The organism is Serratia sp. M24T3, assembly GCF_000257645.1.
In the GTDB taxonomy this organism is placed as follows: Bacteria; Pseudomonadota; Gammaproteobacteria; order Enterobacterales; family Enterobacteriaceae; genus Rouxiella.
In genome coordinates this window covers 1-55,472 of record NZ_AJHJ01000025.1, presented here as the reverse complement: position 1 = coordinate 55,472, position 55,472 = coordinate 1, and the positions used below count along the sequence as shown (strand labels likewise).

Annotated in this window: 63 protein-coding genes (1 of these 63 running past the window's edge); 40 read left to right on the top strand and 23 right to left on the bottom strand. The window is 48.4% G+C overall.

Annotated elements, in window-relative coordinates; all coding sequences use genetic code 11:
- A protein-coding gene (gene minC, locus SPM24T3_RS17225; RefSeq protein WP_009638073.1) for a septum site-determining protein MinC crosses the window boundary here: on the bottom strand, positions 1-694 show its 5' portion. It extends 5 nt beyond the left edge of the window; 694 of the gene's 699 nt are visible here — the first part of the coding sequence; it begins with the start codon at positions 692-694; its stop codon lies off the left edge, out of view.
- Positions 695-830: 136 nt separating this feature from the next.
- Here minC and SPM24T3_RS17220 point away from each other — a divergent pair, with 136 nt between their 5' ends.
- The 4 genes from SPM24T3_RS17220 (at position 831) to SPM24T3_RS17205 (ending at position 3,714) form a co-directional block, all read left to right on the top strand.
- The gene (locus SPM24T3_RS17220; protein ID WP_009638072.1) at positions 831-1,103 is read left to right on the top strand and encodes a YcgL domain-containing protein; all 273 of its coding nucleotides are present in this window, start codon (positions 831-833) and stop codon (positions 1,101-1,103) included.
- 140 nt (positions 1,104-1,243) lie between these two features.
- Positions 1,244-2,443, top strand: a complete 1,200-nt coding sequence (locus SPM24T3_RS17215) for a lytic transglycosylase domain-containing protein (protein ID WP_009638071.1) — start codon at positions 1,244-1,246, stop codon at positions 2,441-2,443.
- Positions 2,444-2,455: 12 nt separating this feature from the next.
- Positions 2,456-3,127, top strand: coding sequence for a fumarylacetoacetate hydrolase family protein (locus SPM24T3_RS17210; protein ID WP_009638070.1), 672 nt, complete (start codon positions 2,456-2,458; stop codon positions 3,125-3,127).
- Between the two features lie 137 nt (positions 3,128-3,264).
- Complete coding sequence (locus SPM24T3_RS17205; RefSeq protein WP_009638069.1) at positions 3,265-3,714, top strand: YcgN family cysteine cluster protein; 450 nt, start codon at positions 3,265-3,267, stop codon at positions 3,712-3,714.
- A 60-nt stretch (positions 3,715-3,774) separates the two neighbouring features.
- On the opposite strand, the gene SPM24T3_RS17200 is transcribed toward SPM24T3_RS17205, so the two are convergent.
- The 5 genes from SPM24T3_RS17200 to SPM24T3_RS17180 all read right to left on the bottom strand — a co-directional run bounded on the left by SPM24T3_RS17200 (position 3,775) and on the right by SPM24T3_RS17180 (position 5,884).
- The gene (locus SPM24T3_RS17200) at positions 3,775-3,990 is read right to left on the bottom strand and encodes a hypothetical protein (RefSeq protein ID WP_009638068.1); all 216 of its coding nucleotides are present in this window, start codon (positions 3,988-3,990) and stop codon (positions 3,775-3,777) included.
- Positions 3,983-4,180, bottom strand: coding sequence for a hypothetical protein (locus SPM24T3_RS17195; protein WP_009638067.1), 198 nt, complete (start codon positions 4,178-4,180; stop codon positions 3,983-3,985). Before SPM24T3_RS17195 ends, SPM24T3_RS17200 begins: the two co-directional genes overlap by 8 nt.
- Before the next feature lie 56 nt (positions 4,181-4,236).
- Positions 4,237-4,473 carry a hypothetical protein gene (locus SPM24T3_RS17190; RefSeq protein ID WP_009638066.1) on the bottom strand — a complete coding sequence of 79 codons (237 nt, stop codon included), beginning with the start codon at positions 4,471-4,473 and terminating at the stop codon, positions 4,237-4,239.
- 92 nt (positions 4,474-4,565) lie between these two features.
- The gene (locus tag SPM24T3_RS17185) at positions 4,566-4,832 is read right to left on the bottom strand and encodes a hypothetical protein (RefSeq protein WP_009638065.1); all 267 of its coding nucleotides are present in this window, start codon (positions 4,830-4,832) and stop codon (positions 4,566-4,568) included.
- A 371-nt stretch (positions 4,833-5,203) separates the two neighbouring features.
- A complete protein-coding gene (locus SPM24T3_RS17180) occupies positions 5,204-5,884 on the bottom strand; it encodes a LexA family transcriptional regulator (protein WP_009638064.1) in 681 nt (226 codons plus the stop codon).
- 297 nt (positions 5,885-6,181) lie between these two features.
- On the opposite strand from SPM24T3_RS17180, the gene SPM24T3_RS17175 reads away from it, so the two are divergent.
- The 19 genes from SPM24T3_RS17175 to SPM24T3_RS25170 all read left to right on the top strand — a co-directional run bounded on the left by SPM24T3_RS17175 (position 6,182) and on the right by SPM24T3_RS25170 (position 24,549).
- Positions 6,182-6,388, top strand: coding sequence for a hypothetical protein (locus SPM24T3_RS17175; RefSeq protein ID WP_009638063.1), 207 nt, complete (start codon positions 6,182-6,184; stop codon positions 6,386-6,388).
- Between the two features lie 85 nt (positions 6,389-6,473).
- A complete protein-coding gene (locus tag SPM24T3_RS17170; protein WP_009638062.1) occupies positions 6,474-7,082 on the top strand; it encodes a hypothetical protein in 609 nt (202 codons plus the stop codon).
- A gap of 428 nt (positions 7,083-7,510) precedes the next feature.
- Entirely contained in the window at positions 7,511-7,804 is a 294-nt protein-coding gene (locus SPM24T3_RS17165; RefSeq protein WP_237713106.1) for a hypothetical protein, read from the top strand.
- Positions 7,805-7,925: 121 nt separating this feature from the next.
- Positions 7,926-8,720 (top strand): hypothetical protein, encoded by a 795-nt coding sequence (locus tag SPM24T3_RS17160; protein WP_009638060.1) that lies wholly within the window; start codon positions 7,926-7,928, stop codon positions 8,718-8,720.
- 16 nt (positions 8,721-8,736) lie between these two features.
- Positions 8,737-8,952: a hypothetical protein gene (locus tag SPM24T3_RS17155; protein WP_009638059.1), complete on the top strand. Its 216-nt coding sequence runs from the start codon at positions 8,737-8,739 to the stop codon at positions 8,950-8,952.
- Positions 8,953-9,010: 58 nt separating this feature from the next.
- A complete protein-coding gene (locus SPM24T3_RS17150) occupies positions 9,011-10,567 on the top strand; it encodes a phage tail protein (RefSeq protein ID WP_009638058.1) in 1,557 nt (518 codons plus the stop codon).
- 47 nt (positions 10,568-10,614) lie between these two features.
- Positions 10,615-11,046: a hypothetical protein gene (locus tag SPM24T3_RS17145; protein ID WP_009638057.1), complete on the top strand. Its 432-nt coding sequence runs from the start codon at positions 10,615-10,617 to the stop codon at positions 11,044-11,046.
- A 13-nt stretch (positions 11,047-11,059) separates the two neighbouring features.
- The gene (locus SPM24T3_RS17140; protein WP_009638056.1) at positions 11,060-11,437 is read left to right on the top strand and encodes a hypothetical protein; all 378 of its coding nucleotides are present in this window, start codon (positions 11,060-11,062) and stop codon (positions 11,435-11,437) included.
- Between the two features lie 284 nt (positions 11,438-11,721).
- Positions 11,722-13,563, top strand: a complete 1,842-nt coding sequence (locus SPM24T3_RS17135) for a hypothetical protein (protein ID WP_009638055.1) — start codon at positions 11,722-11,724, stop codon at positions 13,561-13,563.
- Between the two features lie 10 nt (positions 13,564-13,573).
- Positions 13,574-14,620 carry a hypothetical protein gene (locus SPM24T3_RS17130; protein ID WP_009638054.1) on the top strand — a complete coding sequence of 349 codons (1,047 nt, stop codon included), beginning with the start codon at positions 13,574-13,576 and terminating at the stop codon, positions 14,618-14,620.
- Positions 14,621-14,622: 2 nt separating this feature from the next.
- Positions 14,623-15,738 (top strand): type IV secretion protein Rhs, encoded by a 1,116-nt coding sequence (locus tag SPM24T3_RS17125; protein ID WP_009638053.1) that lies wholly within the window; start codon positions 14,623-14,625, stop codon positions 15,736-15,738.
- Positions 15,735-16,331 carry a phage baseplate assembly protein V gene (locus tag SPM24T3_RS17120; RefSeq protein WP_009638052.1) on the top strand — a complete coding sequence of 199 codons (597 nt, stop codon included), beginning with the start codon at positions 15,735-15,737 and terminating at the stop codon, positions 16,329-16,331. The genes SPM24T3_RS17125 and SPM24T3_RS17120 overlap by 4 nt, the downstream gene beginning before the upstream one ends.
- Before the next feature lie 11 nt (positions 16,332-16,342).
- Complete coding sequence (locus tag SPM24T3_RS17115; protein ID WP_009638051.1) at positions 16,343-16,708, top strand: hypothetical protein; 366 nt, start codon at positions 16,343-16,345, stop codon at positions 16,706-16,708.
- A 4-nt stretch (positions 16,709-16,712) separates the two neighbouring features.
- The gene (locus tag SPM24T3_RS17110; RefSeq protein WP_009638050.1) at positions 16,713-17,840 is read left to right on the top strand and encodes a baseplate J/gp47 family protein; all 1,128 of its coding nucleotides are present in this window, start codon (positions 16,713-16,715) and stop codon (positions 17,838-17,840) included.
- 24 nt (positions 17,841-17,864) lie between these two features.
- Complete coding sequence (locus SPM24T3_RS17105) at positions 17,865-18,584, top strand: hypothetical protein (RefSeq protein ID WP_237713104.1); 720 nt, start codon at positions 17,865-17,867, stop codon at positions 18,582-18,584.
- Between the two features lie 57 nt (positions 18,585-18,641).
- Entirely contained in the window at positions 18,642-20,852 is a 2,211-nt protein-coding gene (locus SPM24T3_RS17100) for a hypothetical protein (RefSeq protein ID WP_009638048.1), read from the top strand.
- A gap of 1 nt (position 20,853) precedes the next feature.
- Complete coding sequence (locus SPM24T3_RS17095) at positions 20,854-21,132, top strand: hypothetical protein (RefSeq protein ID WP_009638047.1); 279 nt, start codon at positions 20,854-20,856, stop codon at positions 21,130-21,132.
- Between the two features lie 94 nt (positions 21,133-21,226).
- Positions 21,227-22,837, top strand: a complete 1,611-nt coding sequence (locus SPM24T3_RS24320) for a hypothetical protein (protein WP_009638046.1) — start codon at positions 21,227-21,229, stop codon at positions 22,835-22,837.
- A 104-nt stretch (positions 22,838-22,941) separates the two neighbouring features.
- On the top strand, positions 22,942-24,549 hold the full coding sequence (locus tag SPM24T3_RS25170; protein WP_009638045.1) for a hypothetical protein: 1,608 nt from the start codon (positions 22,942-22,944) through the stop codon (positions 24,547-24,549).
- Between the two features lie 132 nt (positions 24,550-24,681).
- Here the strand turns inward: SPM24T3_RS25170 and iraP are convergent, their stop codons facing one another.
- The 3 genes from iraP to SPM24T3_RS17070 form a co-directional block, all read right to left on the bottom strand.
- Positions 24,682-25,032, bottom strand: a complete 351-nt coding sequence (iraP, locus tag SPM24T3_RS17075) for an anti-adapter protein IraP (protein WP_037378955.1) — start codon at positions 25,030-25,032, stop codon at positions 24,682-24,684.
- A 232-nt stretch (positions 25,033-25,264) separates the two neighbouring features.
- Positions 25,265-25,405, bottom strand: coding sequence for a hypothetical protein (locus SPM24T3_RS25750; RefSeq protein WP_192807957.1), 141 nt, complete (start codon positions 25,403-25,405; stop codon positions 25,265-25,267).
- Between the two features lie 372 nt (positions 25,406-25,777).
- Positions 25,778-26,164: a helix-turn-helix domain-containing protein gene (locus SPM24T3_RS17070; RefSeq protein WP_009638042.1), complete on the bottom strand. Its 387-nt coding sequence runs from the start codon at positions 26,162-26,164 to the stop codon at positions 25,778-25,780.
- 189 nt (positions 26,165-26,353) lie between these two features.
- Between SPM24T3_RS17070 and SPM24T3_RS17065 the strand changes: the two genes are divergently transcribed.
- Positions 26,354-27,211, top strand: coding sequence for an SDR family oxidoreductase (locus tag SPM24T3_RS17065; RefSeq protein ID WP_009638041.1), 858 nt, complete (start codon positions 26,354-26,356; stop codon positions 27,209-27,211).
- An 80-nt stretch (positions 27,212-27,291) separates the two neighbouring features.
- Here SPM24T3_RS17065 and dsbB read toward each other — a convergent pair whose 3' ends face one another.
- Entirely contained in the window at positions 27,292-27,822 is a 531-nt protein-coding gene (gene dsbB, locus SPM24T3_RS17060) for a disulfide bond formation protein DsbB (RefSeq protein ID WP_009638040.1), read from the bottom strand.
- Positions 27,823-28,085: 263 nt separating this feature from the next.
- On the opposite strand from dsbB, the gene fadR reads away from it, so the two are divergent.
- Positions 28,086-28,805, top strand: a complete 720-nt coding sequence (gene fadR, locus SPM24T3_RS17055; protein WP_009638039.1) for a fatty acid metabolism transcriptional regulator FadR — start codon at positions 28,086-28,088, stop codon at positions 28,803-28,805.
- A gap of 124 nt (positions 28,806-28,929) precedes the next feature.
- On the opposite strand, the gene SPM24T3_RS17050 is transcribed toward fadR, so the two are convergent.
- Both SPM24T3_RS17050 and SPM24T3_RS17045 read right to left on the bottom strand, forming a co-directional pair.
- Positions 28,930-30,465 (bottom strand): SpoVR family protein, encoded by a 1,536-nt coding sequence (locus tag SPM24T3_RS17050; protein ID WP_009638038.1) that lies wholly within the window; start codon positions 30,463-30,465, stop codon positions 28,930-28,932.
- Positions 30,466-30,713: 248 nt separating this feature from the next.
- Positions 30,714-32,222, bottom strand: a complete 1,509-nt coding sequence (locus tag SPM24T3_RS17045) for an MFS transporter (protein ID WP_009638037.1) — start codon at positions 32,220-32,222, stop codon at positions 30,714-30,716.
- A gap of 114 nt (positions 32,223-32,336) precedes the next feature.
- Here SPM24T3_RS17045 and ftrA point away from each other — a divergent pair, with 114 nt between their 5' ends.
- From ftrA to dadX, 3 genes are all read left to right on the top strand, one after another.
- Positions 32,337-33,338, top strand: a complete 1,002-nt coding sequence (ftrA, locus tag SPM24T3_RS17040) for a transcriptional regulator FtrA (protein ID WP_009638036.1) — start codon at positions 32,337-32,339, stop codon at positions 33,336-33,338.
- Positions 33,339-33,752: 414 nt separating this feature from the next.
- A complete protein-coding gene (locus SPM24T3_RS17035; RefSeq protein ID WP_009638035.1) occupies positions 33,753-35,054 on the top strand; it encodes a D-amino acid dehydrogenase in 1,302 nt (433 codons plus the stop codon).
- An 80-nt stretch (positions 35,055-35,134) separates the two neighbouring features.
- Positions 35,135-36,208 (top strand): catabolic alanine racemase DadX, encoded by a 1,074-nt coding sequence (dadX, locus tag SPM24T3_RS17030; protein ID WP_009638034.1) that lies wholly within the window; start codon positions 35,135-35,137, stop codon positions 36,206-36,208.
- A 39-nt stretch (positions 36,209-36,247) separates the two neighbouring features.
- Here the strand turns inward: dadX and SPM24T3_RS17025 are convergent, their stop codons facing one another.
- Both SPM24T3_RS17025 and nadE read right to left on the bottom strand, forming a co-directional pair.
- A complete protein-coding gene (locus tag SPM24T3_RS17025) occupies positions 36,248-37,441 on the bottom strand; it encodes a multidrug effflux MFS transporter (protein WP_009638033.1) in 1,194 nt (397 codons plus the stop codon).
- 165 nt (positions 37,442-37,606) lie between these two features.
- Positions 37,607-38,431, bottom strand: coding sequence for an ammonia-dependent NAD(+) synthetase (gene nadE, locus SPM24T3_RS17020; protein WP_009638032.1), 825 nt, complete (start codon positions 38,429-38,431; stop codon positions 37,607-37,609).
- Between the two features lie 373 nt (positions 38,432-38,804).
- Between nadE and SPM24T3_RS17015 the strand changes: the two genes are divergently transcribed.
- A complete protein-coding gene (locus tag SPM24T3_RS17015) occupies positions 38,805-39,569 on the top strand; it encodes a YdiY family protein (protein ID WP_009638031.1) in 765 nt (254 codons plus the stop codon).
- Between the two features lie 381 nt (positions 39,570-39,950).
- Here SPM24T3_RS17015 and SPM24T3_RS25960 read toward each other — a convergent pair whose 3' ends face one another.
- The 9 genes from SPM24T3_RS25960 to SPM24T3_RS16970 all read right to left on the bottom strand — a co-directional run bounded on the left by SPM24T3_RS25960 (position 39,951) and on the right by SPM24T3_RS16970 (position 49,178).
- Positions 39,951-40,178 (bottom strand): hypothetical protein, encoded by a 228-nt coding sequence (locus SPM24T3_RS25960; RefSeq protein ID WP_237713102.1) that lies wholly within the window; start codon positions 40,176-40,178, stop codon positions 39,951-39,953.
- A 2,047-nt stretch (positions 40,179-42,225) separates the two neighbouring features.
- Positions 42,226-43,347: a phage integrase Arm DNA-binding domain-containing protein gene (locus SPM24T3_RS17005; RefSeq protein ID WP_009638029.1), complete on the bottom strand. Its 1,122-nt coding sequence runs from the start codon at positions 43,345-43,347 to the stop codon at positions 42,226-42,228.
- The gene (locus SPM24T3_RS17000; protein WP_009638028.1) at positions 43,322-43,585 is read right to left on the bottom strand and encodes an excisionase; all 264 of its coding nucleotides are present in this window, start codon (positions 43,583-43,585) and stop codon (positions 43,322-43,324) included. Before SPM24T3_RS17000 ends, SPM24T3_RS17005 begins: the two co-directional genes overlap by 26 nt.
- Before the next feature lie 46 nt (positions 43,586-43,631).
- The gene (locus SPM24T3_RS16995) at positions 43,632-44,342 is read right to left on the bottom strand and encodes a hypothetical protein (protein ID WP_009638027.1); all 711 of its coding nucleotides are present in this window, start codon (positions 44,340-44,342) and stop codon (positions 43,632-43,634) included.
- On the bottom strand, positions 44,339-44,983 hold the full coding sequence (locus SPM24T3_RS16990; RefSeq protein WP_009638026.1) for a 3'-5' exonuclease: 645 nt from the start codon (positions 44,981-44,983) through the stop codon (positions 44,339-44,341). The genes SPM24T3_RS16995 and SPM24T3_RS16990 overlap by 4 nt, the downstream gene beginning before the upstream one ends.
- A 33-nt stretch (positions 44,984-45,016) precedes the next feature.
- Positions 45,017-45,538 carry a hypothetical protein gene (locus SPM24T3_RS16985; RefSeq protein WP_009638025.1) on the bottom strand — a complete coding sequence of 174 codons (522 nt, stop codon included), beginning with the start codon at positions 45,536-45,538 and terminating at the stop codon, positions 45,017-45,019.
- A gap of 84 nt (positions 45,539-45,622) precedes the next feature.
- Positions 45,623-46,540 (bottom strand): recombination-associated protein RdgC, encoded by a 918-nt coding sequence (rdgC, locus tag SPM24T3_RS16980; RefSeq protein WP_237713096.1) that lies wholly within the window; start codon positions 46,538-46,540, stop codon positions 45,623-45,625.
- Positions 46,541-47,931: 1,391 nt separating this feature from the next.
- Positions 47,932-48,174, bottom strand: coding sequence for a hypothetical protein (locus SPM24T3_RS16975; RefSeq protein WP_009638023.1), 243 nt, complete (start codon positions 48,172-48,174; stop codon positions 47,932-47,934).
- Positions 48,175-48,488: 314 nt separating this feature from the next.
- Positions 48,489-49,178, bottom strand: a complete 690-nt coding sequence (locus tag SPM24T3_RS16970; protein WP_037378976.1) for a helix-turn-helix transcriptional regulator — start codon at positions 49,176-49,178, stop codon at positions 48,489-48,491.
- Between the two features lie 98 nt (positions 49,179-49,276).
- Between SPM24T3_RS16970 and SPM24T3_RS16965 the strand changes: the two genes are divergently transcribed.
- The 11 genes from SPM24T3_RS16965 to SPM24T3_RS16910 all read left to right on the top strand — a co-directional run bounded on the left by SPM24T3_RS16965 (position 49,277) and on the right by SPM24T3_RS16910 (position 55,045).
- The gene (locus tag SPM24T3_RS16965; RefSeq protein ID WP_009638021.1) at positions 49,277-49,519 is read left to right on the top strand and encodes a helix-turn-helix transcriptional regulator; all 243 of its coding nucleotides are present in this window, start codon (positions 49,277-49,279) and stop codon (positions 49,517-49,519) included.
- A gap of 19 nt (positions 49,520-49,538) precedes the next feature.
- A complete protein-coding gene (locus tag SPM24T3_RS16960; RefSeq protein ID WP_009638020.1) occupies positions 49,539-50,006 on the top strand; it encodes a YmfL family putative regulatory protein in 468 nt (155 codons plus the stop codon).
- Positions 50,003-50,272, top strand: coding sequence for a hypothetical protein (locus SPM24T3_RS16955; protein WP_009638019.1), 270 nt, complete (start codon positions 50,003-50,005; stop codon positions 50,270-50,272). The genes SPM24T3_RS16960 and SPM24T3_RS16955 overlap by 4 nt, the downstream gene beginning before the upstream one ends.
- Positions 50,269-51,141, top strand: coding sequence for a conserved phage C-terminal domain-containing protein (locus SPM24T3_RS25165; protein WP_009638018.1), 873 nt, complete (start codon positions 50,269-50,271; stop codon positions 51,139-51,141). Before SPM24T3_RS16955 ends, SPM24T3_RS25165 begins: the two co-directional genes overlap by 4 nt.
- Positions 51,125-51,874 carry an ATP-binding protein gene (locus SPM24T3_RS16940; protein WP_009638017.1) on the top strand — a complete coding sequence of 250 codons (750 nt, stop codon included), beginning with the start codon at positions 51,125-51,127 and terminating at the stop codon, positions 51,872-51,874. The genes SPM24T3_RS25165 and SPM24T3_RS16940 overlap by 17 nt, the downstream gene beginning before the upstream one ends.
- Positions 51,871-52,221, top strand: a complete 351-nt coding sequence (locus SPM24T3_RS16935; protein ID WP_009638016.1) for a hypothetical protein — start codon at positions 51,871-51,873, stop codon at positions 52,219-52,221. The genes SPM24T3_RS16940 and SPM24T3_RS16935 overlap by 4 nt, the downstream gene beginning before the upstream one ends.
- The gene (locus tag SPM24T3_RS16930) at positions 52,218-52,610 is read left to right on the top strand and encodes a LexA repressor (RefSeq protein ID WP_009638015.1); all 393 of its coding nucleotides are present in this window, start codon (positions 52,218-52,220) and stop codon (positions 52,608-52,610) included. Before SPM24T3_RS16935 ends, SPM24T3_RS16930 begins: the two co-directional genes overlap by 4 nt.
- Positions 52,607-53,155, top strand: a complete 549-nt coding sequence (locus SPM24T3_RS16925) for a phage N-6-adenine-methyltransferase (protein ID WP_009638014.1) — start codon at positions 52,607-52,609, stop codon at positions 53,153-53,155. Before SPM24T3_RS16930 ends, SPM24T3_RS16925 begins: the two co-directional genes overlap by 4 nt.
- Entirely contained in the window at positions 53,152-53,523 is a 372-nt protein-coding gene (locus SPM24T3_RS16920) for a RusA family crossover junction endodeoxyribonuclease (RefSeq protein WP_009638013.1), read from the top strand. Before SPM24T3_RS16925 ends, SPM24T3_RS16920 begins: the two co-directional genes overlap by 4 nt.
- Entirely contained in the window at positions 53,520-54,536 is a 1,017-nt protein-coding gene (locus SPM24T3_RS16915) for a DUF968 domain-containing protein (protein ID WP_009638012.1), read from the top strand. The genes SPM24T3_RS16920 and SPM24T3_RS16915 overlap by 4 nt, the downstream gene beginning before the upstream one ends.
- Positions 54,537-54,640: 104 nt before the next feature.
- Positions 54,641-55,045 (top strand): antiterminator Q family protein, encoded by a 405-nt coding sequence (locus SPM24T3_RS16910; protein WP_037378951.1) that lies wholly within the window; start codon positions 54,641-54,643, stop codon positions 55,043-55,045.
- Positions 55,046-55,472: the final 427 nt, after the last annotated feature.

Sequence of the window (55,472 nt, the reverse complement as noted above, 5' to 3'; positions counted from 1 at the left end):
ATAGAGGTTGTACGGTTAACACATTATCCAGGAGGCTAAGTCTCGCGGCCTGTCCAAAATAGTTGGATGGGATTTGATCGCTCAACCAGTACTGACCTGCGATTGAGACTAACTCAGCGCCCAGATGGGTGCAAAAAATCTGACAATTCGTATCACCCGCCGCGCCAGCCAGTGCACGACCGCGCATCATGCCGTAAATATGGATATTACCATCGGCTATGAGCTCGGCACCGGCGCTTACGCTGCTGGTTACAATAAGATCGCTGTTACGGGCATAAATTTGTTGGCCTGAACGGACTGGCGTGCTGACAATCCGCGTTTTTGCAGGTGCATTATCCGCAACAGGTGGCACAACCGGTGCCGGGGGCTCTGCAATAACGCGCTTTGCCCGACCTTCGTTTAAAAGCGGTAATCCTGTAAGAGCGATCGCGCGCTTTTGCTGCTCATCTTTGCACCCACTGATGCCTACAACGCGAAAGCCTGCAGAAACGACAGCCTGTTGAATGTTTTTCCAGTCTGCATCCCCCGTTAGGGCTGCAACATTAATAACAACAGGGGCATTTTTCAGAAAAGCGGGAGCTTGCTCAACTTTTTCCTGTAATGCCTGGTGAATAACCTTTGGCTGTGCGCTGTATAAATGCACAACTGATAAGGTAAAACTGCTGCCTTTTAGTTCTATTGGCGATTGTGACATCTATCCTGACTCAGTCTCAGCAACTTTAAATCCCCGGAATACCACACGGGGGGCGATATTCCGATGTACGTTATGCATGGTATAGTTACAGCTATATCTAGGCAAGCCACCGTTCCAATAAAATAGAGTTAAAAAAATGCTTTGTGCAATTTATAGAAGTAATAAACGTGATCAAACCTACCTGTATGTCGAAAAAAAAGACGATTTCACTCATGTTCCTGAAGAACTGATGAAAAGTTTCGGCAAACCGGATTTTGCAATGGTGCTAAATCTTGCAACTCGTGACAAGTTGGCGCACGCGGATATCGAAAAAGTTAAACAAGCTTTAATCGACCCAGGTTATTACCTGCAAGTACCGCCTCCGGTCGAGAGCTTATTAAATATTCACCTTGAGTCAGGCAATAAATAATCAGGTTATTTTAGGGTAAATCTGACATTTCCCGTCTTTTGTTAAAATGAGAGGCGGGAACCTTGCATTCATTCGCCGACTCCTTCAGGTTAATCTTTAAGTGGAATATTGATTGCCAAAAAAGGAAGCACGCGATGAGGATGAGATTATCGGTTATCACTCTGGCGATGGGTGCTGTCATGTTAAGCAGCTGCGCCAATGATAAAAATCAGGCTGCGGCCGCTGTTCCCGCGGGTCAAATTCAGGGCTCGGCTCCCGCTCCCGCCCCGGCACAGGCTTCGTCGCAAGGGCCGGATCAGCCCCCTGCAGCCGCGGTTAATCCATTTGCTCCTAAAAACACTACAACAATTCCTGCGGTCACCCCTAAGCCCGGTCAAACTACGTTGGCAGCACAAGGGCGTAATCCGGCCGAATTCCCCGGCTACGTTGAACAGTTAAAGGCCAAAGCGCAGCAGCAGGGGATAAGCCAGGCCACCATCGATAGCGCATTCGCCAACATTCACTTTATTGACAGAGCGATCAGCTCGGATCAAAACCAGCTGGAAAATAAAATCACTCTCGACGATTACCTGCGTCGGGTATTGTCTGACTCGAAAATTCAGGAAGGTCAGTCTCTATTCCAGCAAAATAGTCAGGCATTACAGCAAGTCAGTGCCAAATACGGCGTTCAGCCGCAGTACGTAGTGGCGCTTTGGGGCATGGAAAGTGGCTACGGAAAAATACAGGGCAAAGACGACGTATTTTCTGCATTGGCCACTTTGGCGTTCGAAGGTCGTCGAGAAGCATTTTTCACCAAAGAATTTTTAGCCGCGCTGACTATTGTTGATCAAGGTAAAGCCAGCAGCGAGATGATGAAAGGTTCCTGGGCCGGTGCAATGGGGCAGTCGCAATTTATGCCAAGCTCTTATTTGAGATACGGTGCTGACGGCGATGGCGATGGCAAAATCGATATCTGGAATAATACGGCTGACGTTTATGCCTCGACCGCTAATTATTTATCCTCTGAAGGCTGGAAAAATAATCAGAGTTGGGGGCAAGAGGTCAAACTACCTGCCGGATTCGATACCACACTGGTTGGATTAAAGAACGATCAGATGCGCAGCGTCAGTGACTGGCAGCAAAAAGGCATTGTCTCTGCCGATGGCAAACCTTTACCCGCTTCTGTGACACGTGCCTGGATTATTACTCCCGACTCCGATCAGGGACGTGCATTTTTGGTTTACGATAACTTCAGGACCATTATGCATTGGAATCGCTCGTACTATTTTGCTATCAGCGTGGGCATGATGGCAGATGATATTGCCGGAGCTGCCAATAGCGTTTCCGAAAATAGCGAATAAGGAACAGGGATTATGTATCAGCATCATGACTGGCATGGCGCATTACTTGATTTTCCCGTAAGCAAAGTGGTTTGCGTGGGCAATAACTATGCTGATCACATTAAAGCTGATCACATCAAAAACATCGACAGTGAGCAGGCCAGTGAACCGGTCGTTTTTCTAAAACCGGAAACGGCGCTGTGCGATCTTTTGCAGCCAGTCGCTATCCCCAAGGACTTCGGTGCGGTGCATCATGAGATTGAGCTAGCGGTGCTGATCGGTTCTCCCTTAAAGCAGTCTACGCAAGAGCGCGTGGCTGAGGCCATTGCCGGATACGGCGTCGCGCTGGATATCACGCTCAGAGATTTGCAGTCAGGATTTATCAGGCAGGGGCAGCCCTGGGAGAAAGCCAAGGCTTTTGACGGCTCCTGCCCGGTCTCTGGATTTATATCGGCGGCGGAATTTGGCGATGCGCAACAGGCAGAGCTTGTTTTGTCGGTTAATGGAGAAATCCGCCAGCAGGGCAACACGCGCGATATGATCACCCCGATTCTACCGTTGATTGCTTACATGAGCCGCTTCTTCACGCTCCGCGCTGGTGATATTGTCATAACCGGCACGCCAAAAGGAGTGGGGCCGATTGCGGCAGGCGATCGACTCGAGATTTCACTCAACGGCAGGCTGTTAAACACGCGAGTGATTTAACCCGACTATAATGTTGGATGACGTTGAGATATCACTGAAGGCAAAGCGGTTAATGTCGGATTTCAGCCGCTTTGCTTGCATCTCGCGGCTAAAGCGTCTATATAGTCACCCTCATTTTACTAAAACCGGATGTCACTATGTCTCAACTCGCTTTTTGGCAGCAAAAAACGCTGCCTGAAATGACCGATGAAGAATGGGAAGCACTGTGCGACGGTTGCGGGCAATGCTGTTTACATAAGTTAATTGATGAAGACACGGACGAGATTTACTTCACCAACGTTGCCTGCAACCAGTTGAACATCAAGTCTTGCCAGTGTCGCAACTACGAAAACCGCTTTGCACTCGAAGAAGACTGCATCAAACTGACTCGTGAAAATCTCACCAAGTTTGATTGGCTGCCGCCTACCTGCGCTTATCGTCTTATCGGTGAGGGCAAAGATCTGCTGCCGTGGCATCCGCTGCTAAATAAAGACTCCAAGTCAGCGATGCACGGTGCGCGTATTTCGGTACGCCATATCGCCGTTCGCGAAGACGACGTGGTGGATTGGCAAGATCACATCCTCAACAAGCCGCAGTGGGCTAAATAAATTAATAAACAAAATGGGCTAAAGTTTGGCCCATTTGGTGACTATAAAACTCCATTGCCATCATCGGAATATCTTACGATTATTCCTGGCCCACAGCTCTTTCTCATGATCTTCTCTGCACTCACGACAGCAATAACTTGTGCCAGCCAAAGACTTCTCACCACAGTCGCCGTTTTTGCAAATCGTGGAAGGCGGGGTGGGTTTAGCGCGATTAGCTATTGCTGCATTGAGATGATGCTCAAATTCAGCGGTTGCCTCGTCAATAATATCAGCCATGAGATTGCCTCCTGCTTTTCACTGTCATCGTTTTATTTTCAATTGCTTCGTCGTAACCCCGTTGATAGACATCATCAAAAAACGCTCTGATAAACTCAACGCGAGGCAGGCTCATTGAATGCCTTCTCTTAATTATTCTTCCGCTAACATCTTCAATGTATTCATTCATATACTCATCAAATTTGTTCATTGAAACCTCTTTTACCCGCGGCAATAAGCCTCGATTCAACGAGGCTCGCCATGTTTTTATGACTTATTTCTTTCCGTAATCATTGCATCGGCGATGGCGTATGCGGCCTCACTCAAGTCGCCATAGTTAGATGAAGTCATCGCGCTACCCTGTGTGATAATCGCGCCCAGCATGGCGTTGGTTGCCAGATAGTCGCGCAGAGTCATACCGTCTTGCGCATAGTTGTGCTCTTCGAGCCAGTCGTCTTTGCTGTAGGGCCGCGCAAAGGCTTGCCCGCCATTATCGATAGTCATAATTCCATCCTTATCAGTTGTTTAGGCGAAAAAAAACCGCTCAAGGCGGCGTTCAGTGTGTGATGTCGTTGTTCGCGGTAACGGGAAACGCGCTATTTTCGAGGCGCGACGGCGAAGAGGGCGACCTGAGGCAGGCAAAGATTGTCAGCGCTGGGGTAATAACGCGTCTCGCGGACTGACAACGCTTTATCAACCCGGTTTACCGGTTTGCGCTTGCAGCTGAGTTCGGCACGGCTGGGTCGTCCCGGCGTAACATTCAATTCTTTGCTGAAGTCGTTAACCGCCAGCGTTTGCAAATGTTGGCGGCTTTCGCGACGTCGAGTGGCCGCTGTTCCATTAAATGGAGTCTTGCGAGTCATGTTGATCTCCTGGGTCGTGTAGAGAAAAATAGCTTGCTGAACCAAATGGTTGCTTAGCATTTTGATTGGCTTTTCAGCCACGTGGGTGTGATATGCACCGTTCTAAAGAGCTGATTGAGGTAAAGGGACTTTATGCGGTCGCCAATTCCCATTCGATAATAAATATTGAACTAATAGTACGATATTGGCAAGGGTGTTTAGTACTTTATGTGGTGATTTAAAATGAACTTTTGGTTTAACTTTTGAATGGTAAGGGATTTATTTTTGAAAATTGCTGCTGAGGGGATGAGGTCGTGAAATGAAAGAGCAGGGGCCTAAAAAACCCAGCACAATGGCTGGGTTGGGGCGTAGTAACTATTTAAACAGGCCGATTACAGCAGCCTAAGCTTGGTCTCAACGGCGACGCCAATAATCCGGCAATTACCGTTGATAGGAACCATTGGCCATGCAGGATTAAGCCCTTTAAGGTATTTTTGCCCGCTGTCGATCACAAACTTCTTGAATGTCGCTTCGTTAAAGTCCGTGAGTTTAGCGACCACCAGTTTTCCGTTGGTGGCTTCTTTACCCGTATCAAAGAGAACGAAAGTACCTTCAGGAATACTCAGGCCCATTGGCGCGGTCATTGAATCGCCGTCAACCAGCAGCCAGAATCCTTCGCCTTGTATATGGGCTTCTGATTCAAGCCACAAATCGATTTCTTTAAGACTGTAGGCTTCAATGGCTTCGTCCCAGGCTCCGGCCTGCACCTTGCTGAGTACCGGATAGGTTGCCCCACGGGTGTATGGCCTGAAGTTTGAAACGTTACTGTTTTCACCGGTAGTAATTCCTAACTGTAACCACACCGGGTCAACTTTTAGAAACTTGGCCAATTCTGCCATCACTGCGGGGCGCGGTAACGATTCGGCATTTAACCATTTGCTGACGCCTTTCGATGAAAGGCCTGTCGCACGGGATAAAGCCATCCCGCGTCCGTGTTCGTCGAGCCCAGCATCTTTACAGGCTTGCGCAAGCCTCTGAGCAAATTCTTCACGCAATTTTTCAGTTCGAACCATGAGTACGATAATAAACCTCTTGTAAAAACTTTCAGTACAATTGTAATATGTACTTAAAGTACGAGATTGGGTTGCCGCTAGCATATCGGAAGTTGCGATTAAAAAATAGCCCAACCCGGAGATATAGGCTTCTCGACTGAAAAAACTGGCTTGCCACCTCGCTCTTTAAACAACGGACCTCATGTCCTACGTCGCTGCAAAGCGAATTTAAAGAATTCAAGACCCTGTTAAAGCCCAAATCAATAGAGCAAACCAACAGGGTAAAGCTTTACGCCAGGCATGGGCCAAGGGGGCCATATGAAACGAAGCTGGTTTTTTTATGATGATCTCACTTCGGCAGAAGCCGACGAATTAATCCTCCAGTATCAATCGCGCAACATCCAGACCCGCAGGCAACTTAACCCAGACAGATTGTCCTGGAGCGTGTCCGCGTATCTTGAAGAAACCCCTCGGCGCCCCAGACCTAGCAGTCGCTGGCTGAGCGCCCTTGGAAAAATCATTTGATGCATTCTTTCTTGACAGTTCTGCCGCGTATTTTTATGCACCGAGGCAACGTCAACATCAAGTTTTCGCAATAATGGAGAAATAAATGAGAAAACAAGACGCCATTTACACACTGCCGATGATTTTAAAACAAGCAGACTTGCGCCGGGTGTGGTGTCGTGGTCGCAAGACCATCACCCCTTCTCAACGAGTGTGGACGCGCTACATGCTGTCTCTATGGGGCAAGCATTTAGGAGGCGATGATGCACCGGCAGGTTGTGTCAACGTGATAGGCCGCTTGATGATCCGTTCCGAATGGAGCCACGATCAGGCCGAAAGAATTATTAATGTCGTAAAAGATCTCTACAGCCGGGGTTATCGGGGTGAAGAGCTGTTCAACGTTGCGCGAGGGATAGTCCTGCCTGGTGCTTCGATAAACGGCATATTCGCTTCATTTTCAGAAACCGAGGATGCGGCTTTTGTCGAATCAGTGATGCATAAAGAAATTAAGCGCGATAGTCCGATTCGCTCAATTGCTATTAAACGCTATTGCGATCGCCGCACAGTCCAAAATATCGCGCAAGATATTAACTACCACACCGGCTTTGATATTCAGGCTGCCCGAAAGCGCGTGACGTGGTGTGAAGAGATACTGGAGGAAGAGTTGTTTTTTGCAATGAAGCGCCTTTTAGAGGTAGAAGTTACCCACAATTAAAATTAATTAGGAATTTATTTAAAAAAAGATTGCCAAATAAGAAATGAAGCTGTATATTTCATCTAAGCTTGAAAATTAAAGCGACAGCAAATCACCGCCGTAAAGCCGCAGTAAATAAGTACGCCAATCTAAGTACAGTAATTAAAAGCACACCAATTAAAATACGGTAATAGAAACACGGTAATAGAAAGTACGGTGACAAATTAACGGTTTAAGTTTTAGCATTTCATTAAAACTTCAGCGCCGAACAAATTTAGAGGCCTTTGCAGAAATGCAGAGGCTTTTTCGTATGCAAAATCGGGCTACGTTTATTGCTCACCCTACAATCTTTTTAATCTCCCTTTAACAAGGGCGATTATTTAAAAGCACTCTCCTCATTACGTATGCGAAATATCCAACTCTAAGGCTCACCTCGGTGAGCTTTTTTTATGACTACAGCACACCTAACAACGGTTGGCGTTGGAGACAATGAGATGAACCAAAACGGTGACGGATTTTGGACTCACTATTGGGCCACGGTTACAGCTTTGGCCAGCGCGGCAGGGTTGACCACTGAACAGTGGATTTACGTATTTTGTGCCATCTTTGGCGCGCTTTTGTCGTTTGGTTCCTACCTGGGCAATCGACAGGCTCTTAAGGCAAAACAGAACGAGGACGAGAAGCGTACTGAAATGCTTCGCACTTATCTTTCTTCCAGAAAAGACAATTCCGCCGCCCAGTAACGTCATAGAACTCCGCAGAATTTAATTTCCAACTGATGACTTCATTGACGTGATGTCATTTCCCGCGCCGAGCTTCACAACATGTAATGGCGCTTAACCGCAATGCAGGCAATAACCTGATATGGCTGATCCATCAGAAATACTCAATGTCATTGCGGCGCAGGTAGCCGCAATTGTCTACCCAAACGGCACGAGTTCGGCCAGCATTTCCGGCACGGCACTCAATGTTTACGCAGGCTGGCCCGTACATAGTGTGCTTAATACTGACATTCTGGCCGGAACCTCACACATCTCGGTATTTCCATTGGATGGAGAGCAAAAAATTCCCACCGCGCTGGGGCGGCCCTATCGGGAAGTGGAAAGCGGGGACCCCACGATCGTTGCGACGGTAAGTGATTCATCTGTCACACTTTCTGGCACGGTATCGACGCCGCAGAACGTTTACCTTCTGGTCGATGGCACCGGGTATCACTACGCCGTGCAGTCCGATGACACGCTGACGACAATTGCCACCGCGATGTCGACGCTTATCCCTGCCGCCAGCAACGTTGATGCCGTCATCTCCATACCGCAGGCGATTGAGATTATTGCCAGAATCGGGGGAGTCGGTTCACAGGCGCGCGAGCTACGCAGACAAACCAAGGAGTTCATGGTCACTGTCTGGGCGCCAACTACCGCGCTGCGCGATAGTTTAGGCAGTGCGCTGGATTCAGGACTGTCAATAAACAGCAATCTACAGCTGTCTGACAACCTGCCGGCGTTTATGATTTATTCCCGCTCGATGTTTTCCCAGGACACCCAGATTTACCGGCGCGACATCGTTTTTTCGGTGAACTACGCCACCTCGCAAACCCTCTCGGCGCCACAGGTAGTGGCACCGGTTATTAGCATCAACGACTACACCCAACCCCTCTAAATTATCAGGAGTAATCATGGCAGATACCGATGACGTTAACGCGTCAGGCACTATTGCGCCCGCAAGCGCAGCTTCATCCTCGGCAGCAGTGGCTTCAAGCCTCGGCTTTATCTTGGTCACCCGCTTTGCATTTGCAGATTATCAGGTCGGCGACGAGATAACCGATGAGGATGAAATTAAAGACATTCTCGCTGGCGAACTCGCTGTCTATGTGATTAAACGCGCAGCATAAAACCCCTCTCATTTAACACCAGAGCCCGCCTGAAGCGGGTTTTCATTTGGAGATAGCCATGCCGATTTATCAAGCTGGCAGTTTGAACACCTCTGCGCTGACCGCGCCAGACTTATACGTCCAGGTTGTTGCACCCACGACGCAATACATTAACGGCGTTGCTACTGACGGCCTTGGGCTGGTTGGTATCGCGAGCTGGGGCCCGGTTAACAGCCCGTTCCAGATTGGTTCAGCCAGCGATCAGGCGCTGTATATTGGCAGTCAGCAGAACCGTAAATACGATCTTGCCACTGCGGTAGCGATCTCCCTACAGTTGGGGGCGACTAATCTGAACTGCGTTCGTGTCACCGACGGCACCGACATTGCCGCCAGCGTTGCGTTAAATGATGCGGCAAGCAGCCCGGTTGCCGGCGTTACGCTGACTGCGATTTACAGCGGCACTACCGGTAACAGCATTCAGGCGATGATTACTGGCGGCACCGCGGCCAACTCGTACAAGTTGACTATTTATCTGCCTGGGCAAACCGCCGAAGTGTTCGACAACATCACCGGTACCGGTGCGGCCTTCTGGTCGAATTTGGTCAGCGCGGTGAATAACGGTCAGACCAGCGTGCGCGGCGCAAGCCAGTTGGCCATTGCGACCCTGGGTTCAAGTACTGCACTGCCGGACGTAACGGCGACTTACACACTGGTGGGCGGCACTGATGGTGTTGATTCTATTAGCGATACTATGCTGATTGGCATCGACGGCAGCAGCACGACCCGTAAAGGCATGTACGCTCTTCGCGGCACCAACTCGCAGGTGATCAATCTGGTCGGTCTGACCACCTCGACCCTGTGGCCGACAGTGAATACCTTTGCCGCCAGCGAAGGCTCCTACGCAGTCTCGCAGTTCACGGCAGGCACCACTTATTCCACTGCGGCAACTCTGCTCACCGCTGCCGGTGTCGACAGCTGGAACTTCAAGGCGATGGTCGGCGACTGGACCTACTGGCTGGACAGCGTTAACGGCCTGACCCGCATGGTTGAACCGGCAACTTTCGAGGCGGCCAATATCGCCTCTCGTAGTCCGAGCGTGTCAACTCTCAACAAGTCGATTAGCACCATCGTTTCTACCCAGCGCAGTCTGGCTAACCAGCCTTACTCGCTGTCAGAAATTGGTTCAATCAACTCGGCACGTTTGGACGTAATTACCAACCCATGCCCGGGTGGCAATTATTTTGGTATCCGCTCTGGCCGTAATACCAGCTCCACCGCCAGTCAGAATGATGATACCTACACTCGCATGACCAACTATTTGTCACTGACTCTGGCGGCGAGCTTTGGCGATGTCGTAGGCCAAAACCAGACTGCCGACCTGCGTCGTGAAACCAAAAGCACTATTGAGGCGTTCCTGCAAAACCTTGACGATCAGGGGATGATTGGCGACCCGAACGGCGGCGCGTCCTTCTCTGTCACTCTGGATTCGACCAATAACTCAGACTCTCAGGTAGCACTCGGTTACATGCAAGCCGATGTCGCCGTCAAATACCTCAACGTAGTGCGTTATTTCCTGATTAACCTCGAAGGCGGCGGTAGCGTCTCCATCTCGGTTTCTAATTCAGCGTCCAACTAATCACTCAATAGACCCGCTACGGCGGGTTTTCTTTTCGGAGCAAAACTATGCCGCAAAATGGATACACTCTTGGCCGCGATATCGCAGTCGATATCGTTACCGCCTATGGAACTCTGCGTATTCCGCAGGTTATCAGCTTTGAAGCCAAACCCAGCGTTAGCAGCCTGGTTATCACGCCGCTGACTGGCCTGACCGATGAACTGCTGATCCCCAAAAACTGGAGCGGGACCATCGAAGCCGAACGGCAGGATGCAACCCTCGACGCCTGGTGGGCGCAGTGGGAAGCCGACTATTACAACGGCGTTAACCGCGCGGCGGGCACCATTACTGAAACCGTCGAAGAAGTGAATGGTTCAGTCAGCGTGTGGCGTTATACCAACGTGCAGGTCCACTTCAGCGAACCGGGCAAGAAGTCGGGCGATCAGACTGTTCGCCAGTCAATGACCTTCACCGCACAGCGCCGCATCCGCGTATCCTGATTAAGAGAAACACATGGCCAATTTAAACGTTCACGCAAGTAAAGATAGAGACCTGAAGCCGCTACAGGAAGAGGGCAGCGCTGTGACTGATGCACGCGGTCGGGTGATTAAAATTCGCGAGCTGGATGCCGTTCAGGAGGCCAGAGTATTTTGTGCGGCGGGTGCAGAAGACGCGGTGAACATGCCTTACATGAACATGTACGTTTTTCCGGCAGCCAGGGTTGAGGAGATTGACGGTGAGAAATATGCCGTTCCTACCAACAAACTGCAAATCAACGGCATGCTTAGCGTATTGGGCAAGGCCGGTTTGAATGCAGTGCAGGAGTTTATGTTCCAGCAAATGGGTGAAGAAAACACTAATCAGCTGGATGATAACGCCGCAAAAAACTAGCCCGGAACCCCGAGTTTCGCAATCAATGCTGGTTGATGAAAAATGGGGTTCCTTTCCATATCGTATTCAACATCACCGAACTTTTGCCACATGAAAGATTCGCGATGGCTATCGTGTTTAGCGAATTTGAGGGCAACAAGTTTAACTGGGCGACAAAACAGTTTGAGGAGCCGAGCTGACGATACCGGCAGAAATCTCCGGCCAGAAAGCTCGCACTTCGATACGGTTATCAACAACCCTGGCCATGGTGCCGGGGTTTTTTATTGCTACGCATGAGGTGGTCTATGGGGTCCAAAAAGAGGGGCCGTCGCGGCGAAAGCGGCAAGAATCGCAAGAGGAGGCCAAACAGCCCGCCGGGCAACAGGCCAGAAAATGAAGTGCCTGAAGAAGAAAAAAAATCTGACGACAGTATCCAGTCCAAATGGGAAAAGTTAAAAGATTTTGCGGGAAAAGGTAAGGATACCTATGACAAACTCAGCGCGGTCAATGATATAGGCGTAAATTATGAAAGGCTGCTGGCGGGTATGCGAACGCGAGGGGTGAGTGAGCCGCAGATCAAACAGGCGCAAGATGACGTTTTTAACAACTATATTCCCGGCACTTCTCGATTAGATCGGATGAGTATTCTCGCTGACGCGCAAAAAACCTTTAACCCTGGGCTCACCAAAGACAAGTCTCTGCAAGCGGCTGAAATGATGGTGCCGATACTCTCGCGCTATGACGTCGCCTCTAAATTGAGTGATGATGCCTACGATGCTTCTAAAGATGATAATCGAAATACTATCAATGATTTAGTTTCCTCAATGGACGCGCTAAACAACCCGGAACGCGCCACCGAAATAGTCGATAGCGTTTTTAAATATACTCAGGGCACCGGCCAGACTATCGATGAGAAGAAAACAGAGGCATTTCTCGCCAACAAAAGTGTGGCCAGTCACAACCAAAACCTGCACGCGCTTTTCAGCGTTCTTGAACCGGTTATCAGTGACCTCGGCGGTGATGAGACGGCCAGCGGTTTGCAGAAAGCCTCCGACTTTATTAACGGCAAGAAGCCATTGTTACCGAATTCTCGTCGGGAAATTTTAAGACTGGGCATCGGCAATGCGCAAGGTACGGGGCAGTCACCGAGTCTACATGCTCTGCAGAATTCAGACGTATCGAGCTACACGCAGCAGCTGAAAACCATTTACCAAGCCCACGGTATCAACAGTTCAGCCGATATGCAGCGTGAGAACGGCATTCTTTTTGGCCGCGCAGGAGCAAAAGTCTATAACCAGATAATGGACGCCATCGATAAAACGCAACCCAGTTATGACAGCGCCATGAGCGTTAAGTCGGTAGTCGATAATCCTGCAAATCAGCTGTTGCTCGCGAAAGATCAGGTTGAAAAGGCCAAGGCGGATGTTCAGTTATCGGCTGCAGAAAAGACTGGAATTATGCCGATTTTTAAAAAAATCAATCAGGGCCAGGCTAAAGCCAGCGAATACGCTGCAAACTTTATCGATAAACACCCGCTACTGGATAAGGTGGGTTTGGGGGGATATTTAGCTTATCAAGTCCCCGGTGTTAAATCCTGGCTTGAGAAAAAAGCGTTGGCGCTTGGCGGTCCTCTTAAACGAACCGGAGGCTATCTTGGCCGTATGGCCATCGATGTGGCAAAAAACAAATTGCCGGCGCTGGGAAGAGCGGCGTTGCCGATTCTGGAAGACGTTGCCTTACCTTTTGTGGCTGATATCGCGGCACCTGCATTAGTGGTTGCAGGCGTAGGTTATGCGGGCCATAGCGTGACACAGTCCGAAGAGATGGCTGAACTTGACAGGGTTAAAAGACGAAATTGGGCGTTAAATAACCCTAAGCTGCCCTATTACAATGGCGATGTAAATCTAAAAGACTTGTCTCCCAAGCCCGGAATATCTCCCTTATCCCAACTTCCAGAAGTGCCTTCCGCCTCGCAGCAGCCTATTACTATTCAGGTTAACTCCATTCTGGATGGCAAGAAGGTCGGCGAGGGCACGGCTACCTATCTCGCAAGGGAAGCCGCGAAACCCAGAAATAGCGTCAGCGGTTACGACGCTTCTCTCTACGGTATTTTACCCGGCTCTGTAAGCAAATTAACGACCAATTAACGGAGTTTATATGTCGGTATTAAGCGTACTGAATAAACTGGCCCCGGCGACAGACACGACCACGACCCGACTCAAACTCGGGGACTTCCAGTTTGCTGATTTTGAAGTCCCGGAACGTATGTCGATTCCGGCCAGGCAGAAAACAGTCATTCACCAATTGATTGGCGGTAAGCGCGTCATCGACGTGCTCGGCGTTGAGTACGACGCGTTTAGCTGGTCCGGCATTATTACCGGTGCCAAGGCGGGTGACCGGGTGACCACGCTGGAACATATGCGTGACGCCGGAAAGGTGCTGAAGCTTACGCTGGGAACCTATAGCTTTAACGTAGTGATCACCCGTTTTACGCCAGTGTTCGAGTTTATCTATCGTAGACCTTATACCCTCGAGGTGGCGATCGTTGAACGAACAGATGCACCGGTTCGCGCCGATACACTGACCGGTGCGCTGGATGCGCTGGTGAACAGCGACCTTGGCAAAGCACTGGATCTTGCCAGTATTGCGGGCTCTTCGTCGGTCAAAGGCGCCACCACCAAGGCAACTTCACTGATAGGTGAGGTGAAGACCGCAGTCAGTACCGTGCAGTCGGCAATAAACGGTGTGAAAAACTTTGCCTCGGCGACGATAGATGAGGTGCAAACGGTGGTCCGCCCGATAGTCGCCGCGCAGAAGTTGGTCAGTCAGTCGATTACCCAGGTTGAAACCGAGGCGAACAGCATTGCCACGCTCGGCGGTTTGGTTCCGGGGAATCCTATCTCAAAAACCATTACCAACCTGGCCACTCAGGCTCAAACCGCGGTACAGCTACCCGCGCTTTACCAGTTGCAGAGTGTGCTTGGGAGGCTGAGCAAAAACGTTCAGTCCGGCCAGACCGCAGACGGTGTCAAGACTATTACCCATTCTGGCGGCAACCTTTTCCAGCTGGCCTCCGAATATTACGACGACGTCTCCAAGTGGATTAGCCTTTACATAACCAATCATTTTACCGATACCACTCTCACCGGTATCAACACCGTGTCAATTCCCTCCAATCCAACCAGCGAAATTGAAACGAGCTAACTATGGATATCAACAACCCGATAGTGACGCCCAATGCGCGTGGCGTGGGTGGGCGATGCCTGTTAAACGGCGTCGAGGTACCTTTTGTATCATTTGACGTAGAAAGTAATTCGTTCAAATCGGCGTCAACATTCAATCTGACGTTGGCAACGTCGGCGCTTCCAGCCGCAATGGGATTGCTCAGCTACTGGTCCACCCAGACCACCATCAAGGTTGAGCTATCGGTAAAGCTGACGACCGCCTCGGGCACGGACGAGAAAAAGCTGATTGTCGGCAATATTGACAGTTGGGAGTTCAATCCGGCGCATTTTGAAATTACGGCCAGCGGGCGCGATTTTACCGGACTATTGATTGACGCCAAGTCAGCCGGAGAGAGCTTCAAGAACTACACCAGCTCGCAGATTGCCAGCCTGCTCGCGCAACGTCACGGACTGACTCCGATAGTGACGGCAACCCGCGGGCGTTTTGGTGAATTCTACCAGATTGACTCGGCGCATCTCACCGGCGAGCAGACCGAATGGGACCTGCTCAACCAGTTGGCGGCGATTGAGGGCTACACCACTTACGTGGACGGTAACAGCCTGTATTTTCAGCCGATCCCTGACCCCGCGAAGGCTAAAAACTATGTGATCCGCTGGCAGCCGCCGGGGTCGCTGGCTTATCCGCAGTGTAATGTTTCGGACGACTTGCATTTTAGCCGCGCCTTGACGATTTCAAAAGGCATCAAGGTCGAAGTGAAAAGCTGGAACTCAAAGCGCAAAAACAGGCAGTTCGTTGCCACCTATCCCAAGACTACGGCAACCAGCACCAGCACCAGCACCAGTGCTCAGCCGCAGCTTTACAGCATTGTCCGTAACGGGCTATCGCCGGAGACCGCCGATGCATTGGCAATGTCGATTTATAAAAGTATCTCGCAGCATGAAATGAAGTTCACCGCCTCGACCGCGGGGGACAACCTGCTCACGCCGCAGACACTTATCCGCATTGAAGGAACGCAAAGCCCGTTTGACCAGACTTATTACTGCGACAGCGTGCATCGTTCACTGAGCTGGGACGCGGGTTATACCATGTCGATTTCCGGCAAAAACCATAGCCCGGCACTGGAAACTTCATCATGAAAGCACTAATGAACGCCATTGCGGGGCGTGCGATGCAGGCCAGCGCAGGGGACACCGGCACGCGGCAGGGCATTGTTACCGCTTACGATCCCGATGCTTACGCCGTCAAAGTTCAGTTACAACCGACTGGTGAAGAAACAGGATGGATACCGTTGCAATCGCCCTGGGTTGGTAACGGCTGGGGGCTGGTGGCAGGGCCGGTGATTGGCGCGGTAGTGGTCATTGAACCTGACTCTTTCAACATTGGCAACGGTGTGGTCGCAGGGCAGTTGTTCAACGATATCGACCGGCCACCGTCTGTGCCGTCCGGTGAGTTTTGGCTGGTGCATCAGTCCGGCTCGCTGCTGAAATTCACCAACGATGGGCAAGTGCTGGTCAGTTCGCCCAAAAAAATCACCTATACCGCGCCCGCTCATCACTTCACCGGTGGCGACGTCACGATTGATGAAAACCTGACTGTAGTTAAAGACATTTACGATCAGAACCAGGCGGTGGGATCGGTCAACACTCTGCGCACTACTTATAACGGCCATACCCATATCGAGAACGGCAAGGGGAGCAACACCGCAAGTCCGAACCAGCAAATCAACTAAACGGGTAATTCATGAAGGATATTTATCACTATATAGGCGGTGACCTGAGCACCTCGCCGACGGGAGACCTGCGCCCGGTCGAAAGTACCGAACGCGGCAAGCAGCGGGTTCTCCGGCGGCTGATGACCAACCCCGGAGATTATATTTTTCACACCAGTTACGGCGCAGGTCTGGGCCAAAAAGTCGGTGAATCAGTCAACATTAATGAATGGACCGCGTTGATCCTTGGGCAAATGCTGCTCGAGGATGCGGTGGCGCAAGACCCGACGCCCACCATTACGCTGACCATTATCGATCAGGGCGTTAGCGTTTATGCCAGTTACACCGACGCAACAACCGGCACTCCTGCAACTCTTAGTTTTGACGTGACGAGGTAATCGCGTGGCTCTCAATTTAAAAACATTTGCAACACTGGTCAGCGATCAGGTCACCGCACTACAGGGTGCAGCTGCCGGGCTGGTGGATACGGCAATAGGCAGTATCTTGCGATCGATTGTTGAATCCAACTCAGCGGTAGTGATGTGGATCCAGCAACTTATCGTAGATCTTTTGGTGACAACCCGCGCCGCAACCAGCTCGGGCGATGATCTCGATAGCTGGATGGCGGATTTCAGCTTTACCCGCCTCGCGGCTACGGCAGCGACGGGGCAAGTGGTGTTCAGCCGCTTTACTGCGACCAATCAGGCGGTAATTCCGGTCGGCACTCAAGTGTCTACCACCGACGGCACGCAGGCCTATCTGGTCACTACGGATACCACTAATGCCGCCTATGACGCGACACAAACCGGCTATGTGTTAGCTGCCGGCGTGGCGTCAGTCAGTGTGCCGGTACAGGCCGTGACGGCGGGTGCGGCGGGAAATGCGCAGCAGGGAACGATCACCGTGATCTCCGGCTCGATTCAATATGTTGATACGGTGACTAATACGGTGACGTTTGGCAGTGGCGAAGATGCAGAAAGCGATACCGATTTTCGGGCCCGTTTTGTGCTGTGGATTGCCTCGCTCTCGAAATCGACCCTGTCGGCAATTGGTTACGCGCTGTCGAGTATGCAAAACGGCGTGACCTACACCTTGACCGAAAATCAGACCTACAGTGGCCTGTCTCAGCCTGGCTATTTCTATGCCGTGGTGGACGACGGAAGTGGCTCCCCGTCAAGTACCTTTCTGGGGCAGGCCTACAGCGCGATCGACGCGGTGCGCGGGTTTACGGTCACATTTAGCGTCTTTGCGCCTGAGCTGGTCACCGCCAATATCGCGATGACCCTCACGCTGAGCGCGCCCGCCGTGCGATCCGAGGTGGTGGCATTGGTCGACGCGGCGCTGGAGTCATACGTCGCGTCACTGGCTTTGGGGCAAACATTGCCTTTCACCCAGCTGGCCACCATTGCCTATGGCGCCAGCCCGTATGTCACCAACGTAACCGGGGTCACGCTGAACGCCAGTTCTGCCGATGACTTAACAGCAACCGCCAGTCAGGTTATTCGCGCTGGCACAATTTCGGTGAGCTAAATGGCGACGGGCGATTCCCAAGATATGTTAAGTCGTCTCAAGGCGCTTATTCCTCCGACCTGGTATGGGGACAGCAGCCCGATTAGAGATGCGATCCTCACCGGCTGCGCCACGTCGCTGGCCTGGTGTTATTCACTATACCGGTATGCAAAACTGCAAACCCGTATCAACACGGCGACCGACGGCTGGCTGGATATCGCTGCTTATGATTTTTTCGGTAAAAATCTGAGCCGTTCTGCTGGCCAATCGGACGAACTTTTTCGCAATACCATCCACACCAACCTGTTCCGCGAACGAGGGACGCGCCAGTCGATAATCAATATCCTTGAGGATTTGACCGGCAAGTCTCCCGACATCTTTGAACCTTCAAGACCGCAGGACACGGGGGCCTACGCAAGCCCGACTCTCGCCTACGGTTTGGCGGGCGGATATGGCTCCATCCTGATCCCTTATCAGGCTTTCGTTACCGCTTATCGGCCCGACGGTTCGGGAATTCCCTATGTTGCCGGTTACAACGCCGCTTCGGCAGGTTATAGCGACGCATCACGCGGCGAGTACGCCTCGCAAGACATGATCAGCGGTTTGATAACGGATGCGCAGATTTATGAGGCTATTGCCTCGGTGAAAATGGAAGGCACGCTGGTGTGGGTCAAAATATTATCGCATCGCACTGACGGCTATCCCCGCCTGGGGATTGATTTCACCCTCGATGAGTCATTACTGCTGGAATATTCGCAGTGGTAATGGCGTGCATCGCAAAACAATTATCCAACACTTATTTCCCTCCACTGGAGAATCACAATGGCATTTACTGATGGTCAACTTTTGACCGCGGCTGAATTAAACGATTTGGCCAATAAAGCCGATCTCGACAGCGCGGTTACAGCCAAGATTGACGAGATCAATGGCTACAGTTTAAGCGCTGCACAATCGGCAGACACAGCGGCCTCAAACAGTACTTCGGCGCAGAATGCGGTTACGCTTGCTCAGCAGGCGGCAGCCGAGGCCGAAAACTCTGCGAATGAGACATCGGCGACATTGGCTGCTGCGATAAAAGGCAGTAAAACCTTTGCAGACGGGGCAACGCTGACTTCTCTTCTTGACCAGATCAATGACGGTGCAAACTTATACTACTGGACGGGGGCTTACCCCAAAACGGTGGCGGCGGGTTCCAGCCCTGGTGACGATGGCTATGGCGAAGGATACTGGGCCGTTGTTGGTGATTCAGTCTTTCGTTCTGAATTGGCTACCAGTGAGGGATTTAAATACACCGGGCAGGTTGCGTCATATGCCGCACTGAAACAGGTTGTACCATCCTATGCTGGACAACCCATACTTTTAAAATCTTACTATGATAAGGCTGCAACCGGCTCTGCAAAAGGTGGGGGAAAATTCGTTGCTGTTCCATTTCAGAGCACGGTCACAGAAGATAATGGTTCTGTTTGTGTGGTTAATTCCTCATGGTATTGGAAACGTGTTATTGATTATTACTATACCCCGGAAATGTTTGGCGCGATGGGGGATGGTTCTGCGGATGACTCTGCTGCAATAAACTATGCTATTTCGGCAGCCTTTGTGGCCCACACTGACCAGGTACGTGGTGACGGTATATACTCGGTTAAAAGTCAAATTACCCTGTTATCGGGCTATCATGATCCTGTGGTTTCTGGGCAGGAAACGCGTTTGGGCGCATCGCTTTATTTAAACATCGTGCAAGTCGATCCTACCGGGTGGCCTTCAGTACCTGATAACTGGTGGAATGCTCAGGCAGTTTTTGTACCTCCAGCAAACAATGAAATTGAATCTTATAAGCTTCATGTCAATGCAATGGATTGTGCAGGAGTCGCTTCCGCTATAAGCACCACCAATGCCGCGATTAATACTTCTCATCTACATATAGGTTTTTTACGAAACTTTATTATTGGTTATAAAGACTATCTCGGGCAAATATTCTCAAGTGGCATGAGCTATATTAGTGGGGAAAACTGGCAAGACGGTTATGTGGGCGTTTTACACGGAGGTACTGGAAATGGTGGCGGCAATGGCGAATGTTTGCAGGTTGAGATTAACTGGTGTGCAAATAACCGCTATGGCGGTGTCTTATTTCTAGACAGAAGTCAATACAGCCAAATTTTAGGCGGAACTTATGACTATAATGGCCAATGGGCATCGTCTCTTACTTTAACAAACTTGTCTAGTTCTGGAGCTTATGATGTTGAATTCGGGGATAAGCTCACCAGTGGAACTCATTCTGGATATGCCTTATCATCACTAATGTTCAACGGTGTTCAAAATGATAGTAATCCAGTATTACTGATCACCGAAAGTGCGAATAAGAAAGATGGAACCTCTGACTACACAGTCGGAGACACAATAACCTTTGGAAGTTGGTCTGCAACAATTAGCGCTATTGCACTGACGTCAGCGGTTAATATTAATTATTTTGATATTGTTATTTCAAATAGAACGGCCGATTTTTCTAAATGTAATATCGCAGCAACTTATGTAGGTGGAATTAGTGGTCACAATCTTTTCACCAATACTATTTTATGTGCTAACTCATATGCTGTCGTTGACGCAATTAACTGGAGAGGACTTGGAATTGCGGGGGGGACCACTTCGTCATATTGGTACCTTAAGCATTTATATGGCAATAGTCCGGTATTTGAGTTCTATCCAACTAATTTAATTATCGATAAAGATGTTCAAATTCGAAACAACGCTTTCTATGGGTCCAAGGGAAGCTATAATGCCGTAGTTGGTACAGAAATCACGGTCATGTCATTCCCTGCTGCCACAGATGATCTCTATCCAGACTATTATACGGTATTAATCGGAACATCAATTATAAGCCAGTATGCAAAAGCCCTGATAAGGGTTACTACTACATCTATAAGTATCGAGGAATCAACTTTGGCCTATTTCAAGTTGGATGTATCCGGGTTTAATCTTACGGCAAACATTAATGGCTCAGATGCTCTAATAACTGTGACTTCCAGGAGGGAGATGTAAAATGGCTAACTATTTGTTCGGTGATTTTTATGCGGGAACTACGGTTACCTCTAGCTGCTATGCTTATATTACCAGTGTAGGGGCATCTGATGGAGCATCTTACCCTTTAGTCATTACAGTATATTCTGATGCGGATCAAAAAACCGCAATTTACTCTCGTACTGATATGCTTCTCGAAGTATTGGGTACAGTCGAAACTGAAGAGAACAAAGAGCTGCGGGCGTTAAGAATATTCAACAGCATGCTTGCCCCGCAAATGAGCCTAGTTTCTGACTCTTAATTTTAATTCCTATTCACTTTATTTTTGATATCAGTAGTTAATCAAATTGTTGAATACACGTTTAACTTAATGACTGCTGTTCCCGGAGAATTAAATGGATCGCCAAATCGTCTATCCAGGCGCAATTCCGCTTGAAACAGATCTATTAAATACCAATAAATATGCCTTAATAGGTTTGGCCAAACTGTCTTCATCAATAATGGGCGGCTCGACCTATTTTAGAGGGTTGGAGTGTACGCCATCCGATTCTGCCGCAATGACCATTGATATTGCTAAAGGCGAAATATATAGTCTGCAAAATATAGATGGAACCGCGTATTCATCAATTAATGCAGACACAACCAATTCAATTCTTAAACAAGGTATTATTCTTTCATCAACATCATTTACCCTATCGGCCCCGGAGACTGCGGGTCATTCAATTAATTATCTTGTTCAAGTGACATACAGTGATATTGATTCCGGCGCTACCGTTTTGCCCTATTATAATACCGCGAATCCAACCGTTGCTTATAGTGGGCCTGCTGGATCAAGCGCTGCGCAAAATACCGTCAGGTCCGGCGTATGTAGCGTTTCATTAAAACAAGGCGTTGCGGCATTAACCGGCACTCAAGCTACGCCGTTGCCAGATGAAGGATATAACGCAGCCTGGATCATTGCTGTGGCCCAGGGTGAAACGGCTGTTACTGCTGCTAACATTAGCGTTTCTCCTGATGCAACTTTTCTCCCGGCCAAGGGGATAGTTGATGCTGCACAGTCAAAGGTGATGACACACGGTGTTGATACCGGCGCGACCAATGCCTATTCCGTAAACTTTTCACCCGCAATTACTGCTTTGACGGATGGCATGGAGCTGACCTTCCTGGCAAATAGCAGCAATACTGCCGGAACCACTTTGGCCGTTAATTCTTTATCAGCTTCGCCACTGGTGAATATCGCGGGTTTAATTCTGGCGGGTGGTGAAATCGTTTCCGGCGGCTACGCTACGGTTAAATGGAATGCCGCGATTGACGCGTGGATGTTGATTAATTCAACGGGAATTGGGGCTTCATTAGCCAATCTTGGGCTGAGCTCGTTATCTTTGCAAGGGGGATTGTTGGGTATACCTAAAGTGTATACGACCAGTGGTACCTATACGCCGACCTCGGGGACCCGATTTGTGAAAATCACCTTAACAGGCGGTGGCGGCGGGGGGGGCGGCGCGAATGCCACGACTACTTCGCAATCCTTCTCCGGCGGCGGCGGTGGTGCCGGGGCCACAGTCGTCGCTTATTTTACGCTAACCGGAGTTAGCCATTACGCCATTACGGTCGGGAAGGGCGGCGCGGGCGCAAGTAACGCATCTGCAGCTACCGGCGGTACCAGCTCTTTTGCTGGATTATATTCTGCACTGGGGGGCGAAGGGGCAAAACTTGTCTCCGTTACCCGTGCGGCGGGGGGTTCAGGCGGAATTGCTGCTGGCGGAGTTATAAATATTGATGGTGGATATGGTAACGACGGGCAGAACGGTGCTTTTTTATTAACAGCAAACGGCGGCAGCTCCTATTGGGGCGGTGGAGGTCGCAGTTCAGATGGCGTGGTGGGTTTGGCTGGAGTGGCTTTCGGCTCTGGCGGTGGTGGTGCGTATGATGCTTCACTAACCGGAACTGCTTTTACCGGCGGTGCGGGTAAGTCGGGCATCGTGGTTATTGAGGAATACGCATAATTACACACGCCAACAAACAGCCACAAGAAAGTCTGTGCCAACTTTTTGAATAAATTTAAAAATCATAAATCCGCTGCGGCGGGTTTTTTATTTTGGAGACATAAATGGATCGCCAAATAGTTTATCCGGGTGCCATTCCGCTTGATAAAGACCTGCTGTACACCAATAAAAATACCATGATTGGTCTCGCTAAATTATCAGCGTCACTAATGGGTTCATCAACCTATCTTCGAGGACTGGAATGTACGCCATCGTCGCCCGCCTCGATGACTGTCAATATCGCCGAAGGTGAAATTTATAGTTTGGAAAACATTGATGGTACGGCCTATTCCTCGCTGGATGCCGATACCGTTAATTCAATTCTTAAGCAGGGGCTGATTCTTTCTGCTACCTCATTTACTTTATCTGCACCAGCAATCACGGGCCAGTCAAGAAACTATCTTGTCCAGGTCACTTATACTGACATCGACACCGATTCTGAGGTTTTACCGTATTACAACTCTGGGAATCCCTCGGTGGCTTACAGCGGACCGGAGGGAAATGGTGCAACGCAGGATACCGTTCGCTCTGGAGAGTGTTCAATCGCACTTAAGGCCGGTGTTGCAGCCGTTACCGGGACACAAGTCACACCCGCTGCTGATAATGGATACACTGCCGCCTGGGTCATTACCGTTCCTGCGGGGGCGACCACAATTACCACAGCCAATATCTCACTGGCAGTCAGCGCGCCGTTTATTCCCGCCTCGGGTCTGGTTGATGGCATTCAGAAAAAATTACTGACCCACGGTAGTGATACTGGCTCTGCCAACGTCTATAGGGTGGATTACAGCCCGGCGATAACTTCTCTGACCGATGGCATGGAGTTGACCTTCAAAGCGGCCTTTAGCAATACCGGAGCTTCTACATTTTCTCAAAATGGCCTGACGGTAAGCCCTATTTTCAGCGTAGGCGGCGGCGCATTAAAGGGTGGAGAAATTGTCTCCGGTGGCAGCGTGGTGCTTAAATGGAATGCGACACTCTCTGCCTGGTCTCTGATGAGTACGACCGGAAGTGGTGCTCAATTAGCCAACCTCGGTATTGGCAGTGGAACCTTCAAAGGCTGGCTGCTGGGGGCGCCAAAAGTGTTTACTGCCAGTGGCACCTACACGCCAACTGCCGGCACCAAAATGATCCGCGTAACCGTTACTGGCGGCGGTGGTGCGGGCAGTGGTTGTCAGGGAACGACGACAGCACAAACTATTTCTGGTGCTGGGGGCGGTGCCGGAGGAACGGCAATCAAGACCATGGCGATTACCCAAAGTTCTACCTATCCAGTCATCATTGGTGCTGGTGGCACTTCGGTTGCAGGAGCAAGTGTCAGTGGCGGCAGCGGTAACCCGTCCTCGTTCAATGGGGGGCTGATTGGTTACGGAGGTGGCGGTGGCGGCGGAGGTGTTACAGCGTCATCGGCCGGAGGAGTGGGAGGGGCATCTTCAGGCGGGGACATTAATATCAGCGGTGGCTATGGCAGTGATGGTCAGTCGGGTACTTTTGTCTTTGCAGGAAACGGCGGCACATCATTCTGGGGCGGGGGCGGTCGCGCGGGTTCAAGTTCTGGCTCTGTCGGGCAAGCTTACGGATCAGGCGGCGGTGGTACATATTCCAGTTCTGGTACAGCGCAAACAGGCAGTGCCGGTAAATCAGGCATTGTGATCATTGAGGAATTCTCGTAGATATTACATTACCGTTTGAATTCCAACGCGTTAAATAATCCGCCCTGTTGAAAACCAATATCTAAACCAGCCGATGCGATACAGAGAATATTGCTGTCACCAAGGGGCATTTCGCCCCCTGGTTTGCCATTCTTACAGCGGACTTTTAGGTTCTTCCTCTTTTAAAGAGGCGAAATTATCAATTGATTGCTGGCTGATAGTTTCATCGGCTTTTTCAATCAATGAAGTCATTTCAAGTAGTTCCTGGAATTTGGATAATAACAGTTCAGCATCTGATTTAATCAAATCATCCGAGGAGGCGAGCACCGAGTTGATGGCTTTACTTACGCTGCCTATCATCTCTGAAGGGCCTCCCTCTTTGCCAATCGTCAGCATCAGCGCGCTTATCAGCAGGGATTGTGCTTCAACCTGTGCAGTAAGCTGTTTAGATGCTGCATCCATTGTAGATATTTTGTTGAGCATGTGAATGATGACGTTTCTCATAAATACCCTTGGATCAAATGGTTAACTGCAATCCTAAACCACCGAGGTGACATAACCTCTGAGGTTTACTAAGCGAGTCCTTTTACGGAAAGCTTAATATGCCAGAAACAATGTCTTTTATGATAGCGAAGCATCACACTCATTGCGCAAATCCTATAAAAAAACCCACCAAAAGGTGGGTTTTAGCATGGTATGTTTCAGAGCCAGGCTGTTTAAACGATGCTAGGTTGTTTTAGTGATGATAGTAGCCGCCACCACCGCCGCCGTGGTAGCCACCGCCGCGATGACCATCGTGATAATAACCTGGCCAGAAACAACCGCTCAGTGAAGCAATAACCAGCATAACGCTAACCGCTTTTAATGCATTTTTCATGATCTACCTCCAATAAATTCATATTGAAAGTATCCAATATTCAACGTTTTTATCTATCAACTTTATCTTAAAAAAAAGAGTTAAAAAAAGAGATAAAAAAACCCACCAAAAAGGTGGGCGGAAAGAATTTCCAAAAATTTACACACATATGCTAATGATAGCGTTGGTTATCATACCATTTAGTTATTGTTCCGCATGTAAACTCTTTGTAAGCGTTCGTTAAATAAACACTAGTTCTGGACAAGGGTTTTATTCGTCCTGCTCATACTTTACGTAAGAGATAAAAAAGAGAGTTAATCCGCATGATGACTTATTAATACATATAAATAATCAGTAAGAAATTTATTATCACTTTCCTTTTTAGATCAATATTTATTCTTGGTCGTTACCGCTGGCTTCAAGTACCCGAGGTAAATTGTGTTCTATCCAGTCACTTAATTGAATGACTTGTTGATAGACTTCCAGCCCCAAGGGGGTGAGGGAATATTCAGTGTGTGGTGGCATCACCGGCAGCATGGTGCGATGAATGAACCCGTCTTTTTCGAAAGTTTGCAGCGTTTGTGACAGCATTTTTTCGCTGATACCGACAATTTTCTTTCTCAATTCGTTGAAGCGTAGAGTATCTTTGTCTAACGCGATCAAAACCAAAATGCCCCATCGACTGGCAATATGCTGCAAGACTTGCCGAGAAGGGCAGTTGATATCCAGCAACTTCCCGTGCCTAACTTTCTGAATACTATTTATATTGCTGTCGCTCATAGGTTTATTTCCAACAAATTTAATACTAACAAAATCGTAAGTACTTACTATTGGATAGTATATATTTTATAGTGCCTGCCGTACAAGGTGTGAACATCAATTACCTCGGGCAAGCTGGTGTGCTGAGTCTGCAAGTTTCATTTCTATGCAAAATTTAGCGTGGCCAAAGTTCAACTTATGGAGAACATTATGATCGCAGTTACGGGTGCAACAGGTCAGTTAGGCCGTTTAGTCATTGAAGCATTACTCAAGAAAATTCCTGCCGGTGAAATCGTTGCGGCGGTGCGCAATCCGGTGAAAGCTGAGGATCTCAAACAGTTAGGTGTTGTCGTTCGCCAGGCTGATTACAGTCAGCCTGAAACTTTAAAATCGGCGTTTACAGGAGTCGACAAGCTGCTGTTGATTTCCTCAAGCGAAGTGGGGCAGCGCAGTGCTCAGCATCAGGCGGTAATAGATGCGGCAAAAGGCGCGGGCGTGAAACTGATTGCCTACACCAGCTTGTTAAATCTGGATAATTCGCCATTGTCGCTGGCACGCGAGCACCGTGATACTGAGGCCGCTCTGCGCGCTTCCGGCATTCCTTTTGTGCTGCTGCGAAATGGCTGGTATACCGAAAATTATGCCGCCAGCATCGCGCCCGCATTGGCACACAACGCGTTTATAGGGGCTGCGGGCGATGGAAGAATTGCCTCTGCTCCCCGCGCAGACTACGCCCAGGCTGCAGCAAATGTGATTTTGGCCGATTCTCAGCAAGGTAAAGTGTATGAACTGGCTGGGGATGAAAGCTACACGCTGGCCGAATTTTCCGCCGAAATCGCGCGGCAGTCTGGCAAAACGGTAAATTATGTGAATTTATCTGAATCAGAATTCGCTGCGGCGCTGAAAGGAGCAGGGCTGCCGGAAGGTTTGGCGGATATGCTGGCGGACTCAGATGCCGGTGCCAGTAAAGGCGCGTTGTTTGATGACAGCGCAACGTTAAGTCGTTTGCTTGGGCACGGCACGGGTTCTTATCAGGACGTGATTGCCACTACCCTTAAATCGCTGTGATCAGGATTTTGCGCAGCCTATAAAAAGTAACAAAAAGGCTTCCCACAAGAGAAGCCTTTTAATATGTTCAAAGAACTAGTTTAACGAGAAAACAAATCCCGACGACGGCTCTTAACAAATTGAGCAACCGCGACCAGAATGCCAATCAGCAAGAATACGCCGAAGACTCCTACCAGCCACTGCGGCATGCCAAGTGTCAGGAAGGTCCAGGATCTCTCTGCACAGTCACCCGTTGCTACAAACACGCTCGGCAGCCATTTATCCAGCGGCAACCAGCCTGGAAAACGGGCAGCAAAGTCACAGGTGACAAAAGGTGACGGGTGTAGCTGGATCATAGTGTGTTGCCATGACAGGCGCAGGCCCTCGGCGGCACTGTAAATCCAGATAATAATCGCGCCGTAACGTAGCCAGGTTGCCGGGGCAATGGCTCCGACGATGCCAGCACCAAGAATGCCAAACAGGGCGCAACGTTCATAAATACACATCACACAAGGGAGTAACAACATCACGTGTTGGAAATACAGGGCAGCCAATTCTAGAACAAGTGCGGTCAATGCCATCAACAGCCAAGCTCCGCGCCCCTGAGAGCAACGGTTAAGATATTGCAACATAGGTTTATCTTCCATGCAGTAAACTATCGACAGGCAGTGTAAACCAATTTACCCCAACTGCCAGTGACTTAAGGGAAAAAATGTCTTTGCTAAATGTTTAGAAGATATGTTGCACAAAACCGCTATACAACGCACATTTCGTCCAAACCAATCTTAATAAGTAAGGAACAGAAGCTATAACCGAAGTTTTTCATCTGGTATGATGAGCTGAATTATAACTTCTTAAAAGACAGCTGAAGAAGCTGTAACGGAAAGCCACAAACATGGTTATAAAGGCGCAGAGTCCTGCCGGTTTTGCCGAAGAATATATTATTGAAAGTATTTGGAACAGCCGATTTCCTCCAGGTACTATTTTGCCAGCAGAAAGAGAGCTTTCTGAACTTATTGGTGTCACCCGTACAACGTTGCGTGAAGTGTTGCAACGTTTGGCGCGTGATGGCTGGCTGACTATTCAGCACGGCAAACCCACTAAAGTGAACAACTTTTGGGAAACCTCGAATCTCAATATTTTGGAAACACTGGCCCGTCTCGATCATGAAAGCGTGCCACAGTTGATCGACAACCTGTTGTCTGTGCGAACCAATATCGCGACTATTTTCATTCGCAAGGCAATGCGTTCCAATCCTGAAGAAACACAGCAGGTATTGGCCAAAGCCTCGGTAACGGACGATACCTCAGAAGCGTTTACCGAACTTGATTACGGCATTTTCCGCGGATTGGCATTTGCGTCGGGTAACCCGATTTACGGATTGATTATTAACGGCTTGCGCGGTCTGTACACTCGCGTTGGGCGCTACTATTTCTCCAATCCGGCTGCCCGCAAGCTGGCAATTGATTTTTATCAGCAGCTTTCCACTATTTGTGAAGAGAAAAAGTTTGATCAAATAGTCGACTGCGTGCGCAGTTACGGTAAGGAAAGCGGTGCGATTTGGCACAGTATGCAGCTTGCCATGCCCAAAGATTTAGCGGATCAACGCCGTTAAGCCGAGTGACAGTTTACTAGAAGGGCGCCTGAGCGCGTGATACCGGCGGTTAGCACTGGCTGGTATCAGGCGCTCAGGCGCCCTTTTTTGCTTTCTACTAGCTGATAAAAATACTTGCCATCAATTACAGTGCAGAAGGGCGAGCCGGACAGCGTTCCAGCATCTCTACGCTGCCGTCCTCGTTTAACTGCTCCATATAGACGTCGAATCCCCACAGTCGATGAATATGTTTCATCACTTCGCGGCGGCTCTTGTCCAGCGGCGCACGATCCTGCGGAATGTAACGCAGGGTTAAAGAACGGTCGCCGCGCAAATCCACGTTCCAGACTTGGATGTTCGGCTCGTGATTGCTCAAGTTGTACTGCGCTGAAAGCTCCTGACGAATTGCCCGATAACCTTCTTCATTATGAATAGAGGAAATCTCGAGATAATTGTTGCGATCGTCGTCGAGCACGGTAAACAAGCGGAAATCACGCATGACTTTTGGCGAAAGGAACTGACTGATAAAACTTTCGTCTTTGAAATCCCGCATGGCGAAATGCAGCGTTTCAAGCCAGTCAGAACCCGCGATGTCCGGGAACCAATATTTATCCTCCTCGGTCGGAGACTGACAAATACGTTTGATGTCCTGGAACATGGCGAAGCCCAGAGCATACGGATTGATACCGCTGTAATATGGGCTGTTGTAAGGCGGCTGGAACACCACATTAGTGTGGCTGTGCAAGAATTCAAGAATAAAGCGATCGCTGACTTTTCCCTCATCATACAGATGGTTGAGAATGGTGTAGTGCCAGAAAGTCGCCCAGCCTTCGTTCATGACCTGAGTCTGTTTTTGTGGATAAAAATACTGGCTGATTTTACGCACGATACGCAAAATTTCGCGCTGCCAAGGCTCAAGCAGTGGCGCATTTTTTTCCATAAAGTACAAAATATTTTCCTGCGGTTCGGAAGGGAAGCGGCGCACCTGTTCTGGCGCATCCTCTTTGTCCTTGCGAGGCAGGGTTTTCCACAGGGTATTTACCTGACTCTGCAGATAGGCTTCGCGACTTTCCTGGCGGGCTTTCTCTTCAGTCAGCGAAATTTTCTGCGGACGTTTATAGCGATCGACGCCGTAGTTCATCAGTGCATGGCAGGAGTCGAGCAGGCGTTCCACCTCTTCCTCGCCATAACGCTCTTCACAGCGGCTGATGTAACGCCGTGCAAAGATCAGATAGTCAACGATAGAGCTGGCATCGGTCCAACTGCGGAACAGGTAGTTATTTTTAAAAAATGAGTTGTGTCCATAACAGGCATGGGCAATAACCAGCGCCTGCATGGTGATGGTATTTTCTTCCATCAAATACGCGATACAAGGATTGGAGTTAATCACAATCTCATAGGCCAGACCTTGCTGACCGTGCTTATAACGCTGTTCGGTTTCGATAAACTTTTTACCGAATGACCAGTGGGTATAGTTGATAGGCATACCGATGCTGGAATAGGCATCCATCATCTGCTCGGAGGTGATTATCTCGATTTGATGCGGGTAGGTTTCTAGCCGATAACTCTTGGCAACCCGGTCAATCTCTTCCAGATAGGTCTGGAGCAACTCAAACGTCCAGTCTGGTCCATCACTCAAACGTTTGTCTTCAGTTTTATGTTCCTGGGTCTTTGTCGTCATCAGCGCACCCTCAGTCAGTTACGGACGCAACAGTGTTTTAAATATATGCATCCACTATTAATCGTAGCTCAATCTCAACCTCGTGCAGGCCGTAGAGCATATTTATATGCTTTTTCATTGCCTTAACGATTTAACAATTTTAGCTGGGGCAAACCGGGGGATGAGACTTTTCCCCGGTTACGAAATCTATATCCCTAGCGGCTGATGGTGTCAATGACAAAGCAGAAGAATGCTTTGTAAAGAAATTCTTATGATTCAATCTCGGCGCGGCCCAGCGCCGACTTTACTCGGAAATTGAAAAGAAAATGACTGGCCAGAGCCAGAATACATACCCCTGCTGCGCCATACAGTAGAACCCCACTGAATCCTGAAATCAGCGCCTCTCGCGCTACAGAGGCCAGAGCCGGAGATAAAGAATTTTCGCCACCGGCCAATTTTTCGGCAAGAGATTGCAGCCCTTGCATACTATTCTCTGCAGGAAGAGCTTCGCACAACGCCAGCTTTACTCCCGCAACCAGCAGCGTTCCCATCATGGCGATATTGATTGCCAAAGTAATCAGTCTGGCACTCATGTCCATTCCCGAGGCCATACCGGCCCGATTGGCAGGTAAAGCGCCGGTAGTCGTATGGGTTACCGGAGTATTTGTCAGCCCCAGCGCCACTCCGGCCACCACGGCACCCGGCAGCACGCCCATAGTCCCATGCAGTCCGAAGTACATTAGCCAAAAACCCATGCCAATCCCCAGCAATCCGCAGGGAATTACTTTGCCTGCGCCAAATCTTGAAACCAGTCTTGTGGCGAGCGGCGGCATTAGCAAGGTAGGCAGGGTATAGGCCAATAAATAAAGTCCCGCGGTCACAATGTCGTAGCCCAGTACCGTCTGAAAATAGATGGGCAGATAAATCATAAACGGCCAAAAACTGAAATTCATGCCTATCGACCCCAGCAACGCGCCGGAGAAAGCGCGGTTACGGAATACGGTAAAATCAAACATCGGATGCGGATGGCGGCGCTCGATATAAATGAATATCATCAGGCACAGCAACGCAATGCCGACAATGAACAGTCCACGATCGCTGAGATAGCCTATTTGTCCGCCCTGGGTGATATAAAATGTCAGGCTCAGCACCGTGGCGCTCAGCGAGACGACTCCGCCAACGTCCAGCTGCTGATTTTCGTGATCGCGCGATTCCTCGACATTTTTATAAGCCAGCAAGCCAGTGATTATTGCGATCACCACGTGGATCAGAAAGACCCATTGCCAGCTCGCCAAAGCCACAATCAGGCCACCAATCATTGGCCCAAATCCCAGCCCGAAACCAAACACCACACCCCAGGCGGTAAACGCCGTATTGCGTGCTTTCCCAGGTGGAAATTGCGATGACAGAATGGCAATCAGACAAATTAGCATCGCGCCACCGCTCATTCCCTGTAGAAAACGGCCAAAGATAATCAATGAGGGAGAATTCGCAGCGCCACAGAGCAAAGACGTCAGGCCGAATCCTGTAATACTGATTAAAAATAAACGCTTGCGACCAAAACGATCCGCCAGTGTTCCGGTCGCCATCAGTACGGTGGTGCAGGCCAAGGTATAAGCATTCATTATCCATTGCAGTTGGGTAAAGCTGGCATGGATTTGCTTTTCAAGTATTGGCAGGATTACCGGAACGCTGGATATCTCTAATCCTGACATCATCGCGGCCAGACACACGGCAGTAAGCGCCAGTTTGTTTCGAGTCGAAAGTAAAACGGCCATAAGAAAGTCCTATCACGCTGTAAAGGCGGTCAGGATGAAAGATTCGAACAATACTGGAAATATGTGGTTGTGCCATATATCGTCAATATTATGCCAATGAGAAACCCGTAAATTATGCCAACACTTTCCGTAACACCTGTGTTTAATCGACGATTAGTGCTTCTAGCCTATGAAAGGCTGTGTACTTTCGAATTTGGGATTGCCGTTGAGGCTTTTGGTCGGGCGGATGAAACTACCGGCGAGCCGCTGTATGAGATGGCCGTTGCTTCAGTTGAAAATGGAATTTTTGCCGCGCAGGGGGGAATACGGCTGGTGGTGGATGGTGGCCTTGAACTGCTGGAAGGTGCAGGGACCATCGTTATTCCGGGCTGGCGCAGTATTGACGAACCGCCAACTGCCGAGTTAATTGCCGCTTTACAGCAAGCTCATGCCCGGGGCGCGAGGATTGTATCGATTTGCGCTGGAAGTTTTGTGCTGGCCGAAGCCGGGTTGCTTGACGGCAAACGCGCTACTGCCCACTGGAACAGTACTCAGGCGCTGGAGGATCGTTACCCGGCAATCAAGGTGTGCCACGGCGTGATTTATGTCGATGAAGGCAGCCTGATAACCTCATCGGGAGGGGCTGCGGGCGTTGATCTGTGCCTTTATCTCATACGTCGTGATTACGGAACGGTGGTGGCGAACCGCGCGGCACGCAGGATGGTCACGTTTTCCCATCGTGAAGGAAATCAGGCGCAGTATTTGCCCCAGCCGGTGAGCGGCCGAGAAAGCAAAAGTCTTTCGCCACTGCTCGAAAGTCTGCGCAGTCGACTGGATAAACCGCTGGCTATTGCCGAGCTTGCCGCGGAAGCCGGAATGAGTCGCCGCACTTTTCTACGTCGTTTCCAGGAGACTACGGGCACGAGTCCGGGGGAGTGGATGCTTGGCATCAGGATACAAAACGCCTGCCGACTTCTTGAAAGCCAAACTCTGAGTATTGAGCACGTTGCCGAACTTGCGGGTTTTGGATCGGCGGAAACGCTACGCCACCATTTTCGTCAACGGATGGGGATTACGCCAACGCAATATCGCAAACAGGCAGTGGAATCACAGCCGATTCAGCATTCCACCGTTTGATCTCTCGGCGTGGCATGAAAATCGGGATTATAAATCTCCATGCTCGTTAAAAGGGCATGCCATGGTGCAGAAACAGAGAATCTCATTTAATAGCGGTTGGGTAGTTGAATGTTTCAATTTTTAGCCACCAATCCAGCATTTAATCCTGAGTATGGGTTCGCTTTGTGAAGGCCAATTGCTCTTGATAGCAATGATAGCATTGCTATCAAAATGCCAGAAATTACTTCCAATTAGCAGAAAATGTTGCTGTATATCGTTATTTAGTCGCGCCTATTGAAAAATTATTCAGTTTCAACGATAAATGTTTGTGAAATTCTTCACAATTCTGGCTCTGAATGTTGGGTTAACGCCGTTTTCAGGTTAACTTCTGCGCCAGAATATTATGCTTTGTAGTAAGCCGAACTGGAGTCGAGTATGCGAGTGGTGATTTTAGGCAGTGGTGTAGTAGGTGTCGCCAGTGCATGGTATCTGGCAAAGGCGGGACACGAAGTTACGGTGATTGACCGTCAGTCCGGCCCGGCAGAAGAAACCAGCGCAGGTAATGCCGGTCAGATCTCACCCGGTTATGCCGCTCCGTGGGCCGCTCCTGGTGTTCCGTTAAAGGCCATCAAGTGGATGTTCCAGAAACACGCGCCTTTGGCAATTCGTCTCGACGGCACCAGTATGCAGTTGAAATGGATGTGGCAGATGCTACGTAACTGCGACATGAATCATTATCAGACCAACAAAAGTCGCATGGTGCGTTTGTCGGAATACAGCCGTGACTGCCTCAGGGCTTTGCGTGAGGACACCGGCATTCAGTATGAAGGTCGTCAGGGCGGGACATTGCAGTTGTTCCGCACCGAACAGCAGTTCGCCAGCGCCGCTAAAGACATTGCCGTGCTGGAAGAAGCCGGGGTGCCTTACCAGCTGCTGGAGTCGAGCCAGTTGGCTACCGCTGAACCTGCATTGGCGCAGGTGGCCCATAAGCTGACGGGTGGCCTGCGTTTGCCTAATGATGAAACCGGTGATTGCCAGCTGTTTACTCGTCAACTGGCTGAAATGGCGCGTAAAATCGGCGTGAAATTTGAATTTAATAAAAGCGTGGATCGCCTTTTGGTTGAGAATGGCCAAATTTCAGGCGTGCAGTGTGGCAGTGAAATCGTAAAAGCCGATGCTTATGTGGTGGCATTTGGGTCTTATTCCACCGCGCTGTTGGCCGATTTGGTGTCGATCCCGGTTTATCCGCTGAAAGGTTACTCACTGACTATACCTATCGCGGACGAAGCCTCCGCGCCGTTCTCTACCGTGCTCGACGAAACCTATAAAATCGCTATTACTCGATTCGACCAGCGGATCCGCGTAGGCGGGATGGCGGAAATTGTTGGTTTTAATACTCAACTGGCCAAGGCGCGTCGAGCAACGCTGGAAATGGTGGTTAAAGATCTTTACCCCAACGGTGGCCGCGTTGAAGAGGCGACTTTCTGGACCGGCCTGCGCCCAATGACGCCAGACGGCACGCCAATTGTTGGTAAAACCACCTTGAAAAATCTTTACCTGAACACCGGGCATGGAACTTTGGGGTGGACCATGGCCTGTGGTTCGGGTCAGTTGCTTGCCGATATAATGTCGGGCGTGACTCCGGCAATTCCGTCAGAAGACTTGTCTGTTGCGCGTTATAGCGCAGACTTTATCTCGCACAACGATAAAGCCCATAAAATGCATCCGGTAGGCTAAAGCTTTCTGAGTCGGAATATAAAGATAAAGGTCCGCCGCATTTATCACGGCGGGCGAAAAGAGTTATTTCAGGAGATTTCATGCCACGCCCGATTTCTGCCATCCTGTCGATGTCAGCGTTACAAAACAATCTGCAGGTAATTCGTCGCCACGCCCCGCAAAGTAAGGTTTGGTCGGTGGTTAAAGCCAACGCTTACGGCCACGGCATTGCGCGTATTTGGCAAAGCCTGGCAACAGCGACCGATGGTTTTGCTTTACTAGACTTTCATGAAGCCATTTTGCTCAGAGAGGCCGGTTGGCAAGGCCCGATATTGCTGCTTGAGGGCTTTTTCAGCCCAGAAGATTTGTTAGCCATTGATCACTACAGTTTAACTACTGCCGTGCACAGCCGTTGGCAGTTGGCGGCTCTGGCAGCAGCAAAAGTGACTGCGCCGCTGAATATTTATTTAAAAATTAACAGCGGGATGAATCGTCTTGGATTCCAACCTGCTGAAATTAATGAAGTCTGGCATCAACTACGCGCATTGCCGCAGGTGGGTGAAATAACGCTGATGAGCCATTTTGCCAGTGCAGACAGTCTGGAAGGAGTTAAGGCTCAGGAAGATATTATCGAAAAAGGTACCCGTCAGCTGCCTGGGCCACGTTCGCTGGCCAATTCTGCGGCAACTTTGTGGCACCCACAGACACACCATGATTGGGTTCGCCCGGGGATTATTCTTTATGGAGCCTCGCCCAGCGGCAACGTACAAGATATTGCCCATACTGGCCTCAAACCGGTGATGCAGCTTCGCAGCGAGCTTATTGCGGTGCAACATCTTCAGATTGGCGATCGCGTGGGTTACAGCGGTCGCTATCGAGCTGAGCGAGAGCATCGTATTGGCGTGGTGGCTTGTGGTTACGCTGACGGCTATCCACGCCATGCGCCTAGTGGAACTCCGATAATTGTTGACGGTGTGAAAACCAGCACACTCGGGACCGTTTCAATGGATATGCTGATGGTTGATCTTACCCCTTGCCCGCAGGCTAAAATCGGTTCGCAGGTTGAACTGTGGGGCGATCGGTTGCCCATTGACGAGGTGGCTTTAGCGGCGGGCACGCTGGGATATGAACTGATGAGCGCACTGGCTCCCAGAGTGCCGGTTATCGTAGCCTGATTTTACTCAGCTTTTGAACTGGCCCGCTCGGGCCAGTTTCTAATTCAGAGCCGCAATTTTACCTTTAATCCTTTTACTGCGACGTTTTGCCGTCCACGCCCAGACAAAAGCGGTCAGCATCACCAGCGCCAGACTGGCCTTAGGCGGCAAAGGCAGTGCCATAGCAACCAGCCCAAGCGCCGCACCGCCAGCCATTTGTACAAATCCTACCAGAGCTCCGGCAATACCTGCCTCGCTGGAATAGGGCTCAAGCGCGTAGCTGGTGGCCGGTCCAATAACGAAAGCTAATCCCGCACAGGCGCTGGCAACCGGAAGCATATAAGCCCAGGTCGACAGCTGAGTCTGATCCGATAACATGGCCAGCTCGGCGAACAGTGCGATGCCGCCTAACAGCATCAGAATAGCCCCGGTAGCCAGGCAGGTTGGCCGTCCTACTTTGCGAATAACTTTACTGGCGATAAAACTCATCAGCATGATCCAAAAGCCGTTAGCGCCAAAGACCAGTGAAAATTGCAGCGGAGTCAGGCCTCCGTTGGTCATCAAAACCGTAGGCGCCAGCGAAACATAGGTCAGCGCCATTCCCATTGCTCCGGCATTCACCAGCGCAAAAATCAGGAAATTGCTGTCACGCAAGATACGCAAATATTGCCGCAATGGCAGGCTGCCGACCTGTTTGGTATTGGCAGGGCGAGTTTCTGCCAACAAAAACACTACCAGTAACAGGGTGATCAGGGTATAGCCGCACAGTGCCCAAAACGGCGCGCGCCAGCCATAGTATTGAGCAATAAGCCCGCCGATAAGAGGGGCTAAAGCAGGGACAATATTTAATGTTCCATTAAGAAAACCAAAGGCGCGTGCGGCGTCATCGCCCTCCAGCCGGTCACGTACACTACTGAAAATCACCACCGAGGTGCAGCATACGCCAAGGCTTTGTACTACGCGTGATGCCATAAATAACGCGGCGCTAACGGCTGTTGCAGCCATCACCACTCCCAGCATGTAAAGCAGAATACCGGCGATGGCAACCGGGCGACGTCCATAGCGGTCAGCTAAAGGGCCTGCCAGTAACTGTCCGATGCCCAGCACCAAAATAAATAATGAAATAGAAGATTGGATCACGCTTTCGCCGCTGTTCAATCCGCTGGCAATTGCCGGAATAGCAGGAAGATAGAGATCGATGCCTAGCGGACCAAGCAGAACCAGAGTTAGTAATAAAAAAAGGAATTTTTGCATTTGTTGCCGCGCATCCATTCGAAAAAGGGAACAAGAGTAATGATTTCGTTATGAAATGAAAAGCGATGCGTGGGATCTATTACACAGAATTGGGATGCAGGGCGAGGGGATGGCTATCAGGACATCTGGAGAGATGTCCTGATTATTAACAACAGCTAGAAAGCGTTATTTCCAGAAATCATCAAATACAGTGATCGGCGGCTGGCGTTTATGTTCAGTACGCAGATACCAATTTTCTATAATTTTGGCATATTGCGTATCAACTGTTTTGCCTTCCAGATAATCATCAATCAGCTCATAGGTCACCCCAAGAGCCGCTTCATCAGGCAGTGCAGGGCGGTTATCTTCAAGATCGGCAGTGGGAGCCTTGGTATATAAATGTTCAGGGCAGCCTAAATGTTTAAGCAGCGCTTTCCCCTGACGTTTGTTTAAACGGAAAATAGGGTTAATATCGGTGCCACCATCGCCGTACTTGGTGAAGAAACCCGTCACTGCCTCTGCAGCATGATCGGTGCCCACGACGACACCGGATTTCATTCCTGCAATACTATATTGCGCTTTCATACGCTCACGGGCTTTTTCGTTGCCCTTGATAAAATCGCTTAATTCGATACCGGTATCACGCAGGCTGGCTTCGCTGGCCAGGATAGCATTCTTGATGTTTACCGTTAACACATTGTCTGGCTTGATAAAGTCGATAGCATCGAGGCAGTCGGACTCATCAGCTTGAACACCATAAGGCAGCCGTACAGCATAAAATTGGTAACCGGCTTCTGGCGATTCATTTCGTAATTCATTAATTGTCGTTTGGCAAAGTTTGCCGGTAAGAGTAGAATCCTGCCCGCCGCTAATGCCCAATACCAATGATTTTATGAAAGGGTGGGCGCGCAGGTAACTTTTAAGAAAATCGACGCTGACGCGAACTTCCTGCTCGGCATCGATTTGTGGTTTAACGTGCAGAGCCTGGATTATCTCTTGCTGAAGTGCCATGACCATTCCTCCTGAGAGCTGCCAGCGAAAACCGCGGCAAATATTTTTGAATTAGACAGTTAGTTTAAAACTAACCTGCCCCGGAAGAAAGGACAAGGTACGGGGTTCAAGAATAACGTTGAGAGTAAAGAACAATCCTTTAAAGCGTAATGTTTTTGTATGTTTGGTTTTCAGAAAATATACAACCTTAGGAATGTTCTAAAAAATCAGAAGGTAAAAGGATATTACCAGCCTGGTGTTGTATATTTGTTGACTGTTAATTATGCAAAATGCCATCGGTTAGTTCTGCATTTAAGAGAGTGTGCAGAGGATGGTATTTAAAAAATCACCCGCTTAATCTTGTTATTTGCCTTACATTCATTGGGGATGCAAAATGTTTTTTAGTGTTGTTCGTCGTTTACCCGCCTGTGCCTTAGTTTGTGGTGCGGCACTGTTTAGTGTTTCAAGTCTTGCAGACACCGATGTTTTCACTGCATTGGACAACCCTGCTACCGCGAAGAAAAACTTCGATGGTAACGTGCAGGCGGGTTACAGCGCACAGACCGGCAACACAAGTAATAATAATCTGAATGCCAATACCACCATGACTTGGTTCCAGCCAAACACGGCTTACAGTATTTGGGCTTCAGCCGTTAATACTTCCTCTTCAGGCGTTCGTTCCTCTGAAAAATATCAGGCTGGTGCTCGTACTCGTTATAACTTGTCAGACGTTAACTATCTGTTTGGTCAAGCAAACTGGTTAACTGACCGCTTCAATGGCTACCACGCGCGTGATACTGCAACGCTCGGTTATGGTCGTCAGATCTGGAACGGCCCCGTTCATACTCTAAACCTCGAGGCCGGTCCGGGCGTCCGCCATGATGAATTTACCGAAGGCAGCAGTACGACAAAACCGATTGCTTACGCATCCGGTACTTATTCCTATCAGATTAGCGATACTGCTAAATTCAGCGAAGGCGTTTCAGTTCTAGCCAACGATGATACTACGTTGAACTCTGAGACTGCACTGTCAGTAGCTATTAACAAGAGCTTCTCATTGAAGCTGGCTTATAACGTGACTTATAACACTAAGCCACCATCCAGTGCGCCAGATAAGACAGATACTGTGACCTCTATTAACCTGGTTTACGGACTGTAATCCCTTAGTTAAATAGTTTTACAGCTTAAAAGTGTATTTAAAAAAGCCAGCCTTCGAGCTGGTTTTTTTATTTTTAGTGATAAATTGCAAAAAAATTATAATTGATGCTTTTTGCTAGCAAGATGACATGTGAGACGGAGTCAACGATTAAAAATTTTCAGCAATAATGAAGGTTGGTTTGACATCAAATATTTCCATAACCATTGATACGACAGATAACCCATGCAGACAAGTACTTGAGCGTCAGGTTTCAAAAGTCCTAAAGTTTGTCCGTAATTTTGTGGTGTGTTTGTTTTAATGAAAAATTGCTAGCAAATTTTTTTGATTTAGTCATCAGTTTTACACTATTTATCAAACTACGGGTGGAAGCTTTCCGCTGGTTTAATTAGCAGCTGTATATGTTAGTTTTAAAGGGGAATAGGCCGTGCTGGTTAAATGGTGAGCGGTTGCAGGGTGAAAGATGAGACTTGGATAGATAAAATTTTTGTTAATTGCACGTTTTTTAATCGATAACTCAATTTCTAAGATTAAAGATATGAGATTTAGCTCACTTTTTTTCAACACCATGGCCCAGAAAGCTACATAGCTTTTAAAGTATGAGATTTCCATCACTAATTCGGGTGATATTTTATGTCAAGATTTTCTTAACATAACTAGCAAGGATTAAGAAAATGATGAAAATGGAACAAGAACACTCACTGATGACTTTCAACGAAAAGGTGTGGTTAGGTATTTTTGCCGTCTGTTCGCTGTTCTGGATGTCCTTAGTCGCAGCAGGTGTCTATGCGGTTGTTTCATGATTCAAGAATGATGAAACTCTGCATGCATAAATCAAAGATACTAAGGGCCTGTACGCTTTTCTGAGGTTGCATTTGCTAAAAAATGAATTATTTCAATAAATAATTTTGAATTTATTTTCATCTTCGAAAGTTTGTTCAGGTCTTGAAGCTTTTCTAGAAGCTAAGCAAGTCAGGTAGTAGTGAATGTCAATCTGAGTTTAAGTAACAACCACTCGAGCTTGTAAGAGTTTTTATAGTGATCACATTGAAAATATTCTTTTCCTCCAAACCACATTTCTCTTGTTTTTGATTTTGAAGATTACCAGTGGGATGATTAACGCGAATATAATCGATATTATGAAAAGAAAGGCCCCCATTAAGAAGTTTTTAGGATCGGGGTAATTGTCATAATAAACAACACTGGCAAGAACGCATAAGACTATGCGCAGTATCAAAACTATCCTTCTTTCAAATTTATTGATATAGCCTACTACTTTTTTACTTCCGCAATTGTCACATGTATCTATATTGGTGTCTATGTTATGGCCGCAAAAGGGGCATGACTCGGTTTCCGTAGAATGGGTGGTGATCATATCATTCATAATTAATTACCGCATATAAGGTTTTTCAACGATAAGCTCTGTTCCCAATCCTTTATAAAGATCTATATGAAATACAAGAACCTCACTTATCACCTGGTGCTGAACATACTGGTTAAGATTAATTTTGATATTTCAAAGATCGTTGCATAAACAGACTACTCCTAAATTAGATTGGAATCAATGTCATCCGGTTTAAAGGGATCACAATTGTGATCTGTGCGCCTAAGCTGAATCCTTTCTTTACGTCAGGCCGAGCTGCAATAATTCTGATATACAATTGAAACATAAAGCTAGACAGGTTGTGTCACATGATTAGATCGTTAATCTCATTCTTAATTGATAGTTAGATATGAATTTTTGGTAGGCTAATAGGCTCATTAATTTGCATTGCTTCAACAATTTGTAACCATTTAGAGTAATTCTGATATTACAAAACTATAATGAGTATCTATGATCTTGCCATTGAGTGCAATTATTGATCATGCTTGGCAATATTTTAGTCAGATAAAGTGTTTATTTATTACTTTTAATAGTTCATGGATGTTTCCTTAACTTATTGAAAAATAATAATTAATGATGTCATTAGACTCAAGGTCTAACGCAAGTTGGAATTGTTATGCGTTAAAGATTTTTTTACATTTATTACGAGTATTATATTTAACAACAGAGTGTCAGATCTATAGTCTTAGGTTTATATTATAAGATTAATAAAACGCCAAGATAAGTTATCTTTAATAAATCATTATAGTAAACGTTAGTTTTTATCATCTTATCAGTTTTGCTAATTGGCTAATATTGCAACTTTCAAATTTAGATACTCTCAGTGATTATCTATTGGGGTAAGGGATGTATGAGGAGACTGGTTATAACCCGCTTTGTAAGTATTATATCATTTTCTACCTACCAGTCTCGTGACTGTGAGTCATGAATGCCAATTCTCGCTATTTATATCTTCGCAAGAAATCTTATCTAGTTTTACTTATTTTTACGATTGTGGTTTTAGGTTTGCGGAGAGAGAAGATCGCACGATAGGCATAAAAAAGCCGGAGCAAAATTCTGTCCGGCTTTTAGCTTGATAATAGGTTTAGTTATCTGCCGTCTGCTTATGGAGCAAATTTAGAAGTTGTAACTTATTGATTTAATCATTTAAAAAACTCCCCCCAAAATCCCTCCAAAACTCCACTCCAAAATGAATTTTGAAAAATTGATGACGCTGCGGGTAATCCTACCCCATTTTTAACGCAGCGCTATCTGAATTCATATCGCTAAAGTGATCTAGTCGGCGCCGCGGTCATCGTGATATTTCTCTGTCATTGATGCTGTTTTGTGTCCCAGTAACGTCTGAGTATCAACACCGTGGGTGCTGTAAAGGCGTTCAGCCAAAGAACGCTGCTCATGAAAAGATGGGGGCGTAGAGTTTTTCGAAAACTTTATTCCAGACATATTTCTAGCCTCCATAAATACGCGACTCAGCCCATTGCTGCCAATAGGATCACCAGGCATTGCTGAACCATGAGGGCGTGTATGATGAATAATGTATTTGCTTACCACACGGTCACGACACTGCTTAATTGCATCACCGAGTGATAAGTTTAGCTCGGGTAGAAAGAGGGTCAGCGGCAGCGCAAGACGACTGCCAGTTTTTGATTGAGTAATATGTAAGTGCCCATCCCAAACATCCGAAAATTTCATGTTAGAAATATCTGTACGTCGCTGGCCGCTGATCAGGGCGATGAGCATCGAATTTTTAGCGTATGGCTGAAGTTTATCTGCTGCTGCATAAATGGCCTTCCATTCAGGAAAACTGAGTCGAGCACGACTGACTTTAGCTTTTGGTATCCTGGTGGCCATGGCTGGATTGAAACCGGATTCAACCTCACCAGAGTGTTGTGCTTCTTTAAACAAATCCCCCCAGGTTGCTCTTAGTATCTGCGCCATCCTCGCTTTTCCTTCAACCTTATATTCATCCAAAATTGCCGCAATTGACTTCGTGTCGAGATTGCTAAGACGAACGTTAGGCAACCTTTTAGAAAGAACCAGAGCGCATGACTTTCTTGTTTTAAAAGTTGTTTTTTTAATTTCCCCATGTAATACGCGCTCTTCTTGTATTTCCAGATATTTGTTAACCCAGTCAACTATCCTGATTCCGGCATCTTTAGTTGTAGTGTTTTTGATTGTCATATCCACCATGAAGTTAATCTGCTTTGATTGCTGCTCAGTGAGCATGCTGTTGGCGGCTATTGCTGCCTCACGTGCTGTATCACCGTCAGTTCCAAAACCAATAAACTTTCCTGTGATGGGATGTCTGTACTGCCAGTAGACCTTGCTTGTCCGGCGGTCTAACTTGCAGTACAGGTTTGGAATATTGACCTTATGTGTACGTGGTCTGGCTGCCATTAATCGTTTTCTCCAGTAAAGCCCTGACAGAAGCTGATAGATGACTCGGGATCTCAGCTTTTGCAATGACGCCAACATATTTCGCGTCTTCATCGACCACCCATTTACTGCCTTGTTTTATCGGGGCAGGGATGATTTGACCGGTTTTCGCATACCGATGAAGTGTTGCTGGCGCTGGTGGATATTTAAACCCTTTTGGACTGGATGCCCATTCCATCAAAGGTACGAGTTGGCCCATACGAACCTCCACATATTTAATTTACCTGCTGCACACAGGGTGATATTTAAGTGCCTGCTGGTGGAAACTCTGCCACGGGATCAGCAGATAAAACATTAATGCCAGCGGCTTCAACAGCTTTTCGGTCCATAATTCCACGAACGTTATAGCCATCCATAAAATCCGAAGAAATATTCGCTTTAATGGCATCAGAAATCTGCATGTCTTTAGGGAACTTCACCGACTTCAGCAACTCAGCAAGAATCTCAGCGGTTCCGGCTATTTTGGCTACGGCGTCATAGTCAGCCTTCAACTTGTCGAGTTCCATTTCTACTTGTGTCAGTTTCTGAGCTGGGGTTAATCCCTCGACGCGCTGCATGGTGACATTCAACGAACCTAATTCGTGATGCTGAAAAATTAACTCAAGATAATTAATTGCTCCTGAATCTTTAAACTGTTCAGCAAAAGCATTTGCCATCAGTTGGATAACTCCTCCTGAGAAGGAGAAACTAAAGCCTCCATCCCCAGTCGGTTCTGCTTTATTAAGCCTTACTTCACCCGCAAGAATTTCCCCTAAATCTTTTCCAGCTATACGGAAGGTCTCGATCCCGGCGAAGGCATTAACACAAGCCACGACCCGCTGTATGTTGGCGTGATGCTGGCTTCCATCGAGAAGGTTTTCCGTCGCCCGAAAGAGAGTAAAACCGTCTTCTCCAATGATCTGATCGCCTGCCTCTATCCATTCACCGGCAGTAAAGTTTTCATGTTTAGTAGTCATGCTCTCACCTTTTTTAATTCAGAAGAGGGAACGGTGTTACCGTCGTTCATCATGTATGCGGTCGCCATCTGTTCAGCGTCGCCCATAGCATCGTGGAGCGAGTTGTGTTTGATCATTGGGAAACATGGCTGGTGGTCTTTGATGTAGCCTTTGCCGCCGCGCACCATTGCATCGATATAGGTCCTGATATCGCGCTTACCGTTATATTTCCACGGGCATTCAATGCCGTGAGCCCGATAGGCGTTTTCAAGAATGGAACCGTCGAAGTCAGGACCACGAAAGAATATGCGTGCGTCTGGATACTGGGCTATCCACTGTTTTAAATTTGATAGCGCCTCACCTAAGCTTACGCGTTCACCGGTAAGTGCTTCGTGGGCTTCTTCGCCTTGCTTCTTCCACCACTCCTGAGTGGGCACGCTAACTGTGCGACCTGAAATTAACTGGTCGAAGGAATCGGCACGCCGGTAAAACGCAAACTGCGAATGGTCCTGCAGTTCAGCGTCTTTGGTAACGTCCATGATTGCCTGCTGCGTTGCGTTCAAGTCGGTCACATCAAAAGCAAAAGCGCCAATCGAGAGGATTAGTGCCGTATGGGCGGTGTCCATCGTTTCGGTATCGATGGTGATTACGTTCACTGTCATGGGTATCTCCACAATTCCTGTCTGCAAACAGGTTTAGAAAGGCTTTACTTCTTCCCAGCGCTTGAGGAACTGGGCGCGGGCTTGGGCTGGATTGAGGGGGCAGATAGCGAAATCAGCAGGGGTTATGCCTTCCAGCACTGGCCACACGGTCCCGTCATCCATATCAAAATCACGGCGTTCGGTGGCCAGCATGATTAAATCTGCTTTCTTCACCTCCGCGCTCATTGAAAGTGGTAGGCAATACTTCAAGCGAATGACCTTATCTAGCCGGTCTTCAACGCGCTTATAATCCGGCAGCAGCAACTTTAGTGGCGCTGGAATATCTTTGATAAATGCCTCTGTCGCATCATGAAGCAGCGCTTCCCAGGCCATATGCTTTGGCACGAGAAGGCTAACCAATACTGAATGCTGGGCAACGCTGTAGAACTGAGGGATTTGCCCGTTAAAGCGGCACTCATGAGAGAGGCCTTGGGCGATGCTGTCTTTATCAAAAACGTGAGGGCAAGGATTGGTGTAATCCAGGTGTTTACCCGTAAAGGTTTGTAGCCATGTCATAGAAATCTCCACAAGAAAAAAGACGCCTGCAAGCGCCGGCAACACTTCACGAAGCCACCCGTTGCCGGGTGACTTAAGGAAGAGTTAACGCTGAATCTCACCGCCCAGAGCGGCGAAAAGATTCTGATAAAACTTGGAGAGTTCACCGGTGAATAATACGAAGTCAGCATCAAAACGCAGTGCCGCATCATCGCGGTCAATGTCATCATTCTGCTCAAGAAGGACATCAGCGAACTTAATACGCTTGATCGTCAGCCGGTCATTGAGTGAGAAACTGATGCGCTCTTGCCAGTGGAGGTCTAGGTTGGTGACTAGCTTTCCACCTTCTATATGGCTGGCAATTTCATCGCTGACTAAAGCCTGCTTTTTACATCGAATAGTGCCGCCTTCTTCCAGAATTGCTTTCAGCTCCGCAGAGTCGCCTAAAGCAAAGCCCGCCGGTGTGTCACCATTACGAACCCATTCGGTAAGCGTGAGCTCGATAGGGGTTTCAGTGGTCACCGGTACAACCGGCAAGGATCCCAAACTCTTTCTCAGAAGTGCCAGGGCATCTTCGGCGCGGCGAGAACTTGGAGTAGCTACGGAGATTAGGCCGGATACGGTATCTATCCAGATAAGCATCTGAGATTGCTTAGTAAAAGCCCGAGGCATAAGAGTGTGAAGTACTTCATCTCTTAGTGAATCTAGCTCGGTCTTTTTCAATTTACGGTGCTGTTCCTGCTCAGTTTTGTCTACCTTAAGAGCCAATTCAGCCTTGATAACACCTGCTGGGAGGATCTTCTCTTCTTTCTGCACACAGAGAAGAATCTGCCCATTGACTGAGTGAGTTAAGGAATCACTGAGCTTGCCCATAGGCGATACCCAGCCGGTCTTTGCCATATCCTGGCTACCACAGGGTGAGAATACGAAGCTTGAAAGCTGGGTGTTGAGCTCTTCAACCTTCAGGGTAATGTCACGATTCAAGCGATAAATAATGACGTTTTTAAAGATAGGACTATTCACGATGGGTTCTCCAAAGTTAAAAAAAAGCACCAGGCTTCTGCAAAAGCTGGTGCTGGATAGGTGCTCCACATAGAGAAGAGGTCAACGGGGCTTATACTGTACAAAGGTTTAAGGGTAACCGTAGACCCCTTCTCTATGTGAATGCCACACTCACGCAGTGGCCTCGGCTCTTTAACGTCACGTATGAGCTCAGGACATCACTCGCCGTTTTTATGTGGGGGCTTGCCCATTGGGTTACCCCATGCCACACGACTCTGGATTCTGGAAACGGCGGCGTGTCACGTGCGACGCGGAGTGCTCTTGCAGTTGTGCACCCACTATTCCAATGTCTGCTATACTTAACCTTGAATACGATAAATCTTAATAATTGAATAAAGCAACTCACCTGTTCTTGAGCCATTAATGCGTGACATAAAATTATATTGTAAAAAGTGTAGATCTGAACATTTCAATGCCGTAGTAGACTCGGTAACCCCTCAAGTAGTATCCCTCCTTGTTTGTTCAGTCTGCATGCATGTTATTGATATGTATGATGTATTTTATGATGAAAACAAACTACATCTGACACTTAATCTGCCCTTTCCATATAAGGCGTGTCGCTAGAGCAAAACCTAATTCCTCAAAGGGTAGAGCACTGCATTTGACCACCTTGCGCCGCTTGGCTTGAACGCGGTTTTCCGACCTCACGACCTCGCCGGTAACTTGCATCAGGGGCTGCTATGCCACATATCCGGAACAGTGCTCTTTCCTTTGTGTGCCGGTTACTGGTCCGGCTCGCTCGTCCTTGGACTGCGAAGCATTAAATTGTGGTCCTGCCTTATTGAGCTTTACGTACGGCTGGAACATGTAGGCTCCGTATTGCTCCCAGCTCTTTATTCTCGGTTGGCTGCTGGTTTCCAGTTGTGGTGGCCGGTGCTGATCTCCGGCATCTCGTCCGGTATAACGGAGCGTTTAGACGAGTTATGCTCCCTTGCGCATCAGCCTGCGCATTCACCACAATCAAAAAGAGCGGTATCTCCATTGTTCGTCAGGTTTCCCCGAGCACCCCAGGAACCGGAATTTCCTTTGTTGGGGATGGAGCAGTCTTTTTTGCCATCCGCGCTCTTTGATTGTGGTGCTGGACTATTCCCAGCCGTCACCGCAATGAGAGTGCATACGGACACTGACCTGATAACGCGCAGGATCAACTCGCGTTGCGCTGTCTCTCCAGCTGTCACCCTTATCGTGTTACCAGACCCCCTAACATCAGGATCCGGATAGACGACACTCACAGTCTCGCATTGTGGGTTATGCCTCATTACGCGGTGAGTTCGCGCCCCAGCGTTAGCCAACTCATCAGGGGAAAGCAGTGTTAACGACAGTACGTTGTCAGCCTGGCAGCTAAAACTAAATTATTTCAACCGTTCGGACAGCCAATCATCGGTCGTTGCCGCTTGTTGAACATTCATGGCCGCTAAAGGTGTCAATCTTTCGATTTCAGCTTCAGTTCGGGCCAACTGTGCTTGAAGAAACTTTTTATTCTCATACTCGGTTTTTAAAAGCCGAGCAGCAGCTATACCGTTCTCCAGGTATTCATACAGCTCTTTATTACTAACCCCGGAGACAATAATCGTTATTGGATCTGGTTCTTTCATGATTTACCTGCCTTAGTAGTCTTGCCAAAACCCTCGTACGCAAGGGCAGTGGTAAGGACACTTATAGATTCACATGATCTGGTCTCCCAGAATCCCCGCGGGTGCGGGAGTTGAATTGGCCTGATTTTTAAAGAGCGGGCAAACATTAAATTTCATGTTCGCGTTGTTGAGATATAAATTATGCAGTATATGCAAAATAGTCAAGTATAAAAATATGCTTAATGTGCAAATTTATAGAAATGAAGATTTTAGAGGAGGAAACGTAGGCATAAAAAAACCCGACCTAAGTCGGGCTTCTTCATATAGATGATTTGTTATCCGTGTCTACGGATCTGCTGTGGTTGACTGCCAATAACTTTGCCTTCGATGTGCAACATGTCCAGTTCCTCTTGAGTAATCGACCAAGGTTCATAAGCCTTGTTATCAGATATAACCCTAAGTTCAAACTTCACCTTTTGAAGGCGCTTAACGAATAGGTCGCCGTTAAAATCAAAAACGTAGATACCATCACCATCGAAAATATTTACTTTGTTATCAACAAAAATTAGATCGTTTGGATTTATTGTTCCTTCCATGGAGTCGCCGCGAACGTTAATCAAAGTTACAGTACCTTGAGGCCTAGCACCGAATATGGACTTGGCATAATCGACGTCATATTCAATCGAACTAACAATTTCAACTACTTCACCGGTAACGCATCCATCACCGGCACTAGCTGAAACATCAAGAACATCCACTCTGTACACATTCTTTCCCCCAGTGACACTTAAATTAGTACTGTTTATATACCCAGTATCAACTAAATCTTCACTTATGAAAAGATCTGTAACAGAAACTGATAAAGCTTTAGCAATCCTAGCTAGAGCTTGTTCTGTAAATGCCTTTTGTTTACCAGTTTCCAGGCGAGAGACATTGCCGATATCGCTATCAATAGCCTCGGCAAGTTGTGTAACTGTCATTCCACGCGACTTTCTCAAGTTGCGGATTCGGGTTCCTATATTCATATGCATATTACATGTTCTTCATGCGTGAAATGCAAAGCTGCTTGCGCAAATTATAAACCCCATTTATTATGCTTTAAACGCAAATAACGAGGCCTAATATGCAAACTCCACTAAGAAAGTTGAGGGTCGCACAAAATCTTACAATTCAAGATGTTGCGAACTCTCTGAATATAGATGTTGGAAACTTGAGCCGTATAGAGAGAGGAAAACAAATCACCTCACTCGCTATCGCGGAAAAACTATCGAAATTCTTTGGAGGAAGAATTACAGAAATGCAGATTCTCTACCCGCAACGATTTATGACCTCTGCTGATTTTAAAGAAACAGAGAAAGCAAAGTAACTACTAAGGCGAGAACAACATGGTAGACATCAAAGAGACAGTGAAGGCGATGTGCAAAGTGTTACCGGGTGGACGGTCGGCTATGGCTGGTGGATTGGGCATGTCCCTGGCTGAATTCAATAACAACCTGTACGAGAAAAATGGTTGCCGTTTCTTCGAGCATCACGAGCTGGAAGCAATGGAAGACCTATCCGGTACGAATCTACTAGCTGTGTATTTTTCACAGCGTCGTGGTGGCATGCATGTGGATATCCCAACTTACGAAGAATTAGATCAAGTCTGCTTATTCGAAAAAGCCATTCGTACTGCTGCTAACCGTGGCCACGTAGATCAGATTATTGAAAAGTCGTTGGAGGACGGTGTGATCACTAAGGAGGAGGCTGCAGAAATTATGAATTATCACAATCTTCATATTGCTGCTCGTGAGAATGAAGTGAGGTCAATTGTTCGACTTTACTCGAAGCAAAGTAAGGCAGGGAATAAATGATTAACCAAGAAAGGGTTGGTGTGCAGGTTGCAGCCCGCACACCGGTTTGCATTGAAACAACTTTGTGGAGATCCCAACGCATGGACAGTTTATCTGATAAGCCATCCGGACCGCAAATCCGCTGTTTGCCTCTTTGTGGTCATGACGATGATTACCGCTTCGTTAAAAATATACAGGGCAAATGGGAGCCCCTCAACTACTCGTTCGTTTGCTGGATGGTAGCCAATCAGCGCTGGTTGAAAAATAAGAGTAAGGCGGCTGCATGAGCATGACATTAATGGCGAAAGCTATGAGCATAAAAGTGGGTAATCACCTGCGTAAGTTGGTTCTCATCAAGCTTGCTGATAATGCCAATGATAAAGGCGAGTGTTGGCCTTCTTATCAGCATGTAGCGGACCAATGCGAATGCAGCAAAAGTGCAGTTAAGGGACATATTAACTCACTGATTGATATGGGTCTTGTATCTAAAGAGAACCGTCTTGGTGTGAACAATGGTAAGGGCAATACCTCGAATGTTTATTATCTGATGCTTGATAACCCTATGGCACCAGAAAGCATAGGGGGTGGGGCACCAAAAAACACAGGGCCTATGGCATCAAAAAACCCACCTATGGCACCTGATAACCCACCCCCTAGGGCAGGAGATGGCACCAGAACCAGTCACTCTTTAGAACCAGTCAATGAACCTTTAAAAACTATTGGTCAGCTTCCTGCGGAAACCGACCGTGAAGTTCAAATTACGGACGATGCCAAGATTGTTTTGAAGCACCTGAACCTGTTGACCGGTTCTCGCTATCAGCCAGCTAAAGGTTCACTGGCAAATATCCGTGCCCGCCTCAGCGACGGCCATGACCTGGCAAGCGTGATTCTGGTTGTAGATTACAAATTTGAACACTGGGACGGTACTGAACACGCTCAATACCTACGGCCTTCAACGCTGTTCCAGCCGAGCAAGTTTGAGGGTTACCTGATTAGCGCCACACGCTGGGACGAGCAGAACCGCCCGAAATGCGTGAACGGCAAATGGCAGCGTCCTACCCAGCTGACCCAGGCAACCAGTGATATTCCAGAAGGTTTTAACAAAAACCTTCCTGCAGCACCAACCCAAGGAGGCTCTGATGATGGCTACATCTAAATCAGCTGACGTGATGGCGCGTTTCCTGGCTATGAAACCTGCACACGTTGAAGCGCATTGCAAAACGGGGGCCGAGTTAATGGCCTGGCAGCAGGAAGAGGGCAAGAAGGCTGCTAAACGCGTTGCAGACCAGAACCGGCAGGCGCGGATTGAAAAAATTCTTGGTCGCTCTGGCATTCAGCTGCTTCACAAAGACTGCGGTTTTAAGAACTACCTGGCAGAGACCGAAGAGCAACAGCAGGCGCTGGTAATGGCTAAAGCCTACCTGAAGGACTTCGGCAACACGCATGGCGGCTTCGTCTTTGCGGGGAACGTTGGCACCGGCAAGAACCATCTGGCCACGGCGATAGTGCGCAACCTGATTGAGCAACACAAAGCAGCGGCAATCATCACCGTTGCGGAACTGTGCCAGAAATTCCGCGCCACTTTCGATAAGAGTAGTCCAATGAAAGAAGCCGACCTGATGCGCGATATCTGCCGCCTTGATTTGTTGGTGCTGGATGAAGTCGGGGTGCAGAAGACCACTAACAACGACTACGAAATCAACCTGCTGAGCCAGATTATCGACCGTCGCCAGCTGCAGCTTAAGCCTACCGGCATGCTCACGAACCTGACGCACGCTGAAATGGCGGGTCTGTTAGGTGAGCGAATCATGGACCGTCAGACGAACGGCGGCATGTGGGTACCGTTCACCTGGAAGAGTTTCCGCAGTCGCAAAGGGGGCAAGGCATGAAAAAGCTTCGTTTAGAGGTGGATGAGTTCGAGCGTGCGGCCATCAATGAAGGCGTCCGCAAGGTGATACTCGGCGGTGATTTCAACCGGCCAAACTCCCAGCTTTACCGCGTTATGCACGCGGCGATGGGGCCGACATGGTACACCCTGCGAGACTTGGAATTGTTGGTGTTGAACATGTTCGGTCATGCAGATACGCAGGCGGCAATCAGTGCGCGGCTTCGTGAGGTAAATCCAGTTGTGCACGGCCTGCGGAAGGATAAACGCATGGTGAAGGATCCGGATTCAGGTAAGCAGGTGTGGTTTTACCGCCTGGTGGCCGCTAAGTACGAGGACAAAGCAGCATGAGAAAACAGTTAAGCCCGATAACGCCTAAGCAACGTGAGGTTCTGGAGTTCTTGAAAAGTTTCTTGGCGGAGAACGGTTTCCCACCGACCCGGGGCGAGATAGCTGAGCATTTCGGATTCAAGTCACCTAATGCAGCTGATGAAAATCTGCGTAGCCTGGTTAAAAAGGGCTTTATCAAACTGTCAGCGGGCAAGTTCAGGGGGATCACCATCATCAGCCATCATATCGAGCAGCCGCGCGCAGCGGTTCCATTGGCGCATGCTGAGTGGCAAAGCCAGGTAGTCGAGGCATCCCGTAAGTGGGTTAAGTGCAAGGGTCGTTATCACTCCGAACAGAACATGGCGGCGCTGATTGAACTGTTTAGCCAGGAACCGGAGTGTGAAGCATGAAATCAGACCACTTGGGATTGAGTAGCACGCCAGCAGAGCATAAAGACCGTTGGCAGACGCCGGTTGAAATTTTTGACGCACTGGATCTGGAATTCGGTTTCTATCTGGATGCTGCGGCAGACCAGAGCAACGCACTTTGTTCGCATTACCTGACTGAGCAAGACGATTCTCTTTCCTGTGAGTGGACCAGCCACGGGGCTATTTGGTGTAACCCACCATACAGTGCACCACCTCCGTGGGTTGCAAAAGCTGCGGAACAATGCCGTATCCAGAAACAGCCTGTTGTCATGCTTATGCCAGCTGACACCTCAACAGGTTGGTTCTCTGAGGCATTGAAGACTGTCGATGAAGTGAGATTTATCACTGATGGCCGGATCGGCTTTATCAATGCCGGTACAGGCAAGCCAGGGAAGAACGGCAACAGTAAAGGCAGCTTATTGTTTATCTGGCGCCCATTCATTAAACCGCGCTGCATGTTCACTACGGTATCGCGTGACGAGCTGCTTGTGATTGGTTCAGAGGTAAGAGGAGTGAGCGCCGCATGATCCTGACTTTACCATTCCCACCAAGCTTTAACGGATACTGGAGGAGCCCCAATAAAGGGGCTTTAAAAGGCCGGACGTTGATCAGTGAAAGCGGGCGAAAGTTTCGGGCTAATGCGCTTGCATCGGTATTAGAGCAATTGCGCCGCCGACCAAAAGCAATCACGGCCAATGTAGCTGTATCCATCGTGCTTTATCCGCCAACCAATCAAAAAAGGGATCTGGATAATTACTTCAAAGCCTTGCTCGATGCGCTGACGCACGCCGGAGTGTATGCCGATGATAGTCAGATAAAGGATCTGCACGCTGTATGGGGACCGGTCATAAAGAACGGGAAAGCTGAGGTCACCATCAAGGAGATCTCGGCATGAAGAGGGCATTGCTAAAGCCATTCGTCCAGGATGATCTGGGCGTTGTGATATTCAAGCCGGGCAAGGACCTGCTGCCTCTGTTTAGGCAAAAGCGTTTGCTGATCACCAATGTGCCTGATGAGCTGGCCGACCTGCCATCTGGTGCGATCCCTGCCGTGAGTCAAAAGCTGGTGGACGACGCGCGGCTTAATGCATTCTTTAAAGACAGTCGGGTAATTATTGCTGCTGGTGGTATTCAGAGCCTGGAGCGGTGGGTAGAAAAACTCACAGCGTGCCAGTGGGTGAAGTCAGCAGATGGGTACCACGATAAAAATCTTACAGTTCATCCATTTGATGGCAGCTATCTTTGCCTGTGCTGGCACCATGAGCACAAGTTTAGGGATATGGCTTTAGCCGAGTTCTGGGAGATAGGAAACCGTAACCGCGCAACTTGGGTGGTTGAAATGATCCGCATGGAACTTCAGATAGCGTCAGACCACCACGTAAGTTTTCATGAGTTGTGCTGGTGGGCCTTTTCGAAAGGTATTATTGACGCTCTTCCTGATAGTGCCGCTCGCAAGGCGTTGGGTTGGATGCCGAAGCCAGCAATAAAGTCAGTAGGGAGAGAGTCTGATATTCAACCTGAGTTTTCTCCACACGAAGTTCTTGAAGAATACGTTGAACAGGTCAATGCAATCATCGCGTTAAGCGTTGACCCTGAACCGCAAGAGTCTTTCATGCTGCGTAAAAAGCTCAAGCCTTGGCGAAATGAAAAATACACCCGATGGGTTAAATCTCAGTCCTGTTTGTGCTGTGGTCAGCAGGCCGATGACCCGCACCATATTATAGGCCATGGCCTCGGCGGTACCGGCACAAAAACACATGATCTATTCACTATTCCTTTGTGCAGAAAACATCATGACGAATTACACCGGGACCCGCGAGCCTGGGAGAAGGAATATGGCTGCCAGATTAACCTATTTTTCGACTTTTTTAACTACTCATTGGGCATCGGAGTGTTCACGTCGAAATAGAATAATTAATATTATACACAGGTATTTACAGTGGTTTTTGTGGGGTCCAATTTGAAGAGTGACAGGTTTGCAGGCCGCATCTTCACATGCATAGAGGGCAGTCTATGAGAGATATACAATTAGTTTTAGAGCGTTGGGGAGCATGGGCTTCATGCGACGTAAGTGGTGTCGATTATCCATCCATTGCAGCCGGATTTAAAGGATTACTTCCTGCAAGTCATAAGTCGCGCATTTCATGTTGTGATGATGACGGGATGATTATTGCAGGGTGTATTTCACGCTTAAACATGAACAACTCAGAAATGCATGATTTGCTTGTTGATTATTATATCTTCAGGATGACCTTTATGAGTTTAGCTAAGAAGCATCAATGTTCAGACGGGCATATTGGTAAAAAACTCCAAAAAGCTGAAGGAATTGTTGAGGGAATGTTGATGATGCTCGATGTTCAGCTTGAGATGGATTGCGATGTTCAGCATCAACCGGGTAATAAAAAAGTAACTGCCTGAGTGTTTACGTACGTAAAAAATCCTTTACTCTGTTAAGAGTGGTCACGTAGTCACAAAGCTTACACAATTTAAAGACCTCGCCTCGGCGGGGTTTTATTTTTTCAGCAGTATGCTACTTTTAAGTTGTTGTAGTGAATCCTACCTGTGCGGTAGGGCAAACAGCTAATAGTTATGTCGGTTAGGGACTAAGCGAACCATGGTTGGCTGGCCAACGGTTCACTGGGAGGCACCCGGCACTACAACAGGCCCCTGTAGAAATGCAGGGGCTTTTCCATTTTGAGATTTAGTGATATTTTCAAATACGTTGCAGTGAATCCCCCTATGCGGTGGGGCCAATCAGAAAGTTTTGCATTGATGCCGCTTGCGAGTCACAATTGCTGATGAATGACTCACCGGGAGGCACCCGGCACTACAACAGGCCCCTTGC

Excerpts from the sequence above, each read along its gene's own strand:
- SPM24T3_RS17195 (WP_009638067.1), bottom strand. The coding sequence starts at position 4,180 with ATGAACAAATTTGATGAGTATATGAATGAATACATTGAAGATGTTAGC.
- SPM24T3_RS17115 (WP_009638051.1), top strand. The coding sequence starts at position 16,343 with ATGAAGGATATTTATCACTATATAGGCGGTGACCTGAGCACCTCGCCG.
- SPM24T3_RS17185 (WP_009638065.1), bottom strand. The coding sequence starts at position 4,832 with ATGACTCGCAAGACTCCATTTAATGGAACAGCGGCCACTCGACGTCGC.
- SPM24T3_RS16975 (WP_009638023.1), bottom strand. The coding sequence starts at position 48,174 with ATGAAAGAACCAGATCCAATAACGATTATTGTCTCCGGGGTTAGTAAT.
- SPM24T3_RS16920 (WP_009638013.1), top strand. The coding sequence starts at position 53,152 with ATGATCCTGACTTTACCATTCCCACCAAGCTTTAACGGATACTGGAGG.
- SPM24T3_RS16990 (WP_009638026.1), bottom strand. The coding sequence starts at position 44,983 with ATGACAGTGAACGTAATCACCATCGATACCGAAACGATGGACACCGCC.
- SPM24T3_RS25960 (WP_237713102.1), bottom strand. The coding sequence starts at position 40,178 with ATGGAAATCTCATACTTTAAAAGCTATGTAGCTTTCTGGGCCATGGTG.
- dsbB (WP_009638040.1), bottom strand. The coding sequence starts at position 27,822 with ATGTTGCAATATCTTAACCGTTGCTCTCAGGGGCGCGGAGCTTGGCTG.
- ftrA (WP_009638036.1), top strand. The coding sequence starts at position 32,337 with ATGCCAACACTTTCCGTAACACCTGTGTTTAATCGACGATTAGTGCTT.
- SPM24T3_RS16910 (WP_037378951.1), top strand. The coding sequence starts at position 54,641 with ATGAGAGATATACAATTAGTTTTAGAGCGTTGGGGAGCATGGGCTTCA.
- SPM24T3_RS17215 (WP_009638071.1), top strand. The coding sequence starts at position 1,244 with ATGAGATTATCGGTTATCACTCTGGCGATGGGTGCTGTCATGTTAAGC.
- SPM24T3_RS17135 (WP_009638055.1), top strand. The coding sequence starts at position 11,722 with ATGGGGTCCAAAAAGAGGGGCCGTCGCGGCGAAAGCGGCAAGAATCGC.
- dadX (WP_009638034.1), top strand. The coding sequence starts at position 35,135 with ATGCCACGCCCGATTTCTGCCATCCTGTCGATGTCAGCGTTACAAAAC.
- SPM24T3_RS17045 (WP_009638037.1), bottom strand. The coding sequence starts at position 32,222 with ATGGCCGTTTTACTTTCGACTCGAAACAAACTGGCGCTTACTGCCGTG.
- SPM24T3_RS16955 (WP_009638019.1), top strand. The coding sequence starts at position 50,003 with ATGATTAACCAAGAAAGGGTTGGTGTGCAGGTTGCAGCCCGCACACCG.
- SPM24T3_RS17210 (WP_009638070.1), top strand. The coding sequence starts at position 2,456 with ATGTATCAGCATCATGACTGGCATGGCGCATTACTTGATTTTCCCGTA.
- SPM24T3_RS16940 (WP_009638017.1), top strand. The coding sequence starts at position 51,125 with ATGATGGCTACATCTAAATCAGCTGACGTGATGGCGCGTTTCCTGGCT.
- SPM24T3_RS16970 (WP_037378976.1), bottom strand. The coding sequence starts at position 49,178 with ATGAATATAGGAACCCGAATCCGCAACTTGAGAAAGTCGCGTGGAATG.
- SPM24T3_RS17160 (WP_009638060.1), top strand. The coding sequence starts at position 7,926 with ATGGCTGATCCATCAGAAATACTCAATGTCATTGCGGCGCAGGTAGCC.
- SPM24T3_RS17105 (WP_237713104.1), top strand. The coding sequence starts at position 17,865 with ATGTTAAGTCGTCTCAAGGCGCTTATTCCTCCGACCTGGTATGGGGAC.
- SPM24T3_RS16960 (WP_009638020.1), top strand. The coding sequence starts at position 49,539 with ATGGTAGACATCAAAGAGACAGTGAAGGCGATGTGCAAAGTGTTACCG.
- SPM24T3_RS25170 (WP_009638045.1), top strand. The coding sequence starts at position 22,942 with ATGGATCGCCAAATAGTTTATCCGGGTGCCATTCCGCTTGATAAAGAC.
- SPM24T3_RS16925 (WP_009638014.1), top strand. The coding sequence starts at position 52,607 with ATGAAATCAGACCACTTGGGATTGAGTAGCACGCCAGCAGAGCATAAA.
- SPM24T3_RS16965 (WP_009638021.1), top strand. The coding sequence starts at position 49,277 with ATGCAAACTCCACTAAGAAAGTTGAGGGTCGCACAAAATCTTACAATT.
- SPM24T3_RS17205 (WP_009638069.1), top strand. The coding sequence starts at position 3,265 with ATGTCTCAACTCGCTTTTTGGCAGCAAAAAACGCTGCCTGAAATGACC.
- SPM24T3_RS17100 (WP_009638048.1), top strand. The coding sequence starts at position 18,642 with ATGGCATTTACTGATGGTCAACTTTTGACCGCGGCTGAATTAAACGAT.
- SPM24T3_RS17035 (WP_009638035.1), top strand. The coding sequence starts at position 33,753 with ATGCGAGTGGTGATTTTAGGCAGTGGTGTAGTAGGTGTCGCCAGTGCA.
- SPM24T3_RS17190 (WP_009638066.1), bottom strand. The coding sequence starts at position 4,473 with ATGACTATCGATAATGGCGGGCAAGCCTTTGCGCGGCCCTACAGCAAA.
- SPM24T3_RS17165 (WP_237713106.1), top strand. The coding sequence starts at position 7,511 with ATGACTACAGCACACCTAACAACGGTTGGCGTTGGAGACAATGAGATG.
- SPM24T3_RS16985 (WP_009638025.1), bottom strand. The coding sequence starts at position 45,538 with ATGACATGGCTACAAACCTTTACGGGTAAACACCTGGATTACACCAAT.
- SPM24T3_RS17050 (WP_009638038.1), bottom strand. The coding sequence starts at position 30,465 with ATGACGACAAAGACCCAGGAACATAAAACTGAAGACAAACGTTTGAGT.
- SPM24T3_RS17130 (WP_009638054.1), top strand. The coding sequence starts at position 13,574 with ATGTCGGTATTAAGCGTACTGAATAAACTGGCCCCGGCGACAGACACG.
- SPM24T3_RS17095 (WP_009638047.1), top strand. The coding sequence starts at position 20,854 with ATGGCTAACTATTTGTTCGGTGATTTTTATGCGGGAACTACGGTTACC.
- SPM24T3_RS17150 (WP_009638058.1), top strand. The coding sequence starts at position 9,011 with ATGCCGATTTATCAAGCTGGCAGTTTGAACACCTCTGCGCTGACCGCG.
- SPM24T3_RS25165 (WP_009638018.1), top strand. The coding sequence starts at position 50,269 with ATGAGCATGACATTAATGGCGAAAGCTATGAGCATAAAAGTGGGTAAT.
- iraP (WP_037378955.1), bottom strand. The coding sequence starts at position 25,032 with ATGAGAAACGTCATCATTCACATGCTCAACAAAATATCTACAATGGAT.
- SPM24T3_RS17070 (WP_009638042.1), bottom strand. The coding sequence starts at position 26,164 with ATGAGCGACAGCAATATAAATAGTATTCAGAAAGTTAGGCACGGGAAG.
- SPM24T3_RS25750 (WP_192807957.1), bottom strand. The coding sequence starts at position 25,405 with ATGAAAAATGCATTAAAAGCGGTTAGCGTTATGCTGGTTATTGCTTCA.
- SPM24T3_RS17200 (WP_009638068.1), bottom strand. The coding sequence starts at position 3,990 with ATGGCTGATATTATTGACGAGGCAACCGCTGAATTTGAGCATCATCTC.
- SPM24T3_RS17000 (WP_009638028.1), bottom strand. The coding sequence starts at position 43,585 with ATGGGCCAACTCGTACCTTTGATGGAATGGGCATCCAGTCCAAAAGGG.
- SPM24T3_RS17220 (WP_009638072.1), top strand. The coding sequence starts at position 831 with ATGCTTTGTGCAATTTATAGAAGTAATAAACGTGATCAAACCTACCTG.
- SPM24T3_RS17125 (WP_009638053.1), top strand. The coding sequence starts at position 14,623 with ATGGATATCAACAACCCGATAGTGACGCCCAATGCGCGTGGCGTGGGT.
- SPM24T3_RS17145 (WP_009638057.1), top strand. The coding sequence starts at position 10,615 with ATGCCGCAAAATGGATACACTCTTGGCCGCGATATCGCAGTCGATATC.
- SPM24T3_RS16995 (WP_009638027.1), bottom strand. The coding sequence starts at position 44,342 with ATGACTACTAAACATGAAAACTTTACTGCCGGTGAATGGATAGAGGCA.
- SPM24T3_RS17140 (WP_009638056.1), top strand. The coding sequence starts at position 11,060 with ATGGCCAATTTAAACGTTCACGCAAGTAAAGATAGAGACCTGAAGCCG.
- nadE (WP_009638032.1), bottom strand. The coding sequence starts at position 38,431 with ATGGCACTTCAGCAAGAGATAATCCAGGCTCTGCACGTTAAACCACAA.
- SPM24T3_RS17170 (WP_009638062.1), top strand. The coding sequence starts at position 6,474 with ATGAGAAAACAAGACGCCATTTACACACTGCCGATGATTTTAAAACAA.
- fadR (WP_009638039.1), top strand. The coding sequence starts at position 28,086 with ATGGTTATAAAGGCGCAGAGTCCTGCCGGTTTTGCCGAAGAATATATT.
- SPM24T3_RS17025 (WP_009638033.1), bottom strand. The coding sequence starts at position 37,441 with ATGCAAAAATTCCTTTTTTTATTACTAACTCTGGTTCTGCTTGGTCCG.
- SPM24T3_RS17175 (WP_009638063.1), top strand. The coding sequence starts at position 6,182 with ATGAAACGAAGCTGGTTTTTTTATGATGATCTCACTTCGGCAGAAGCC.
- SPM24T3_RS17180 (WP_009638064.1), bottom strand. The coding sequence starts at position 5,884 with ATGGTTCGAACTGAAAAATTGCGTGAAGAATTTGCTCAGAGGCTTGCG.
- SPM24T3_RS16915 (WP_009638012.1), top strand. The coding sequence starts at position 53,520 with ATGAAGAGGGCATTGCTAAAGCCATTCGTCCAGGATGATCTGGGCGTT.
- SPM24T3_RS17065 (WP_009638041.1), top strand. The coding sequence starts at position 26,354 with ATGATCGCAGTTACGGGTGCAACAGGTCAGTTAGGCCGTTTAGTCATT.
- SPM24T3_RS16930 (WP_009638015.1), top strand. The coding sequence starts at position 52,218 with ATGAGAAAACAGTTAAGCCCGATAACGCCTAAGCAACGTGAGGTTCTG.
- SPM24T3_RS17005 (WP_009638029.1), bottom strand. The coding sequence starts at position 43,347 with ATGGCAGCCAGACCACGTACACATAAGGTCAATATTCCAAACCTGTAC.
- SPM24T3_RS16935 (WP_009638016.1), top strand. The coding sequence starts at position 51,871 with ATGAAAAAGCTTCGTTTAGAGGTGGATGAGTTCGAGCGTGCGGCCATC.
- SPM24T3_RS17155 (WP_009638059.1), top strand. The coding sequence starts at position 8,737 with ATGGCAGATACCGATGACGTTAACGCGTCAGGCACTATTGCGCCCGCA.
- SPM24T3_RS17120 (WP_009638052.1), top strand. The coding sequence starts at position 15,735 with ATGAAAGCACTAATGAACGCCATTGCGGGGCGTGCGATGCAGGCCAGC.
- SPM24T3_RS17015 (WP_009638031.1), top strand. The coding sequence starts at position 38,805 with ATGTTTTTTAGTGTTGTTCGTCGTTTACCCGCCTGTGCCTTAGTTTGT.
- SPM24T3_RS24320 (WP_009638046.1), top strand. The coding sequence starts at position 21,227 with ATGGATCGCCAAATCGTCTATCCAGGCGCAATTCCGCTTGAAACAGAT.